Genomic DNA, 55,721 nt, shown 5'->3' with positions numbered 1-55,721 from the left:
ATCACCCACCAGATGGATTGTTTGCGATAGGAGGGAGCCAATTTGGAATTAAAGAAAGTCCATGCTTTTTTATTTGATTTTATACGAGCTTCAAAGTCTTTACTCAGTTTAACTTCCTTTTGCTCAAAGCTAGCCCGACCTGAATTTTCCGGATTTCTCTTCTTGTAGGCTTCCAGGCCAGCTGTTGTTACAAGATTTGCTTTTTTAAGTTCTCCAATTCGCTTGATATTCACATGACTCCAATGACTATCGTTTCTTCTAGGAGTAAATCTTATTTGATAGGCCTCTTCATCTATGGTTTTCCTAATTCCATCAATCCAGCCGTAGCAAAGCGCTTGGTCAACAGATTCGGGCCAGGTGATACTTTGTTTGCCTGTTGCCTTTTTATAGTATCCAACCCAAAGTTCTGATTCATTTTGATGATTTTCTTCCAACCACTTTCGAAAATCGTGAGGAGTCGGAAAGAAGGTAGCCATCTTTAAAATGGAAGAAGATCAGGTGCTACAAATTCCTTCTTGGCTCGTTTATCTGCAAAAACATTGAAACCGTAGTGTTGTCCCAAAATGTCTTTGAAATTGGTCACTAGACGCGGAAACTCTTGAATGAAATTTTTGAAATTATCAGATTCTGCTTTTTGCATGAAATGATCCATGGCCTTCACAGATGCAATTGTAACTGTCTTATTGAATTTATCATATACGCCTAAAGATTCAGCAAAACCCTTAATCTGTTTACACATATTTAATTCAGCTTGTTCTCTCCCATAATTCTGGATATGGATGTATGCCAATCTCAGGTGGGCCTCATGGCTAAATATTCCGGGTTTAAGCCTATAAGATTCAAAAATCTTCTCGAATTCTTCATCTGAATATTGCCAGTGATCTTTAATTCGCATAATTCAAATTTACTTTTTTGACATGACAATAATCCAAACAATGCTTAGCATTGTCCTTACTTTTCTTTGTTTGCCTTTTTCTGTAAACTTGTTCCAATGGCAACACCTAATGCTATCCCTACACTTAGCCATATGGCAATATTGCCAGTAATCGCCCCGACGGTTGTACCTAAACATATACCTAGTGCTATAGCTGTAGTTTGTTTGTCGTGATTCATATCTAATGATTGATGCATTAAAGTAGTGCCTTACTAGCTATAATTAATACGAATCGTGCTAAGCGGCTGATCAAGATACCGAGCTGTATTGGAGAGTTCTTTTTTGAAAATGAAAAGGCTATCCGATATATGTCGGATAGCCCTTCTGACACGGTTAAATGATTTATTAAAAATGAATTGCGCTCAATCCGGTAACATGTAGGTGATCCCAACTTCCAGCTATTCCTGTTACAGTAAAAGTACCATATGGTAAGATTTCCTGACTGAATGAGGCCTTATTGTATGTCGTAGCTACTGCCTGTCTGGTGTTTACACTGCTTGACAATACATGCGAGCCTTCCCAAACCCTGGAACCATCAGCATTAGGGAAAAAGACGTTACTGATTTTCACCAATTGTCCCGCAAATGTTCCTTTAACCAAATCTTCTAGAGAGATTTCAACGGGTTGAACTGATACATTTTTTGCGATCACTTTACCTAATCTATCTTCCACTCCAATCATTGTTTTGTGACCATTCACCTCTTCACCAGTTGCATTCTTAAGATTGATTTGAACTTTATCTCCAATAGTTAATAGATTATTTAGGATGAAGCCAAGCATAATACCGCCTGTTTCGTCTTGAATGTAAATAAACTTGCTGTTTGGTACATTATCAGTGCTTGTCACCACCCCTTCAATGAAGTAATCTGTAGAGAAATACCAATTTCCTTCGTGTGTCGTAAAATAAGCTTTGAGTTCTGCGATGGTATGAATTTCAGAATTGATTACATCATCTTCTTCCACGGTCAATAAAAGATCAAATTCACTTCCTTGCATCAGACCTTCACTCCAGTTGCTAATGGTAAAAATCAATTCCGCATTGGCTTCTACTACATTATTATTTGAAGGATAAAATTTTATCATTTTACTGGTCTCGCCAGCTTCAAATACAAGCGGAATAAGGAAGTCAACCATTTCCGGATCTGTATGAAAATCTACCCCGTATTCATAGTTATTAGGTAGGCCAACAGCTATTTCAACTACCTGTTGAATTACAGAAACCCTTTCAAACATCACCTCAATTTCTAAACCATCGGCATCAGATTCTGAGACTGTAGCATTTGGAATGCTGAAATTAACAGCAATAGGTTCAGGGTTACCGGGATTTTCACCTTCATCATTATCAGTGACTGAAATGTTTGCGATCTTATCAGCTAACACAAATCCATCTGTTGGATTTTGTAAGGTAAGGGTGATGGATTTGGAGCCTGTATTTACGTCATCATTGACAGGTAAAATCAAAAAATTCACTTCATCATCACCTTTCTCAAAGGCCAATTTTAATATTCCATTTTTAAGTTCAGGTAAAACAATGTAATGATCCGGACTCTTTGCGGATCCGCTAAACATTACTTCCAGATTACCTTCTTTTTTAGCTGGTTCGTCTAGAACCACAGTCACGATCAATGCGTCATCAGCCTCATTTAGATTAAATGTGCTGCTTTCAAACTTTACTGTAGTCTGTACTACAGTCTCAAGATTGTCGGAACATCCAAGAACCAACAACAAAGTCATTATTAAGAAAATATTTACTTTCATTGCTCATCAATGATAAACTGATATCGGGCATTACAAACGGAATGCCAGATTTAGAAACGTCTTAAATTCTTTTAATCAGCAGCTATCCATATGATGAGTTTGTCCAATTACGGACAAGTCATTTGTTAATTTGATCATTTTCGATCATGAAATTTCCTCTTGAACTCTTTAATACACGATTTTTTAAATAATACCTCAATTAATGAGGTATTTTATTGCAATACATCAATAATTGATATATTGTTGTATTATGTATTCGAAAGAACTGTTAAAAGGAACATTGGAGGTAATTGTGCTAAAGCTGCTTTCCGAGCATGGCAAAATGTATGGTTATGAGCTTTCTCAAAAGGTGAAAGAGGAGACGGAAGGGAAAATTCATTTGAAAGATGGCTCACTTTACCCAGCGCTCCATAAGCTCACTAAAGATGGTATTTTGACTTTCGAAGAAGTCAGCATTGGGAAGAGAGTAAGGAAATATTATAAGCTCACCGAAAAAGGTGAGAAGCAAAAAGACACATTGCTTGATGAGATGAGGGACTTTATCAAGACGATGGAAAAAGTGATTTTTAGTGACTTAAAAACATCCCCTGCGATATGATTGCTGAAGAATACGAGGACCGTATTATTCAAGAAATAGATCAAAGCTCGATTAAAAATCAAGCAATGAAAGATGATCTAATTGATCATTTCTGCTGTCTGGTTGAGATTGAAATGGATAGGGGGCAATCCTTTGAGAAGGCGTTTGAAAAAGCCTATTTGCAGACAGCTCCCAACGGACTAGATGAAATACAACAGGAAACAATTTTTTTATTCAATTACTCAAAAATCATGTTTATGAAACGACTAATGTATGTTGTCGGCTATCTGTTCACAGTGACATGGATAACCGGAATCGCTTTTAAACTATTGCACCTTGCTGGTGCTGGGGTTTTGATGGGACTAGGAGCCATAGGAGTATCCTGTGTTTTTATTCCTTTATTTCTAATCAATAGATATAAACTGATCGCAAGAGAGGTTTTATCTGAAAAATTGAAATGGATTATTGGTACTATTTCAATTGCACTCATTATAGCATCTGTAACACTTAAAATGCTCCATTTACCAGGTGCAGGTGTGATGCTTGGTATTAGCTTCCTGCTTTTTGGAATTGGTTTTTTACCCTTTCTATTCTTTAGGATGTACAAAAAATCAATAGATGAACTCTGAGGTCAAGGACTAAGACTCAAAATGAAAAGGCTATTCAGATTATTCTGAATAGCCTTTTTAATTCATTGAATGATTTCCTACTTGATTTTAATCGCTCCAATCCCGGCTTCCCAAAGCGCTTTGTTGAAAGCAGGAATATCTTGATTCAACCATTGGTTAGCTTGTGTCTCATATGTTTTCCAAATAGCATCAAGTTCCTTCTTTCGTTCAACAGATGAAGCATTCACTCGCGGAATCTGGGATTCTGTCGCATTGATCAAATAGAGATAATCCGCGGTGAACTTATTCTCAAAATTCTCCACATCATCATATGCTTTTGATTTGCGCTGAACCATGTCCTCATCCCATTTATTGAGTTTTTCGATGAGGTCGGAACATGTGGTTTTCAGTTCATCACTTGGTAGCTCAGGCTTCATCTCTTTCAACTGATCATTCACTCGTTTTACCTGATTGATGGTATTGTGCATGGAAGTTAGATTTGCTTCCATTTCTGTCATGATCTTGTCATACGCCTTAAAGTTCTCATCTGAAACATCCATAGTCGGGTTTTCAAGGATTTTAGCTTCAGTAGACATTTCCTCTCCGTTGACATTTAAAGTCAGCGTATAAGTACCTGGAGACACCCTATGTCCACGATAACTTCCTTCGATGTACACAGCATCCACACCAGGCATGATCGGATAGCGCATGTTCCATACAAACCGATTGAGGCCGGCTTCTTTGCTCACTGTGGGTGAGGGCGGAGGACCACCATCATATCGCTTATATGATTTATCTGATTCAGAGGAAATCTCCTTTACTGTATTTCCGGATGCGTCTTTAATGGTTAATAAAACTGCTGCAGAGTCTGCTAGCTCAGGGAGCTCATAATAGATTACTACACCATTAGCCGGATTCACTCCTTCAAATGGATCAGTTCCATCAAAGTTGGAGGTATTGCTGCTGTTAAGCGGACCATACCAAAAGCCATAATACGCATCTTCAGGTTTGTATAGCTTGATGGATGAGTCATCAGATTTTTGCTGCAAAACATTTAGGTCATCTAATACCCAAATGGATCGTCCCGATGTTGCTACTGATAAGTCTCCTTTATGAACCATTAGATCCAAGACAGGTGTCACCGGCAAGTTGAGTTGAAATGGCTCCCATGAGTTTCCACCATTCCACGATACGTAGATGCCTTTCTCAGTGCCTGCATAAAGCAAGTCTTTTCTTCCTGGGTCTTCTCTTACAACTCGTGTAAATGCCCCATATGGGATGCCATTATTGATGGGTTTCCAGCTCTTTCCATTGTCTGTCGATTTGTAAATGGCAGGAGTGTAATCGTTGAATTTGTATTTTGTAGTTGCGATATAAACCGTAGAAGGATCGTGCGGTGATATTTCAATCGCATTGACCAACGATTCACCCAAATTCTTTGGAGTTACATTTTCCCAGTTTTGTCCTCCATCGCTTGTTCGATATACTTGTCCATCATCACTTCCTGACCAGATCACCCCTTTTTCATGGGGAGACTCAAGTAAATAGCTGATGGTCCCGTAGTTTTCAGCTCCTACCGCTTCATTGGTTAGCGGACCACCTCCTTTGCCTTGCTTTTCATTAATGTTTCGAGTGAGGTCCGGAGATACTTCATCCCATGTTTGACCTAAATCTCGTGTTCTCAAAACCAGCTGTGCTCCATGATAAAAGGTCCCCGGTTCATGCTTGGACCAAATAATCGGGGAGTTCCAATTGTAGAGGTATTTCATATCTCTCGCCGCTTTGCCAAGAAATTGAATAGGTGCTGCTATGGCCGGCATTCCAGCTCCGGTCTCTTGATTAATTGCCTCCATACTGCCCAGGTAGCTTCCTCCCATTACATACTTAGGATTATCCGGATCAAAGGCAAGAAAAGCACTTTCACCTCCAGCAGATCGGCTCCAGTCCTTTCGGTTAATGCCACCGGAGTACTGTGAGAGTGTGGCAATTTTAATGGAAGAATTGTCCTGTTGACCCCCGTACAAATTATAAGGCCACAGGTTATCGGCATTAAGGCGATAAATCTGTGCCGTAGGCATATTCGCTTGAGTAGACCAGGTCTCACCTCGATTAAAGGTGATAGCAGCACCTCCATCATTGGAAATGACCATGTTTTTAGCATTCTTTGGATTGATCCATAAGTCGTGGTAGTCTCCATGCGTGCCACTCAATCGCTCCCAGGTCCTTCCTCCGTCTATTGATCGTAGAGCAGGTGCACTAAGTACATACACCGTATTTTCATCCTGAGGATCTGCAAATACTTCAGTGTAATACCATGCGCGTTGGGTAAGTCTATTGTCACCGCTTGCAAGGGACCAATTTTCACCACCATTGTTGGAAACAAACAACCCACCTTCATCTTTTTGTGAATCTCCTTCGATAATAGCATAAACTTTCTGCGAATTAGCTCGACTTACCGAGATGCCTATCTTACCCATCACATCCGGAAGTCCCTTTTCTATTTTCTTCCAGGTTTCTCCACCGTCCATACTTTTATAAACTCCGCTTCCATCACCTCCACTGATCACTTTCCATGGTTTACGCTGATGCTCCCACATGCCGGCATACAAAATACCCGGGTGGTTCATATCCATTGACAATTCACTGCAGCCGGTCAGGTTATTAACAAACAAAATCTTTTTCCAGGTTTTACCTCTATCTGTTGACTTGTAAACACCCCGTTCTTCTGTTGGTGCATGAAGTGCTCCTTGAGCGGCGACATACACAATGTCTGGGTTGGTTGGATGAATGACGATGCGAGCAATATGTTGCGTAGCTTCCAGACCCATTTTTTTCCAGGTTTCCCCCTCATCAGTGGATTTATATACTCCATCGCCGTAAGAGGTCATCACACCACGAGGTGCATGCTCACCCATTCCTGCATAGAGCGTATATGGATGTGATTCAGATACGGCAATAGCTCCCATTGATCCGGTCTTGAAGTACCCATCGGAAATATTGGTCCATCGCTGACCAGCGTCTGTTGTTTTCCAGAGACCACCTCCAGTGGTGCTCATGTAGTAAGTCAATGGATCACCAATCACTCCACTCGAAGAAACAGACCTCCCACCCCTGAAAGGGCCTATGAGACGATATTTAAGCGGTGCGAAATAATCGTTAGCAGACTGCCCAAATGTTACGAGAGAACACAGGACGGATAGTAAAAACAAGTTACGTTTCATTTTTGAAAGGTTAAGATTCTGATATTGTAAGCTAGCCATCTATCACCAATTAATGAATGGAATTTGGTATGAATGGTTGTTGAAAATGATGGCTTATTTAGCTTTATGAAATGATCACACAAATCGAACTATCATTACCTCCATATCCGAGAGGCTTTCATTTGATTACCCAGGAAATTATGAATCGAATTGATATTGGTTCAATAGAGGCAGGTATACTTCATGTATTTATCAAGCATACCTCAGCAAGTCTTACAATCAATGAAAACGCAGATTCGACCGTTCGCACAGACTTTGAAAGTCATTTCAATAAAACAATTCCTGAAAATGCACCTTATTACCAACATACTTATGAGGGACCAGATGATATGCCCGCACATCTGAAAGCCAGTACACTTGGAAGTTCAGTCACAATCCCCGTCACCAATGGGCGGCTCAATCTTGGAACCTGGCAGGGCATCTATCTGGGAGAGCATCGGGATTATGGAGGGAGTAGGAAGTTGATGGTGACAACCTACTCATAGAGTTGCAAAAATCGGATTGATTTAAATCATATGCAGAAATGACTATTCGGATTCATCGCTAGCTGGATCGTTGGCAAATTCGTGTTATAAACAATATTAAAATGAAGACACGATCCATTTCCGAAATAATGACTAAGCAAGTCCATTTCATTGATATCAATGACCAAGTAATTAGCGCACGAGACTTGATGGATAAATATGAAATCCATCACCTACCTGTATTAGAGAGTGGCAAACTTGTAGGGATGATTAGTTCTAATGATCTAAAGCAGGTGCAATATCTCTGTGATTTCATAGGAGAACGTCTGGAAGAAAGCACCATTTTTAAGTCTCTTTCCATCGAGGAATTGATGACAGAAAATGTGCATTCACTTACCTCTAATGCAACAATAAAAGAGGCTGCTCAAGTATTTAGCCATATGTCCTTTCAATCATTACCGATTTTAGAGAATGATGAATTGGTGGGTATAGTAACGACTAAGGATGTATTTGCAGCTTTTTTAGAAGCCTAGAAAATCAATTATGCTTTTGCAGCTTTTGCAATCTTTCGGAGATAATCATCAGGAAACCCCTCCTTTTTTGCCAACTCAAATAGGGATTGTGCATAGGCTTTATTGGTACCTGTAATTAATGTTTTAGGGAGATTATAACATATAGCTGTAACTGTTTTATTTGAGTCAATAGTGATAGTGACCTCTTCCGGTATGTAGTCTTCTACGCTTGGTTCAGCATAAAGCTTCTGGATGGCGTCTTTATCTACAGACATGACGATCCCGTAGGCCCTCTCATTCTTGCAAGGAATTAAAGAGGCACGATTTCCAATTGTTAAAGTATAATTATTTATAACACCTTTTCTAGGATTCGATGGGTGGATGTCATTTTTTTTCAAAATGGATTGATCCATGAACAGACCGTAAAAGAATACTTCCATTCACGAAATATTTATTTTGATCCTGAAAAATTCCCTGAACCATCATTCAGATAAATAAAGAAATCGGATGATGCACCACCAATATTCTCTAATCCCTGAATATTATTCATGAATAAATCTAGTGTCCCATTTCCATCGATATCCCCTACAGCAGCCCCATGAGTGAAGGCGCTAGCAGTTCCAACATTTGAAGAGCTGTTAATCAGTTCACTACCTGATCCCATGAGAAACGTATTAGGATATCCAGGAAATGGCCAAAAATCATATCCATGATCCGCAATAAAAAGATCATTATTTCCATTAGCATCGAAATCAGCAACCAGCCACTGTCTTGCATGATTGACTCCTGGAGTAGCTCCTGTTATTAAGCCAGTTGTTTCGGTAAATCTGCCTGTACCATCATTAAGAGCAGTTACTATTTCGACTGTTTCGTTAGGAAGGCCTGAAATAGATGCAGAACCAATAACATCCAGAAAACCATCTCCATTGATGTCAAGGAGCGCACCATTTTTAAATCGCGCTTCATCATAGGGATCTGAATTGTGATTGCCATTGAGAATGACTTCAAAAGAAACTTCTGTTCCTGTACTGATATTAATAAATGTTGCCCATTGCCCATCTGCATAGCCATTAGGAGCTACAAGGTCTACATCTCCATCATTATCAACATCACCTACGAAAATATCCAATGGAAATCTTCCCATTCTTGCCTCTCCGTTTTGTGCTTCATCCCATGTCAAAACCTCAAAAGTATATTCTCCAAGATCTCCATTGTCGTTCATCCGAATGATGGTGCGGCTAAAATTTGCATTGCCATCATTTAGGTAGATATATCCACCTAGGAAGACTCCATTTGAAGGATCCATGCCAAAACCACCGGATGCTGTGGTTAAGAAATCAATGTTTCCATCATTATTGAAGTCTCCTGTTCTGATCCATTCAACCCAACCAACCTCAATCAAGTTATCGTTTATTTGGTTGGTGCCATCACTAAACGTATTGTCCCCATTATTAAGGTAAAGATGAATCTGAGCAGACTCTGAGAAAGATCCTTCCGTTGCATCGATGGTGCTAGTTATTATATCAGGTCTTCCATCTCCATTGAAATCTTCAGAAGAGATGGTAACGGTATTTGCAACTGAACCTTTGTATCTGGCAGGAAAGGCATTTTCCTTGATCTGAAAATTTCCTGTTCCATCATTGATCAAAAGCACATCAGCACTAAGTCCGATGTGTGGCCCAAGAATGATGTCCTTATCACCATCTTGATCCGTATCGAGTATGTAAGAGGCTGTAAAGTTCCCATGGTCATAAATAGCCTTTGGTAAGCGAGTACTTTCTATTTCATCTATAGGTTCATCGACCGAATCGTCACTACTGCATGAAATGATAATCGATTGGATTGACAAGAAAAGTGTCCACATAAGGACATGATTTAATTTCCTCATTATTACTATTTTGAATTGATACATGGTCCAATGAAGTTGCATTGGATTACTTGCATTCGCTTAATGTTGGTAAAATAAGTAATAAGATTGAAATTGGATTTTTGATCTGAACCAAAAATTCAGCTCATTTTATTCCGTCTACATCGCTCACTGCAGTACTTCATTTCATCCCATACATTTTTCCACTTTTTCCTCCAGGTAAAGGGTTTGCTGCAAGTGATACAAGTTTTGGTAGGTAAGTGAGGTTTTTTATGTGCCAAAATCAGGAATTTTGTTTGGGCGGGCATAAGGAAAGGAGGCCACCGGGTGGAGTGAATAATAAGTATTTAAACCTGATATTCCTGCGGTGTTGTAGAGTGACAGGTCAATGTAGCCTTTATCATCGACTGCTTCATCCGGGATGATCAATTCTTCAATCTGGCCAATGATCATTATGGTGCCATTGATTTTGATTGGAAGCTCTTCTTTGAGGCTTAACCCAATTTTCAACGAACTCTCTTGGACGAAGGGCGCATGAAAATCATTAAGGTATTCTTCAGTCAACCCACACCGTTCAAACTCCGATACCTGGCGATCAACCTTTGCTGAAGTAAAGTGGGCTTTGTCCGCAATGGTGGTTGGCACATGATTGATGCTGTAAAATCCCGTCTCTTTTATGTTTTCATAGGTGTGACGCGGCACCTCACCTGTTGGTCGAGTAATAAAACCAAGCAAGGCTGGATCACTTCCCAAGTGAATAACGCTACTAAAAATCGCTACATTGGATTGACCTTCTTTGGACTTAGTCCCAATCAAATTGGCTGGTTTGATGCCCGAAACGGAGTTGATGATGTTGAGACGCTTTTTGCGCTCCAGGTTCTCTATGTCAGATTTTGTCAAGTGCATGTGAGTAAGACTAAAATGAGAGAGGAATGTTTGTAATTCTGGTGTCATTCCGAGTGCAACGAGAAATCTTTACTCCAATTTTGGAAGGATTTCTCCCATTCGGTCGAAATGACAAGCCAGGGAGCAAAACTCGGTTTTATTGAATTTCTAGGACTTTCAGCCAAACAACGTAGGTTGGTTCCATTCTTTCATTTCCTTTTTACATTTCTTCCAGAAAGCGAAAAATGAACGATAATATCCACTGACACTAAACATCCAATCTCGGGGTTCTTCCAATCCGCTATAGTTGTTGAGCGGATGCTCTTTGAAGGTTACATCATTGATGGAATACCCCTCTAACAGCTCATCGTATTCTCCCACAAAGACCTGGATGCCTTCAATATTCTCTGCAAGGCCCATCATAAAGTCAATGGAGTTTTGGGAAACCGGGTATTTCTCAAACACACTGGGTTCTAAAAGTAACACCCGATTGACATCTCTGTATTGATGCCACGCAGGATCGAGGTTGTAGAAATTGTAAATAAGCGTGGGCTTCTTGATATTGATGGAGAGGTCTTCTGATTTGGGAAGCGGGGTTTTTAACGCAGGAACATTGGTTTCTTTAAGCATTTCAGGGATTTCCATGCTTTCAAATTCGCTGTAATCAACATCCAGGAAGGTACCGGTTTGTTGCGAGTAAGAGTATTTGTTGATGTTGCCCTGATTTGCATAATATTCCTTTCCGGCATTAGCGCCCGACACCCATTGCCAGCTCAATGCATTGCTAGCCCAGTCACCATCAAGCAGGTGGTAATACATCCACTGAGCAGGCACCCACCAATGACTTTTCCCAACATTGCAAGCAATACTCGCAATGTACATACGAAGGTGATTATGTAAATATCCAGTCTCGTAGTACTCAGTGATGGCATCATCAATCGCTTTTATTCCGGTTTGCGCATCGATTAGTGCGTTGGGCATTTCATGGTTTTGCACGTTGGGTTGCTCCCTTCTCAAATCGGAATTGATTTCATCGCCTTTGGCTACCCACACCTGCTGCCAATAGTCTCTCCAGGCTAGTTCCTGGATGAATTTCTCGATCTTTTTTGAGTCAAACCCTCTGTCCATCACGGATTGGAGTACCTGTTTGGTTGATATGACACCTCGTGAAATATACGGTGAGAGTTTAGTGACCGCTCCATCTATGAAGTTTCTGGTCTTTCCATAATCGATCGGGTCGATGGTTTCAATCTGGTCCAAAATGTCTTTGTAATCGGTGGAAAACACTATCGCTTACTGATTTTATTTAAACTGATTTGCTTTTGGCGAGAGGATTTGAATCTGGTCATATCGTCCGGCTGCTTCTTTAGGTGTTTTTGACTAGGACCTGAGTTAACTCGCTTGCGCCACAGGTTGAAGCTACTTCGTTTGAGCTCGGATCGCATGAGTTTGATTACTTCTTTCTCCGGCATCCCGAATTGAAATTCGATTGCCTCGAATGGCGTCCGGTCTTCCCAAGCCATTTCAATGATTCTATTTCTATCTCGTTCGGTTAATTCCATAATACTTTTATGACTATTAGTGTCATTTCGACCTACGTGAGAAATCTTTTCCTTTATTTGATAGAAAGAAAAATCAGAAGCTAAAGAATAATCCCTGCCTGTATCAAGTCCTGAAACATTAAGATGTTGTTTTCAGAATTTGTTTTGGATTTAACTACTTCAAACCAAAACAACTCATGATCACCACCAACATTTTTTCTTCCTCTCTGTTCCAATGCTAAGAATCCGCATGCGCCATTCAAGACTTGATGTCCGTTCCAATTGGTTATTAAGCCTTTAGAGACAAGCTTTTCTTGTTTGCTTACTCGCGTTCCACTCGTTTTTCCAAGGAGTGGAACAAGTTTAGAATGATCCTGATGAAGTATTTGGAGGATAACATTGGATCCTTGCTCTAGATTTTTATACGTTTTTGTAGAATAATCAATGGCCACCATAAACAGCTTTGGCTTCATACTGATTGCTGTGACATATGTACATATGTTCATGTTAACCTGATCATCATCATAGGTTGCCATACTGTAAACAGGCATATCAACAATGTTCCAGGGTCTTTTCACTCCCATTTAAAGAGCTTCCATTTCCTTGAGTACTTTATCGGCCTCTGCAGCTTTTTCGTCACTTGCCTTTCGGTTCGATTTCGATAGGTTATACGATTCTTTCATAAGCTTCTCATATTTCTTCTGAAGCTTTTCTTTCGGAGTTGTTTTGCTAAATAGTCCCATACCGTATTAACAAGCAATGGAATAAGATGTTAGCTGTTAGGCACTTTTCTGCCAGTGATCCTCTCGAAATTCCCCGGGGGAGGAACCAACAAGTTTTTTGAAATGGGTATAAAAAGACACTTTATTTCTAAAACCAACTTCTTCTCCAATTGCTTCAACTTTGAGATGGCTGGTAGCTTCACTTTGAAGTCTTTCTTTCGCTTCCATTACTCTAAACTCATTGATTAGAGACGAAAATGATTTATCTGAAAATGCATTTAATGCTTGCGATATCCGGTATTTTGGGACGCCTATTTTTTTAGCAAATGTTGACAAATTGAAGTCAGGATCTCGATAATATTTGTTTTGATTTAGCACCTCATTGATTTTTTCAACAAGATGATCTCCATCTTCTTTCGTTAAACTGCTTGATGAATATTTGGGTCTGATTTTTTCCTTGAGAAAGGAAAATTCACTCAAATAGGTTATTCCGTAAGTAAGTATTACAAAGCCCCCGCAAATAATGTAATCTAAGCGAAGTGTATAAAAACCTGCCATAAGGGAGATTTTATAAGCAAGCAATCCAAGTACAAACGACACGTACGGAATTAAGAAAATTCCATTTATTTCCTCTGGCTTATGAGTTTTGAAAATTGGAACTCCATATCCTATAAACAATAAAATATTTGTGAAAATCATTATGTGACCACCCATCGTGTAAAACTCCTGGGAGACGCCTACGATTCTTGTACCAAAAAAATACAAGGAGAATAGGATGGGTACAATTAGGTGGTATCCAAGGTTGGAAATCTTTGCATTTTTATTGATGAAATAATAAAAACAGAGAGGCATTATCCAGGAGCCAACATTTCCTAACCAAATGAAGGCGAAATGAAGGTTAATTGCTTGGGACCAAAAATTCACATAATAGAGTATAGTAATTGAGAATGCGAACAAATAAGTCCCAAGGAATCTTTTTTGCTGACTTTGTTTTCCAATCATAAAAGCAATGGAAAGCATGATTCCATGAATGGCAGCAGCTAAAAAAAGAATGAGTTCCCAGGTCATGATTGAATACAAATTTTAATTATACGAAAGGACTGCTCGATTGACTATTTTTATTCATAAACGGTATAAAAATTAGCTAATGTTTACTTCGTGTGAATCAAATAATAGGTGTTTGGTCAATGGTTTAAGTTACTTGATGTAAAAAAGAACAAATATGAAAGCGACACTACTTATAATCGGATTGATTTTTTGTGCGGGGCTAATTGCTCAGCAACCACCTAAGCCATCTGAGGAAGACCTGTCAAAAATGGATTTTTGGGTTGGAAAATGGGATTTGAGCTGGGAAGGGGGCAAAGGCACCAACTTAATTGAGAAGAAACTCGATGGAAGAGTGATACAGGAAAATTTTGAAGCGACTGAAGGGAACTTCAAAGGATACTTAGGGACTAGTATTAGTACCTTCAATCCTGCAGATGGAAAATGGCATCAAGCATGGGCTGACAACCAGGGCGGGTACATTGACTTGGTAGGTATAATGGATGGAGATAAGCGAATCTTTCAATTAACAAGTCCACGAAAATTACCTGATGGGACTGAATCAATTTCCAGAATGAGGTTTTATGATATTAAGGAAAATTCATTGACTTGGGATTGGGAAGCATCGACTGATGGAGGTGAAACATGGAATCTGAGCTGGCGAATTAATTATCAAAGGACTGAATAAATCTTATCAAAATACACTGCAAATGATATAGTCCCATTCGATATATTGAATGGGACTAATTGTATTGGTGCATTAACTATAGATGGCTATTCAGCTGCAATCGCTAGCTTTTTACCATCTGGTGATACGGAAAGTCTAGTGATTGAGGTGATACCCAACTTACTTAGATTGGCAAATTTTTCCCATTCCGATCCTTTTTTCCAGACAAAAAGTTCGTTTCCTGATGCCATTAAGATTTCCTCTTTTGGTGTCCAGCAGTAATCTTCAGATCCTTCGAGTACCGCTGTTAATTTTTGTGATTCTCCTGTGAGTGGGTCCATTGATTTTATGGTCCATGGAGTAGTGCTTTTATCTACATAGCTAAATGAAGACGCACCAGGTATTTTATGAAGGGATCGTCCGATATTGCTTCCTACAATTCGAGCTTCATTGGTTTTCACATTGATGATCTGTAAAGTGGCTGGATCACCCAGGACAAAAGCCACAATTTCATTTGAATTGATCCAGGCATGATATCCAATTTTCAAGTCGGGCACTAATACTTCATTTCGGCCATCGAATGTATATCCATAGAGAAGTTGAAGTCCACTCGTGTCTAACCTAATACTTGAAATGCGACCATCAGGCATGGGTGTTGGTGAATATTCACTTCCTTGCTTGGTTTCGGAAATGATCAAAGTATTGCCCGAGTCAAAGTAGTATCTCGCGATATCAGTTTGTCCATTTACTGTTCTGGCATAAATAATGGATTCCCCATCGGTCCAAAATGAAGGTTGATTGTCATACCCCTCATTTTCAGAAATGTTGCTATGCTTTTCTACAAGCAACCCCTCGGTAGATCTGCGTAGATCCATGACATAAATATCAGTGTCAGGTTGAGCAAGTGAGCAAAAACCGATGAAGAAAGAAAGAATGGTTAAAAAATTTCTCATTTGTACTTAAAGTGTTTAGCTGGTTTGATTCTGATTATTCAAAGGTTAAATTTAGTTCTTCAACTTTGACTAAACCTTCCTTATTAAATTTAACATGAAATGAGCATGTTTTACAAACACTAACCAAAGGACGAATAAAACCCTAAAGGGATGTCCTCAAGTAGGAAATCTTTATCATGCGAATTCCATGTAACCGTTAAAAACAAATACTACACTCATGAAACGAAGAAATTTCATTCAACTCAGCGCAATTACTGGTGCAATTCCTTTTCTTGGGATTAAAGCCTGTGCTCCAACCGAGTCTTCAACCGAACCTTCCAAATCTGAAGAACAACCCTTTGAGTTAGAAGAATGGACAGTGTCTCAATTGCGCGAAGCAATGGAATCAGGCGAATATACATCCCGCCAAATCTGTGAGCTATACCTCAAACGAATTGAAGAAAAAGATCAAAACGAAAATGGCCTCAATAGTGTAATTGAGACCAACCCGGATGCATTGACAATTGCCGATCAATTAGATAATGAAAGAGCTGAAGGGAAGGTTAGAGGACCGCTCCATGGTATTCCGGTAATGATCAAAGACAACATTGATACGGGTGATAGAATGATGACTACCGCAGGTTCTATGGCATTGGCTGGGTCAAGTGCTCCTGATGACGCTTTTGTCGTTAAGAAATTGAGAGAATCAGGTGCAGTGCTTTTAGGTAAGACTAACCTCAGTGAGTGGGCTAATTTCAGATCGTTCAGATCTTCCAGTGGATGGAGTGGAAGAGGAAGGCAAACCAGAAACCCTTATGCATTGGATAGAAATCCGTGCGGATCTAGTTCAGGATCTGGCGCAGCTGTTTCGGGAAATATGTGTGCTTTAACGATTGGCACAGAAACCAACGGATCCATTGTTTGTCCATCCTCAACCAATGGAGTGGTGGGCATTAAACCAACAGTAGGGCTATGGAGCAGGGATGGGATTATTCCTATATCTGAGACTCAGGATACCGCCGGACCAATGGGTAGGTCAGTAGCCGATGCAGTAAGTCTTTTGGGTGCATGCGTGGGAGTGGATGAATCGGATCAACGCACTTCTGAAAGCGAAGGAAACAGTTATTCGGATTACACTCAGTTTCTGGATGAAAATGGACTTCAAGGTAAACGAATTGGTGTGTTAGATGGTACAATTGGCTATCATGAGCGAGTAGATGAGATAATGGAGCGTGCATTTGAGGCAATGGAAGCTCAAGGTGCTACTGTGGTAAAAGATATCAAGCTCTATGAGAATAATGCTTTTGGAAACTCTGGTTTGGAACTGTTGCTATTTGAATTCAAAGATGGATTGAATAAGTACTTGTCCTCACGTCCGGATGCAAAGGTTAAATCTCTTGCAGATGTTATTCAATTCAACAAAGACAATTCAGATGTGGAAATGCCATATTTTCCACAAGGAATTCTGGAAAGAGCTGAGATGAAGGGGCCGCTTACGGATGAAGAATATAGGGAGCACCTCAAGGTGGTGACTGAAGTTTCCAGAAATGGCATTGACAGAGCCATGAAAGAGCATAATCTGGATGCCATTATTGGTGTGACAGGTGGTCCGGCCTGGCCGATTGATGTGATAAATGGGGATCACTTTGGTACCGGAAGTTCTACGCCAGCGGCAAGGTCTGGATATCCAAATATTACAGTACCTGCTGGATATGTGCATGGCCTACCTGTCGGAATGTCTATTTTTGGCGGAAAATACCAGGAGCCAAAACTAATTGGTATCGCTTATGCGTTTGAGCAAGCGACTAAAGTGAGAAAGGCACCAAAACTATTACCAACATTGGATCTGGCATGATAAAAGCGATATTAAAATACCTGGGAGCAGGGCTTGTTGTGCTCATAATTATTGGGATTTTGGCCTATCTGTACATTGATGAGTCCGTACCCGATGGCACGCAGGGTCAGGAAGCAGAGTCACTTGCTGATGAGATGTTAAAAGCGTTAAACAAATCCAGGTTCGACACCCTGTCAATGATCCGATTTACATATCCCGGGGGTCATAGCTATGAATGGGAAAAGGAAAAGAACAAAGTAAGGGTGCGATGGGATAATAAAGATGTATACCTTGATTTGAACCAGTCACCTGATGAATTCAATGTTACGGAGTATCAAGGCTATGAGTACTTTTTGAATGATTCTTTCTGGCTGGTGGCTCCATTCAAGGTTAGGGATGAGGGCGTCATGCGATCAACCGTGAAGGTCGATGATGGCAGAGGACTTTTAGTGACCTACACAACCGGAGGTGTGACACCTGGAGATTCTTACTTATGGATTATAGGAGAAGATGGATTCCCCAAAGCCTGGAAACTGTGGACCTCCAATGTGCCTTTGGATGGACTTAAAATTGGCTGGGGCGGCTGGGTAGAAATAGAAGGGGTTTGGTTCTCCACATTTCATCCCAGTAAGGTTGTAGATCTAGAAATTACCGGTTTAGAGGTTAGCTATTAATTAACTGTAATTTTCAACTTACGCAACTCATCCCAGAAGGAAGGATAGGACTTGTTGACAACTGAGGGGTCATTAATGGTTACATCCATCTTCATACATAGTGGCGCAAATGCCATGGCCATGCGATGATCTTCATACGTTTCAATCGTTATTGAATCGGGTAACTGTTGTGAAGGTGTTAGCGTCCATTTGCTGGTTTTTTCATCCAGATTTGCTCCTATTTTAGCTAGTTCATTTTTCATAGCTGCAATGCGGTCTGTCTCCTTGATTTTCAGACTTTCCAGCCCAGTCATTTCTAATGCTACACCATTAACAGCAGCAGAGACCATTACTGTTTGAGCAAGGTCAGGACAATCCCTAAAATCAATTGTCAGCTTCTTTTGATTGAGTGGTTTCTTACTCAAGTACACGCCATCAGATTCAAACCGAGTTTCAACCCCTAAGTCATTCATAATGGAAGCTATTGCAATATCTCCCTGCATGGAGTTTTTCCTCAATGTGGGCAGAGTTATTTCAGATTCTTCTGGAGCCAAAGAAAGAAATGAGTACCAATAGCTCGCACCTGACCAGTCTCCTTCAATCGTATAATCAACCGGTTGATAGGTCTGGCTTGAGACTTTAATCGTATTTCCATTCCACTCATTATCTACTCCGAAAGCCTTCATCAATGAAAGTGTCATTTCGATATAAGGTCGACTATAAATAGCTGATGTTAATGTGATTTCAAGGCCTTGCTCAAGGCTCGGAGCAATCATTAACAGTGAACTAATGTATTGACTGCTGATATTCCCAGGGATAGAAATTTTATTGGTCAGTTGTTTTCCAATTCGATGAATCTTTAGTGGAGGATAGCCATCTTTTTCCATGTATTCAATTTTCGCTCCTAAGGTTCTGAGCGCATCTACTAATGGTCCGATTGGACGGTTTTTCATTCGTTCGGTCCCGGTGATGGTCTCACCCTGACCATGGATAGATAGATATGCGGTCAAAAACCGCATGGTGGTACCTGCATCTTTCACATCGTATTCTTCCGGTTTTCCCTCCAGTAAGGACCGCATGGTTTGAGTATCACGGGCATTTGATAGGTTGTGAATATCAGTCACATTTCCACCAGCCAAAGCGTTAATAATGAGTGCGCGATTACTTTCACTTTTAGAAGATTCCAGTGTAATGGTACCTTTTAATCCGGAATTATTTCTTTTTAGTCGATTTTTCAAATTTTGGCAGGCTTTTTGACGAACATTCTTACAACTTTTTTCGTTGCTAAGTTGTCAATAATTCATAATATGTCAAGGACTAAAACCATAGGAACAATTTTCGCTTCTATCGCCTTAGGGGCTCTTACCTTCTTTTTAAGCACGCCGAAAAAAACGGTAAAAAAGAAAGAACAGCAGACTTCTCAGGATGACAGAAACAGCGATAAGGAAGATCTGTTTATTTAAGAATTTTTTTAAGTAAAGCTTCTTCCACGAGTACATCGTGGGCGCATGCCCCTATTTTTTTCAATAAAGAAAACCTGATGCCTAGTGCATCATTTTTTTTGTCTTGTAAAAGGTGATCATTGAGTGATTCATAGTTCGGTAAGTTATGGGGTAGCTCATAATTAGACCGTATAAATGAATTGATTTCATCGCGCGCTCTTTTTTCAAGTATGTCTGCCTCAACTGCAATATCATTTTCCAAAATCATTCCCCATGCAATAGCCTCTCCATGTAACAGTGGAGTGTTAGAATCTAAAAAATGAGATTCTAAAGCATGCCCAACGGTGTGACCATAATTCAAAATCTTTCGGATACCTCCTTCTCTGGGATCAGCCTCTACTACTTCGTTTTTAATGGCTATTGACTTAGGAATAATTTCATTCCAATCCATTTCTTCAAATGAATGCCCGTTTAGGTACTCCCACTGCTCCTCACTTCGAATCAAAGCGTGTTTAATTATTTCCGCAAATCCCGACTTCAGTTCTCTTTCAGGAAGTGACGCCAGAAATTCCGAATTAACTATTACACGGACAGGATCCTGAAAAACACCAATATGATTTTTAAAACCTTCAAAATCGATACCAAGCTTACCTCCAACACTTGCATCTACCTGGGAAAGGAGCGTGGTTGGAATATTGATAAATGGCATTCCTCTTTTGTAGGTGCTGGCAGCAAATCCACCCATATCGCCAATCACACCACCGCCCAGATTGATCAACAAGCTTTTTCTAGTACATCCGATAGCTGTAAGTTGCTTCCAAATATGACTACAGGTATCCAATGTTTTGTGTTGTTCGCCGCTTTGAATTTCGATTTGGGCATCTACCGAAAGGTGTAAGTGTGGCAAGCAATACTTTTTGGTATTCTCATCTACCAGAATGGCGATTTTATCCGGATGCATTGTTTCAATTGCATCACTTAAATTGCTATTGATATCCTTTGAGATGTCGAGATATGAAGGAAGATTATTAGACATTTGATTAAACAGATAATGGTGTGAATCTGTTAGCTATCTTTGCACACCGATTTTCAAAAATATGCAATCAGAGTCAATCAATTTTGATGATACCGCAACTGCCTTTGCGCATCGATCAACGTCGGAGCTAAAGAACTCACACTTTGTATTCACTTCCATGAGTAAGCCGTGGATGGTGAAAACAGGTACTGTGATGACAAACCTGGCACTGAAAATGAAATTGCCTGTCAAAGGAATTATTAAGAAAACCATCTTCAATCAGTTTTGTGGAGGAGAGTCGATAAAAGATTGTAGTAATACAATTACTTTGCTTGGAGACTACAACGTGCAGACCATCCTTGACTATTCAGTGGAGGGACTGAAAAATGAAGATGGATATAATGATACCAAGGAAGAGGCTTTACGAGTGATCGATTTTGCTTCAACAAATGATCATATTCCATTCTGTGTATTAAAGATGTCTGGATTGGGCTCAACTGATCTTATGACCAAAGCACAGAATAAGGAGCAACTTTCAGAGATAGAAAAAACAAAGCTCTATAATTGTGAGCAACGTGTGAATGAGATCATTCACAAGGCTAGCAGCAAAGGTTTGATGGTCATGATTGACGCTGAGGAATCTTGGTTCCAAAGTTTTATTGATGGAGTCGTATATCGAATGATGGCGAAATACAACAAAGAACGTCCGATTGTTTACAATACTTATCAGATGTATCGGCACGATATGCTGGACAGACTTTCTAGAGCACAAATTGAAGCTGAGGTGAACGGATACTACCTAGGAGCCAAACTTGTCAGAGGAGCTTACATGGAAAAGGAAAGAGAACGAGCCGAGGAAATGGAATATGAATCTCCCATTCATGGAACCAAAGAAGCGGTAGATAAAGATTATGATGAAGCGCTGAAGTTTTGTATGAAACACATCGATCGTATGGGCCTTTGCGCCGGAACGCATAATGAAAAATCAAGTAGGCTGCTTGCTCAACTTATGGAGGAAGGCGCAATAGCCAAGATGGATAACCGAGTTTTTTTTGCTCAGCTACTTGGAATGAGTGATAATATTTCATTCAAATTGGCAGATTTAGGATACAATGTAGCCAAATATGTGCCTTATGGTCCGGTAGAAAAGGTACTTCCCTATTTGTTTAGAAGAGCAGAGGAAAACACATCCATAGCAGGGCAAAGTGGTCGTGAATACACCCTGGTAAAAAAAGAGCTGAGAAGAAGAAAGTCAGCTAGTTAAAAGATTATAAAGAAAGAACACAAGCGATAAAAATGCAGTTAAGCGAACAGGAAATCCAACGAAGAAAATCCAGAGAAGAATTGATGGCGATGGGAGTAGACCCATATCCTGCCGATTCATTTGATGTGAATATGACTGCCAAACACATCAAGAAAAATTATGAAAATAGGCCAGGTGATTACAGAAATGTATCTCTTGCCGGACGTATTATGAGCCGCAGGATTATGGGGTCAGCATCATTCGCTGAATTGCAAGATTCTAGCGGTCGGATTCAGATCTATTTACGTAGAGATGATATTTGTCCGGGTGAGGATAAATCACTCTACAATGAAGTCTTCAAAAAGAAGCTGGATATCGGTGATATTATTGGAATTAAAGGCTATGCCTTTAAAACAGAGGTTGGAGAAATATCAGTTCATGTAACTGAACTGAAGCTCTTGACAAAGTCACTTCGTCCACTTCCAATAGTGAAAGAAGCCACTGATGAAGAAGGAAACAAAAAGACATACGATGCTTTCAAAGATCCAGAGCAGAGATACCGTCAGCGATACCTGGATTTGATCGTTAATCCGGAGGTGAAAGATACCTTCATTCAACGCACCAAACTGGTAAATTCAATTCGAGAGTATATGTCTGGGAAAGGTTATTTGGAAGTTGAAACACCTATCCTTCAGCCATTATATGGAGGTGCTGCTGCAAGGCCTTTTAAGACACATCACAACTCACTGGATATGACGCTGTATTTGCGAATTGCGAATGAGCTGTATCTGAAAAGATTGATTGTAGGTGGATATGATGGGGTGTTTGAGTTTTCAAAAGATTTCCGTAATGAAGGAATGAGCAGATTCCATAATCCTGAGTTCACCCAGGTTGAATTGTATGTGGCCTACAAAGATTACAACTGGATGATGGATAGCATGGAAGAGATGATTGAGAAGGTGGCTATGGATCTACATGGTGATACCAAAGTGCAGGTGGGAGAAAATGTAATTGACTTCCAACGACCATGGAAACGGTTTACCATGTTTGAAGCGATTGAGCATTTTACAGGAATTGATATTTCTGAAATGGATGAGGCTCAGTTAAGAGAAACAGCTAAAAAACTGGAGGTGCCTTTGGATGAGACCATGGGGAAAGGAAAAATCATCGATGAGATATTCGGTGAGAAATGTGAGCCTTTGTTGATACAGCCTACATTTATTACGGATTATCCGGTAGAAATGTCTCCACTAACAAAGAAGCACAGATCTAAAGAAGGTCTGGTGGAGCGATTCGAAGCGATTTGTAACGGGAAGGAGATCATGAACTCATACTCAGAGTTAAATGATCCTGTCGATCAGCGGGAGCGATTTGAAGAACAACTGGAGCTAGGTAAACGTGGTGATGATGAGGCAATGACCTTAGATGAAGATTTCTTGAGAGCACTTGAGTTTGGAATGCCTCCAACAGCAGGAGTAGGACTTGGTATCGATAGATTATCCATGATTATGACGAATTCTAATTCCATTCAGGATGTACTTTTCTTCCCACAGATGCGTCCGGAGGTAAAATCCAAGGCAGCTGAGCTAGCCGGTGATGAGAAAGCAGTATTCGAGATGTTGGAGAAGGAAGGTAAGATGGATTTGAATGCCCTCAAGGAGCAATCAGGATTATCCAATAAGAAGTGGGATAAAGCAATAAAAAAACTTACTCAGGGTGGATTCGCTAAGGTGAACAAGACCGATGAGGGCTTGCTTGTGGAGGTTGTTTAGTTAAATCTACCCCTGTGTTCTCCATTACCATGGTTTGTGTCTCTATAAACCAACCTTGAAAAAAAATCTTTATTCCGGTTCGTGGGGACACGAACCGAGGCTGCTAAAGAGGCAGAAAATTCGTTTTAATGTCATTTCGAACCTGAGGTACGATGGTGAGAAATCTATACCTAGTGTTTCTTGGTTCCACATGTCACTATTATTCCATTTCAATAGGGAAATGAACCTGGGGTAGAAAGACTTCCCTATTCCCTTGTGAGGCCCATAGGCCGAATCATGGAATCTCATTTTTGTGGAAATATACCATGAGATTCCCAAGTCTCGTTCGTGCCTCACTCGCAAGGGAATACGGATAGAAAAAAGAGGTAATGGAAATGAAGGTTGCAGGGGGATGTTTAAACACGACCCGAGGCTATGGAGCCATTCCCTAAGATATAGACCATATTCCCTTGCGAACGACCTCAGAAGTGAGACTTGGGAATCCCATTACCGTGGTTTGTATCTCCATAAACCAACCTTTAGAAGAATTTCTGTTCGTGAGGACACGAACCGAGGCTGCTAAAGAGGCAGTAAATTCGTTTTAATGTCATTTCGAACCTGAGGTACGATGGTGAGAAATCTATACCTCATGTTTCTTGATTCCACATGTCACTTTTATTCCATTTCTTGGGGAAATGAACCTGGGGCAGAAAGACCTCCCTATTCCCTTGTGAGGCCCATAGGCCGAATCATGGAATCTCATTTTTGTGGAAATATACCATGAGATTCCCAAGTCTCGTTCGTGCCTCACTCGCAAGGGAATACGGATAGAAAAAAGAGGTAATGGAAATGAAGGTTGCAGGGGGATGTTTAAACACGACCCGAGGCTATGGAGCCATTCCCTAAGATATAGACCATATTCCCTTGCGAACGACCTCAGAAGTGAGACTTGGGAATCCCATTACCGTGGTTTGTATCTCCATAAACCAACCTTTAGAAGAATTTCTGTTCGTGAGGACACGAACCGAGGCAGCTAAAGAGGCTGTGAATTCGTTTTTATGTCATTTCGAACCTAAGGTACGATGGTGAGAAATGTATACCTCATGTTTCTTGATTCCACATGTCACTTTTATTCCATTTCTTAGGGAAATATACCATGAGATTCCCAAGTCTCGTTCATACCTCACTTGCAAGGGAATACCGGAAGATTGAATTTTATGGAGGTGGGTTAATTTACCCACCCCTACCCCTCCAAGGAGGGGACTCATTCTTGTTGAAAAATTTGGATATAGATTCGAAGTAATTCCCCCTTTTGAAGGGGGAGTGTGTATAGCCTGAGCTTGGGAGGGGGATGTAATTCTCTCACTCACCCAACCCCAACAGCCGCAAATGCTTCACCTTGTGATACCTCAATGCCGCTTTAATACACTGCTTCAATTCCTTTTCAGGGACCTCATCATCCAGCTTGAAAACGATGGCACGTGTGGTTTCATAATTGAATAAATCACCGTATGCAAGTTGAAAGGAAGGTACGAGTTTGCTGGTACATTTAAAGTACATGGCATATTGATCAGGCTTCTTTTCTTTCCAATCGATCCGGATGGTGCTGCCATGTTTTGTGAGGTAGCTGGGTTCTCCCCACTTCAGCGTTTCTTCTAGATCAGTTATGCCAATTTCGTTTGCTACTTCTAAGATGAGTTTTCGGAGGCAAGACACTTTTTTCCTAGCCTGAGGAGGGTAGGTGGAGAAGGTGGTTTGTACAGCTTTAGTTGTAGTCCTCATGCTTTCATAAGTTGTTTTCTCCATACAATCCAGAACTCAATAATCATCAAGGGATAGACCCAACAAATCCATTCATAGACGGTTCGTCTCATGGTATCGTCTTCAATGAAATTGAATATTCCGGTTGTATCATTGATTTCCGGAAGTAGTCTGATAAAGACGAACGCAAGACCACACACATAGCTTCGAAGCATAAATTCTTTATGTCTCTCGATTTTACCCTTTCTTATAAAAATATAAGCTGCTATTGTTGTGTATAGCCATATAATTGCAAGAAACCCGAGTGATGGAATTGCTCCTGGGAGTGTATACACAGTGGCAAGTAGAACAAATACCGTTAGAGCAGATAATATTGATTCAACGATATAAAATTTCCCTAATGATCGATGAACCCGAATGAATTTTTTCCGAATAATCGGTAGAAATTGGAGTGGTCCAATGAAGAGTGTAAGTGCTGCAAAGCTAAAATGAGTAATGGTGAACCATAAATACTTTTGCCTTACTTCACTCAATTCACTTAAGTCTCCCGAAAGATAAAAGCTTGTATCTCTTAAATAATAATTTGCTGATACAATAACAGTAATGATAAGAATCAAAATCAGCCATATATTCTTAAGCATTCTCATATAAAAGTATTTATCAAATATACTTCTAATAGCAAACACAAAAACCGTCATATCTGACGGTTTAAGCCTTATAATTCTTTCGCATTGAGATTAAACAAACTCTGGCATAGGTGTGTAAAAGAATTGCTCCTTTATAACTTTTCCATTGTTAACCTCATACACACATACTTCATCCATATTAATAGGATGATCCATGCCTTTCATTGTCACTTTTGATTTCATGGTAATTGCAAAGAAATTTTCAGCAACAATGGGATCTGATATCTCACCTGAGTGAAATTCAGCAACCATCTCATTCCATTCCATTCCTTTTTTAGCTATTGCCTCAAGCCCTTGTACTTTTCCCCATGCACCACCTTCCGGTTCAATGCTTACAATATCAGTTGAATAATATTTTGAAATACATTCATCCCATTTGCCTTCCCGGCAAAGCTTCACTAGCTCATTTGCCACTTCTTGTGTAGTCATGATTTGTTTGATTTATTATTTAAAAATGACTCAAAGAAATGAGTTAGAGTGACAGCCCTATGTCATCGTATTTGGTCGAAATAAAAAAAAACTTGATTCGAGGTGTAAGAAATTTTCCGATCTTGGCTGTTTCTATGCGGAGACTTCTCGTTGTATTAGCGGTAATTGCCTTCCACTTTGGTCAGTGTCAATACCTTGATTTGGCCAAACTGGAGTATACCTACTTGCCTGGTTCGAATAGTAATTTTGAATATCAGCGTCAAAGAGCATTATTCAATGTTCCTTTTAAGATTAAGAAGAATTCATACGTTTTTGCAGGGCTAGATTATAGTAATATCCAATTCAAGCATAAGGAAAATCAAGACTCGTATGACAAAACAAATGCTGAAAACTTCAAATCGCTCGATCTGGTCTTATCATACACCTTTCAGCTAAATGATGACTGGATATTTGGTGCTCAAATTTCACCGTCTTTCAATAGTAATCTTGAGGGAAGCCTTAAAAGGGAAGATATGCTAGTATCCGGATTAATCGTCTTCGTGAAGGATAAAAAGGATTCAACAAGTGTGAGAAAACCCTTCCGAATAATTACCGGGCTATTTTATAATACCAATACACGTTTGCCGTTCCCAATCCCATTTATCAGTTATTATCGAAAGTTTCGTCCTAAGTGGTCATACACGATAGGTGCACCTTATTCGAATCTTCAATATCATTTGACTGAAAAGCATCGATTAAAAATTTATGCTGAAGGAGATGGATTCAATACTAGCTTACAGAATGGTGTGATTATAAATGACAATCTTTTAGCAAATCGGCTAAGAATGTTTTTGATCCTGGCCGGTTTCAGATATGAATTTAAGATTACAGAGCATATAGAATCATATATTAACATCACTCGAACTATTTTTTCTGATGTTCAACTGCGAGAAGGAAAGGAAAATATCTTTATCCCGGCAATAGATGATGCAATGCTGTATCGAATAGGGGTGAGATGTAAGATTTGACTGCAATGGTCATTTCGATGAAAGGAAAAATCCTTAAAATCCAAATGACTAAATCGAAGAATGAAGATTTCTCACGGCACTCGAAATGACACAAATAAGGATATATCGCACGCTTATTTAAAAAACGTCCCAAAGAACGCCCTCCAAAACTGAGGTTTGTTGAGTGAAAACATCACTTTGATGTCCTCAAAGAAATTACTTTCTTCATCCAGAAATCTAAATACGGATTGAATGTCTGGTTTGGTATAGAGACGGGTAAATATTTCTTCACCCAAATCATTTCGAGATGAGAGTACGTTCAGGAATATAGAATCATACATTCTGAACCGGGACGTTGCTATCCCTTTTTCAGGTCGTTTCCCCGCTTTGATATTTTCAATCATCATTGATGAATAACGATCGGCATTTTTAAAGGAATATCCGGATGAAGGACGCACCCATCCGCCAGCAGTTCCAATTTTGGAAACGTACCTTGAGTGATGCTTTTGAAAGGGGTAGTCCGACATAGGAATCAACCCCTGTTCCACTTCGGTTACTTCGTATGAATCAATATCAAGGTATTTGTAGATGTATTGCCTGAGATACTCATCATATTCTTCTGTCATCAACAGTTGATCATTGAATAGAGTGAACTCGACCAATGCCTCAGTTTCTGAAATGGGAAGGACATAGGTGAAGCTTGTGCTGTCTTTCCACTTGAGCCGATAATCCATCATCGTAAATGTATTACGATCGAAAATTGGCTCTTTTGTTTTGATGAACCAACCTTTGAAATGCTGAATCAGTGTGTGATAGTTGCCTTGTCTGTCGTGAAACGCTTGTGGAATCCTGCTATCAAAAATATGAGTAGCAGAATAGGGATTATTGCTGCCCTGAATCTGATTATTCTCAATATTGATCACCTCATCTTTTACCCATTCGATTGTTGATGTACCTGTTATCTCAGATTTAGCATACCGGTAGAAATCAGCTGACCTCACCATCTTATATCGATAGGGTGAAAGATCGAAATCAATGACTTCATTGTCATTGATGAATTTGCCATAAGGCCATGTATGCTTAGCTAAATCGTCCCATTTGGTTTCCTCACGTTCCCAAAAGCACCAGGTTCGATCGTTGGTATTTTTTTCATCCTTATCAAGGATTAGAATGCTTTTTTCATTGAAAAAAGTATCATGGATCATTTTGAGAATGAGTTGGAGACCAGCAGCACCAGCACCAATTATCGCATAATCATATTGTTTTTGATCCATGGGCTTTAAAGATAAAGAGCCTTGCAAAGCAAGACTCCCTATTAACCAAACTATTATTACATGTCTACTAAATCAATTAATAAAGATTTTGTTTTTCAATGATTTAACTCTGAGCATTCAATTCCTATACTTTCCAGAATAGCAGTGATATTGTCACATGAGAGCACATCAGATTCTACTTTTAGTACATGTTCCCAATCGTCAAGATCTACGGCCCACCTTTTGATACATTTTAGCTGACTAAAAGTATTGTGGACTTTTGCAACATCAGCTGATGTACTGATATTACTTTTAAATATTAAGGTATTAAGAGCATGTTTTGATCTCGTAATTGTTTTCATATTGACTAGAATTGAATGCGATACAGTACATCCGGGAAAAAGCCAATTTGGTCTACGGTATTGATTTGATCAGTGACCTCATTATACCTCCTTACAAATTCGTTTTTGCGATTAGTTACGTTTTGGAAATCGACAAAAAATTGATGAGAGACTTTTCTTCTGTTTAGCCGAACACCAAATTTTAAATCCCACCTGAAATATTCACCATATCGCTGACTATATGCGATATCATCCATACGAACTTCTCTCCCTGCATTATTTCTGGTTGCATCTAAATCAATTGGTGTAAACGGTCTTCCTCCTGACATGGTGAGTTTAGTATCAAATGTCCAGGCATTTTGACTGTTTGAACCAAACTTCCATTCTTTACCGAAGAGCATATTGGCCACATAATTATTATTAAAGGCGGTACTACGCTGAACACCATCACTCCCTTCATATTGTGACTCAAATAATGATCCAGTTAGAAGTAAGTAATAGTTGTTACTGAAGAACTTTTCCAGCGTAATCTCTGTGCCGTAATTAAATCCTCTACCTTCATTTACAAGTGAGCCTTCTTGCTCGAAGATGAAATCCGAACCTTCATTAATGATGCTATAGCTACTGGTATTGGAAGTAACTGGCACATCGAATAAGGATTGGTAATAAAATTCTGTTTTCAGCCTCCAATTTGGTCCAAGATTACGATCCAGCCCTAATACATAATGATGTGCTTTCATGAAATCTAGTCCAATGTTTGTTGCAGCAGTCACTCCAGGTGATATTTCCTCACGATAGAATAAAATAGGAGCTGGTATCGCTTGGCCATGTAGTCCATAAGCAAAACTTATGCGTTGCACATCAGACTGTTGCCAGCTGATTGCAGCACGAGGTTCTGCCATGAATTTTTCTGTGAACTCATGATATTGTGTGTGCAATCCAAAGGTTGTCGAAAGTCTGTCTGATATTTTAAACTCCGCTTGCGCGTAATTCTGAAGGAGGTTATAGTTTTCGTCGAGACCTACTTCCAGCAAGAAGTAATCTGGTATGGAATCATTATCATTATCAGGAATTTCCGCACGATTGTCTCTGTTTTCCGTGAACAAGTTCATATCATAGGTCTCATTCAAAAACCCTACTCGTAGTGTCCACTGTGAATTGAATTTGTGATTTAAGGTAGAAGTAATCGTGTATCTATTTTCTCTATTGTCTACATTGGTTGCCCTATAAAGTTTGATCAACTCATCATTTTCATTTAAAATGCGATTGTCCTGAATGTAAGTATTTGCGTTTGTTGAAGCTGCAAGTGAAGTCTTTAGATAGGTATTTTTTCCAAACCTCAAGGTGTTACTTAATCCCACCAATCCGATTTCACTTTCAACATACGCATCAACGGCTGGATCCGCAAATAGATCGTCCTCAAGTATTTCTTCTCCTAAAAAGTCAATACTGCTTTTACCACCAAACCCAAATATTTCAAACCTTCCCAATTTGGTGTTGCCGAGATTTGCTTTAAAAGACAAATCCTCATAAAGCGGAACAGCTGAAGTGCCAGTTGCGGCCAGGCTTGCAATTCCATAGCGATAAGAAGTCACAAATGATGAGTTATTTTCCTTACTGATCGGACCTTCCGCCATAAACTCTACGCCAGTGTATGCCGACATCTGACCCGTAAATTCAAATTTGTCAGTATTACCGTTTCTAAACATGATATCGAATACTGCAGAATTTGCATTTCCGTATTCAGCAGGGAATGCTCCTGTAAGAAAATCTGAAGTACGAAGCATGTTTGTATTCAATGCATTTACAGGGCCTCCTGTTGTTCCAAGAGTATTGAAGTGGTTTGTCGTAGCGATTGGGATACCTTCGATTCTCCAAAGGAGCCCAACTGGTGAATTGCCACGAACAACAATATCATTACGTGAATCATTTGTAGCACTTACACCCGCAAATGAAGTTGCTAGTTTTGCAACATCATTTCTTCCACCTGAAAATCGGGTGACTTCCTCAATACTAAACGTTCGAGCACTCACCTTTGCCATATCATTGATTGGGAGGTCTTTGTCTGCATTGGCTGTAACAACTACTTCTTGTAGTCTTTCAACTGATTCTTCAAGCAGCAAGTTGAGGATTACTTCCTTACCGGATGTAACAAGCACATTGGGCACGGTTATACTTTTGTAGCCCACATATGTGACTGCAAATGTCTGCCGGCCAATAGGAACATTGTCTATCCGAAAAGAGCCATCTATTTCTGTTATCGCTCCCTGAATAGGATCTGAACCCACTAATGCAATTGTCGCTCCTATGAGTGGGTATTCTGCTTGTGCATCTAGAATAGTTCCTTTCACTGTTTGGTTTTGAGCCAGACTTGCTATTGAAATTAGAGTACCGAATAATGTGGCAATAGTCTTAGAGTTTTTCATCTTTTTGAGTGTTGATTCTGATGCTAACCTACGTGAGGAGAGAAGTGGTAGAAATGCTTTTTAGGCTGACACGGTGGATTATTTAATTCAAACAGGTAAATTCCTTGCTGAATCGTGCTGAGCTAGTGAAATAGATACAAAACTCAGTTCAGATGCTTTCATTACGACTTCAGGTGGATAAATCTCCGTTTCACTTGGTAAATGTTTTGCTATTTGACCTTCACTATCTTTATTCACGATTATGGAAAAGTTGAAAGAAATTCATGTCCGCTGGATTGGGATTTTGATCGTAGCAGTATTGGCTACTGTTAATGATGGTGATAATCATATGGCTGACAAGTCCTTATGGTTTCACTACTTCGTTTCCTTATGTTTCACTGCAGTCTACTGGAATGGAGCTTGTGCTATTATCTTCTTTTTCAGAAAAAAATTTCCCGAAATCAGTAAGACAAAGAGAAGACTCTCACTAACCGGTCTGGGTGTAATTATATGGATGTCATTAGGAGGTATCCCTTTGAAAGTATTATTTGATGTAGTGACCTGGAATGAGGTACTGACCATGGAAGAGCACCTTAGATACATTCCTTTCAATTTTGTAATTGCGGCTGTGGTATCCCTTTCCTATGAAGCCTTTTATTTCTTTGAAAAATGGAAAGAGCAATTTCGATTATATGAACAATTAAAGAATCAACAGATTCGAACACAATATGAAGTACTTCAAAATCAGATGAGCCCACATTTCTTGTTTAATAGTCTAAATACATTGACTACTATAATTCCTGAAGATCCGGATGTAGCTGTGAAATTTACGGAGAAGCTTTCTCAGGTATATCGCTACATTCTTCAAAACAAGGATCGAGAATTAGTAAGTCTTAAAGAAGAAATGGATTTTGTGGAATCGTATCTGTTTTTACTACTGATGCGGTATCCTAACAACCTAAGCTTCCAATTCAATATAGACAAGCAATATCTTATGCTAACCATACCACCATTGACATTGCAAATGCTTGTGGAAAATGCCATTAAGCATAATGTGGTTTCCAAAGCCAAGCCACTTCATATTGAAATATACATTGAAAACGGAAAATCAGTTGTTGTGAAGAACAACCTTCAACCCAAAGAGTCACTGGAAAAATCCACGAAAACTGGACTTGAGAATATCCGCAAACGATACAGCATTTTAGGTGATAGAGAGATTGATGTGATTACAAGCACAAGCAATTACATGGTAGCAGTGCCACTCATTGAATTACTTGAAGAAAAAGATTTGCATCCGGCATGAAGGTATTGATTATTGAAGATGAAGCTCCAGCATTTCGTAGATTAGAGAAAATCTTATTCGAAATCGATCCTTCCATAGAAATTATAGAAGTTTTGGACAGTGTAGAGGATACTGTAAAGTGGCTCAAAAATCACGAAAGGCCAGACTTGGCTTTAATGGATATACAAATCAGCGATGGAATTAGTTTTCAAATATTTGATGAAGTAGAGGTTAAATGTCCGGTCATCTTCACCACTGCTTTTGATGAGTACTTACTCAAAGCTTTTAAAGTGAATAGCATTGATTATTTACTGAAACCAATCAAGAAGGAGGACTTAGAACAGTCACTTATTAAGTATAGAAATTTACAAAACACCTTCAGTCAGAATGGGCTGGATATGGCAGCATTGTTAAGTCAAATCAACCTTACAGAACAAAAATATAAGTCTCGTTTTTTGGTTAAGCAGGGTGAGAAGATGATGGCCATCCGATCTGAAGATATTGTGTGTTTTCAAAGCAAACATGGAGTCGTTCATATTGTTACAAAAAATGAGAAGACTTATCTCTCCGATTTTACATTGGATGAGCTGACCCATCAGTTAGATCCCCAATCCTTTTGTCGCGCCAATAGGCAATTTATTGTTAATGCAAATTATATCACCACAGTGCATAAGCACTTCAAGGGAAAGCTACTCGTAGAGGTTGCCCATTTTAGCGATGAACAAATCCTAATCAGCAGTGAAAAAGCTACTTCTTTTAAGCAGTGGCTTGATCAGTAGTATAGTTCAGCACGTGGAATTATATTCACCACATGAAATATCCAATTGAGGTAGAAGAAAAGCGAATAATCAAAAGGATCACCATAAAGCAGGCTGTTGCTGATTTCCTTAATGCTTTTAATGTGGAGAGAGGATTGGTCTACACGATTAAGCTGCTTTTTTTAAATCCAGGCAAGTTGATTCGAAATTATCTGGAGGAGGGAAGATTCAAAATTGTAAACGCGTTTAGATTATTAATAATAACCACTGCGTTGAGCTTGATTGTACTTTACGTGAGCGGATTAGATATTATGATCAGCGAATTTACACGTGGTTTCAATGAGGGTATGACAGAGAAGGAATTCTCCAGTCAATCATTTCAGCAGCTATTTTCGGATTATTATAATCTATTCTTGTGGATTTCTATACCATGTTACGGGTTAGTAACTTTTCTTCTCTTTCGAAAATCATCCTATAATTACGCGGAGCATATAGTTGCTAATTCTTTCTATGTGTCAGGAATCAATATAATTTATTGTTTTATGCTTCCATTAACGTTCTTCTTAACATTGAATGTGGCATTTATCCTGGTCTGGCTTCTTAGTGCTATTTACTACTTTGTCTTATTTAGTCAATTCATACGATCCAGAAGTATTGCATTTTTTATTAGAGCTATTGCAGCTTTTATCCTGGGTAATATTTTATATGTTTTTGTCCTTAGCCTTATTATAACTTTATTTATTGATGTTGGAATGATCAAATAAAACAAAAGCTATGTCAATCGAACTGGCTTTATTATCCGATTCTTAAAAATCGGAAATCCTAATTTTCTAAATCAAAATACTCCATCATTTAGTTACATAAGCATGATTATATCAATGATCATTTCAATCATAATTAGTGTACAGATGAATCCATTATTAGAACATAAGTGGGAAAAGAGAATTTTGGTCTTTTCAGCGAGCTCACCAAAAAGTATTGGTTACAAGCGACAAGAGCAATTATTGACGAAGGGTAAAAAGGGAATGAAAGAACGTGACCTGATCATTTATAAATTGTATGATGACCATTGGCTAGATCCCAACGGAGATCCGTTAACACAAGATCAAGCAGCAGCTATCAGAAAAAGTTATGATATTCCTGAAAGAGAATTCACTGTAATTTTAATAGGGAAAGACGGAGGAGTAAAATTGCGAAAAACAGATATCGTAGAACCGCGAGAGATTTTTGCTTTAATAGATACAATGCCTATGCGAATGCAAGAAATGCGCATTGACAGTATTGACTAACTATCCAACCATTCCTTAAAAGACTTCACTTTTTCTCTACTCACAATCACATGTTGATCAAATGGAGGTTTAATTGCGAGCATAAGTCGATTATTGAAGTATGAGTCTATGGAATCAATGTTTTCGTCAGAAACAATCATGTGACGATTAATTCTAAAAAACTTTCCAGGGTCAATCATTCCCTGGATTTCATCTAATGAGTGGTCTACAATCATCGACTCATCGTTCATTGTACGGATATAGCTTGTGCTGGATTCGCTGTAGAAGTATGCAATATCATCTACTGGTATAGATTGATATTTGTGTCCGATTTTTATGAGAAACTTCTTCTTAAATCCAGACTTTAAATGCTCTCTCAGAGAATCTACCATTGTGCTAAAGTCATCATGACCATGAACTTTCTTTAGTTTTTCTACTGCTGTAAGCAATTCTTCTGGTTTAATCGGCTTTAATAAATAATCCACACTGTTGTATTTGAACGCATCAAGTACATATTGGTCAAATGCGGTTGTAAATATGACTTTTGGATAGGCTGAAAGTGCATTTAGAATATCAAAACCAGTACCGTCACCCAGTTGAATATCAAGAAAAAGTAGTTCAGGTGTTTCATTTTCTTTCAGCCATGCCAACGCAGACTTAACTGAATAAAATGTAGACAAAACTTGAATGGATGTATGCGTTTCAATCATTTTTCTCAGCCTTTCAGCTGATAACTGTTCGTCTTCTATGATGATCGCATTCATACCTAAGAGAGAGGTAATCTAACCTGAAATGTTTGCTCATTATCTAAAATTTCTAACGCTTTCCCTGCAGAAAGCATCAGTCTCTTAGAAAGATTTTTAAGACCTATCTGAGTGCTATGCGTCAGATGCTCTTTTTTTCGTTTTTCGTTTTCTACGATAATGGCATGATCACCATCATTTTTAATTACAATGTGCAAAGGTTCTTCTATCGAAAAAGAATTATGTTTCACCGCATTTTCAATCAGTACCTGAATGGACATAGGTGGGATCATAATTTTTTCTGCTGGTAAATCCAGGTTATTGTGCACGTGTATTGCAGACCTGTGACGCATGGAAAGTAGAAAAATATAGCTGTCTATGAATGTCAGTTCTTCTGAGAGTGTCACTACCGTTTTTTCGTCATTTTCAAGTATGTATCTGTACATATCTGAGAGCTTTGAAATGAATTTAACTGCAGCTTTTGGCTCCTCCTCTACCAGCGAAGTGAGAACACTGAAACTATTAAATAGAAAATGTGGGTTTACCTGATTCTTCAGACTTTCAAGTTTTGCGGCTGCCAATTCTTTCTGAATTTGTTCTTTTTCACGTGCATTTTTGATTGCATTTCTTACGTAAAGATTAATGATTTCGTAAGCGATGATCAAAAGAGCGATAACGAAACCTTGAGCAGTATTGATCAGGAAACTTCCATAGTAGTGTTCAGGGCAACAACTGATGTATTGGAGAATGTTGTCATAAATGTATGCGAATAAAAACACCAAAGGCAACATCAGGAGTGTTGCCTTGGTAGAAAGGATATATAATCCTTTATTAGAATTTATGCTCGTTTTATTACTGGTTGCATAAATGTAGCGAGCCACTATTTCCCATAGCGCTAGGATGACAATTACAGTATAGGCAAGTGAGATCCAAGTTCCAGTATCCCAGTGAAGTACCTCTCCCCTGAAATCATCTCTCGTCAACTTGAAAAACATGAAAACGAAAATTGCGATCGTGAACCTATACCAATATTTCATGTGTATTGGATTGTTTGTTAATTAACACGCATGTCTGCTTTTAAGGGCAGACATGGATTTGACATAAAAATCATATCAGGTTAAATAGAGCAAGCTGACGTGTTTTATGCACATTTCAATGTGCTAATTTACTCACCATCTTTTGAAGCGATAGGAGTGGTAGGTATCACATTTATAGATAATGTGGTTCCAGTCACCTTTTGAGTCCCTTTACTTCTTGCGGCTACTGTTGTAGTATACTGACCAACAGGAACACCCGACGCAAATGCAGTAACAACATAATGATCTTTATTTTCTGCGTCTTGCTCTACTTCGAATGTCAATTCAGAGCTACTAACCAAAGTGGGCATTTCAAATTTTGCTCGCTTGGCAAGTTTTGATCTAACAATCCACAAATCAAAGGTTGTTTGCCCATCCTCATCCAGATTGATGGTATACTCTTGAGCGTAAATCTTTGCCCCTTGCTTAGGAGCTTTAAAATCTTGTCCGAACGTGAAAGTCGTTAGACCAATAAAGGTGAGAACAGTTATAAACTTTTTCATAATCGTGAGCTTTGTTTGTTATACAAAAGACACGAAAAGAACCATGATCAGTGGTATGATTATCACTGAACTGATCTAAAATCTATTGAATTGTAAGATTAAGAAGTTGAATTGTAACTACTTATTTTCCAGATATTTAATAAGCTTTTGAAGGTCACTATTTACTTTTTGACCTGAATATTTGTTAAGTGCTTCTACTAAGTATCCTGGCACATCTTCATTATTCTCTATCCTTGAAGTAATATCATTTAAAAGTTGTGAAAACTCTTTTAGATCTGAGAAATCAGTCGTAATCTGATTTTCTGATGGAATAGTGGAGCATTTAGCATTATAGGTTTCCATTATAAAATCTATGTCACTTGCATTGATTTCTTTTTTCTTCAAACCCTCCGATAAGATTGCACAATCATCAAAATACTCAACGAGCCTTTTACGAAAACCTATGTTACTAACAATTAATGCCACATCGTTTTTATAAAGTACTTCAGTGGTATATCGAACTTCATTTTCTGGACGAACAAGGAAAAGGCTAATGGCTCCTTTTTGTTTAAGTTTTGCAATTATTTTTCTATTCTCAAATGATATTGGCTCATAAATCTCACCATCATTCTCAAGACTGACTATCTGATAGGCCTTAAAAATATTCTTATCATTTTCATTTTTAATCTGTACTTCGTCATAGTATGTACTTGGATAAATCTTTATATCCCCAGATATAGTATCTCCTTCAAGAGTTACTACATAACCATCTTGAGAAAAAGCGGATAGATAAGAAAGAGAAATTAACAAAAAGAATATGTGCTTCATAAAAGTCTTTTTGGCTAAGATATTTCATTCTCTTAAATGTTATATTTTATACAAAACATGAAAAAATAAAACTCCACCTGATATTTTCTCGTAATTATTTTTTATACATTTAATGAATAAATCAAAATATGAAATATGAAAGGTACTAATCTGGGAGAGTTTGAGGAGATTGTCCTGTTAACAATTGCTGCGCTTCTTTCCGATGCTTACAGTGTAAACATTGTTGATGAGATTTCAGAAGTTACCGGTCGAAAAACGAAGTTGGGGGTGGTGCATGCAGTACTCAAGCGATTGGAAGATAAAGGACTTATTACCTCCGAGTTAGGTGAGCCCACAAAAGAGAGAGGTGGAAGAAGGAAACGCTTTTTTACCATTTCAAAAGCAGGGAAAGTTGCTTTGATGAAAGCAAAAGAGCAACGTGACCGACTGTGGGGTAAAATTCCGGAAATGGTTTTTCAAGGAATCAGATGACGAAACAACCACAGGGACCACCCAAATGGATGGATAGAATCATCGAATTCTATTGCAGAAAAGATCTGCTTGAGGACTTGCAAGGAGATTTACATGAATATTATTTCAGAAACCTTAATAAAGGGAAAAGGAAAGCTAACCTCATTTTTCTTTTAGATGTAATCAAATTTTGTAGACTCTACACTATTCAAAAACCCAAAATAATAGGACAAATGACTTTTTTCAATTTGATTGGCAACTACTTCAAGACAAGTGTCAGAAGTATAGCTCGGAATAAACTTTTTTCAACCATTAATATCGTTGGTCTCGCAATTTCAATGTCGGTGGGACTTTTAATGATTACCTACTTAGGTGAACTTCTCACCTTTGATAATTTTCATGAAAAAAAGGACCGCATTTATCGTGTAACATCAACTTACTCAGACGTAACCAATGATGATCCGTTTGATCTGGCATCTACCTCAGTTTTCATAGGAGAAAAACTTCGAAGCGAATATACCGGTTTCGAAAAAGTGCTGATAATGCGTCGAAATTTCAATGCGGATTTAGAGAAAGGAGATAACATTATCAATGTAAATGGGGAATACGCATCTCCCGAGTTTTTTGATGTGTTTTCATTTAACCTTCGATCAGGGGATCCAAAAACTGCTCTTATTGAACCAAATTCAATAATCCTGACTGAAAAAGCAGCAGAAAAACTATTTAAAGGTGAAGATCCCGTTGGTCAGATTGTAATCTCTGGAGAAGAATCATATACAGTAACCGGGGTAATGAATGATGTTCCAGGCAATTCCCATATGCAGTTTGAAGCATTAGCTTCATTTTCAACGTTAGAAAAGAGATTCAGAGATGACGAGAATTCCACATTTTTTACATGGCGAAGCATTTGGATGAATTATGTATATCTGTTGTTGGAGGAAGGAACTTCACCTGAACAAGTCAATAATTATTTAGCTGAGATAGCGGCAGATGAAAATGCCAAAACGGATAGATTTACAATTGCTCTAGAGGTAGAAAATTTGAGTGATATTTCTCCTGGAAGAGATCTATCTAATCAAATAGGTCCCAATATTACATGGGAAAGCATCAACCAGCTGCTTGCATTAACGCTAATAATCATCTTGTCGGCATGTTTCAATTACACTAACTTATCTATAGCCCGCGCCCTGCGAAGAGCAAAAGAAGTAGGAATAAGAAAAGTGGTAGGTGCTACCAGATCTCAGGTGCTTACCCAATTCGTCTTTGAAGCAATTCTGATTGCAATTTTTTCTCTATTCCTAGCAGGAGGACTCTACATACTGATAAAGCCTGAGTTTGTGACTTCTATCATTGATAGAGACAACATTGAGATGGAATTTAGAATGATTAACATCCTTTATTTTATTCTTTTTGCTATTTCTATTGGTTTTATTTCCGGCATTCTTCCTTCGATTGTTTTATCAAAATTGAAGGCAATATCTATTTTGACAGATGCGACCAAAATGAGACTTTTTAAAGGAGCTAATCTTCGGAAGGTTTTGATCGTTTTTCAATTTGCTATATCGATGACGCTTATCATTGGAGCTACCATTACCTACAGACAGTACAATTTTTCGATCAATTATGATCTTGGATTTGCTTCAGAAAATGTATTGAACTTATCCCTTTATGGTAATGATGCCGATATCTTAATGAATGAGCTAGCTAAACTTCCTGAAGTTGGAAAAGTATCAAGATGTGGAATGATTCCAAGCACTGGAGAAATATGGGGTGAAGATCTGAAATATAAAGATCCAATGGATTCCGTATCCATATATTTTAACCCAGTAGATAAGAATTATCCGCTTGTTCATGAGATGAAATTTCTTGCAGGGGGCACATTCCCGTATGATTTAGAAGGTGAAGACGAGGATCCTAAATTCATTATAATCGATAGAACATTAAGTGAGCGATTTGGATTTGAGCAGCCAGAAAATGCCCTTGGAGAGGTACTATATCTTCAGCGAAGAGTAGAGGATGATTTACCTGTTCAGGTAGTAGGTGTTATTGAAAACTACCAATATCAAAACCTTGCCAGTGACCCTGAACCGTCCGCATTGATTCATGGAAGTCAAGAGAACTTCCAATACATTAACATGGTAGTCAGTACTCCTGATGTCATAGGATTGATGTCTAAGATGGAGGAAATCTGGACAGATATTGAAAAGCTTCATCCTTTTAGAGCTGAATTTCTTAAAGATCAGATTCAAGAATCCTATGCAGATTATAAGGTGATATTCCGAATTTTTACCTTCCTCGCAATTTTAGCTATTGCGATTTCCACCATGGGATTATTAGGTATGGCAGTTTTCACCACGGAAACCAGGATCAAGGAGGTAAGTATTAGAAAGGTACTTGGAGCCACTGAACAAAATCTGATCTTGATTTTATCTCGAAGTTTTATGATTATGCTGTCAATTTCAGCATTTATTGCCATTCCTTTCACATACATTATGTTCACTGAATTTTTACTGTCTGAATTCAAAGAACGTATTGATATTGGACCAATGGAGCTTTTACCAGGAGTTGCTCTTATAATCTTAATTGGATTTTTAACGATAAGTTGGCAGACTGTTAAGGCAGCCAAAACCAATCCAGCCGAGATGCTTCGGGATGAATGATTTCACTGATGAGATTGATGAAATAAAAACACATTCATTCACTTTGTTTAAGATTATACCACAAAAGATTAAACAAAAAAACATACAAGCTGTTTCTTAGCTGTTAAATCAAAAAAGCTAAGAATTTATGAAAGCAACATTAATGGCAACCCTTCAGTCCGGTGATTATGTAGGTTTTACCTTCTTCATCGGTAGTATGGCTATGTTAGCAGCAACTGTGTTCTTCTTTTTAGAAATGAAGAGCGTGGATGGAAAGTGGAGAACTTCACTTTTAGTATCAGGTCTCATTACGTTTATTGCAGCAGTACATTATTACTACATGCGCGATTACTGGGTACAAAATGGTACCTCTCCGACAGAATTCCGATACATCGATTGGATATTAACAGTACCATTGATGTGTGTTGAGTTTTACTTAATCTTAAAGGCTTTCGGGGCTAGAATGGGATTATTGTGGAAAATGATCGGTTACTCTGTTTGGATGTTAGTGACAGGTTACTTGGGAGAAACTGTATTCAGAGACAGTAGCGCCATTTGGGGTGCGATATCAACCCTGGGTTACTTAGGTATTTTCTATGAAGTGTGGTTTGGATCTGCAAAACAACTTTCCAAGAATTCCAACGATCCAATTTTACAAAAAGCGTTTAACACACTCGCTTGGTTTATTTTGGTTGGTTGGGCTATCTATCCTATCGGATATATGGCTATTGAAACTGATGGTTTATTAAGTGGAGTTCTTTCACCAAACGCCTTAGATATTATCTATAACATTGGTGACGCTATTAATAAAATTGGATTCGGTTTAGTTATATATAGCCTTGCTATAAGTCAGTCCTCAAAAAAGGCAACAGCTTAAATGCAAACATGAGCGGAGTGTATAAATGCACTCCGCTCTTTTTATTATGATCAGAATGATTCAATATGGAGTAGCTATTATGTTAGGGTTTGTATACCTGACTATGGATGTTCCTTCTCATCTGGTTAATTCTATTTGTTTAATCCTCATCCTACTTTTCGGCATTCCACACGGCGCAGTTGATCACCGAATTCACCTTTCTACCTCAGAAGACACGAGCACACTTAAATACATATTAAAGTACGTACTAATTGCCGCCGGATACATTCTTTGGTGGCTCCTCGATCCCACTAAGGCATTATTTATATTTATTCTTTTATCAGCTTATCATTTTGGTCAAGAATTACTTGAGGATAATCGAGTCAAAAATTCAGATGTATTAATGCGAATGATTTGGGGATCTATGATCCTTGTTGCTCCAATGATTTACCACATAGAGGGAATTTCTCCTTATTTAAATGTCGTAATTCAAGGTGAATTGCCAGACTTTGGCTTCTGGCGATATATAGTTCCTATAGCAATCACATTATCTGCTATATGCAGTATCCTACTATTTAAGCGAAAGGGAATTGAAAAGAAAAGTATTTATTGGCTTTCAACTTTTCTGTGTTTCATTATTCTGATCCATTTATTGCTGCCATTCGTGCTAGCATTTACTTTATATTTTGTGCTCTTCCATTCTCTTAATGCATTTAAGCATCAATACAAATGGCTGAAGACTAGAAAATCAAATTACGATATGAGTCGGTTCATAGGAGATTTGGTTGGATTTAGTTTGCTGGCCATTCTGGGAATACTTAGTCTACTGTGGTTTCTGAAGCCTGAAAGTCAAACGGCACTCATCACTTACTTTTTCATTCTTATTTCACTGATCACGCTTCCACATGCAATTACACTGGATCAGTTTTATCGATTTAGAAGTAAGCCTCGATTATCAGAGGAATTAAAATAATGTCATTTCCATTTTTTATTTTTCTGTTATGAACAGAAATGAAGCTAGAGAGATTCTGACTTCCATGACAGAAAGCGAAAGCCTACTCAGACATGCTCGAACGGTCGAATTGGTTATGGAAGCCTACGCCAACAAACTTGGCGAAGATTCGGAAGAATGGGCAATTACAGGAATGCTGCATGATGCAGATTATGAGAAATATCCTGATGAACATCCTAACAGAATTGTTGCTCAATTAAGGAAAATGGGCGAAGAGAAAATTGCTCATGCTATATCTGCACACTACACTAAATGGAATGTTCCGTATGAGACCATGTTGGATAAGGCACTCCTTGCCTGCGATGAATTAACAGGTTTCATTGTGGCTTGCAGTCAGGTACGACCAGAAGGGATTGAGACCCTTACGGCTAAGTCAGTGAAGAAAAAGCTTAAGCAGGCCAGCTTCGCTGCGAAGGTAGAGCGGGACGAGATTGCTGCTGGTGTTGAGTTGTTAGGTGTTGATATGACAGAACATATTATCTTTATCATAGATGTCCTCAAGGAAAACAAAGAGGAATTAAAGATTTAATCATCCTAATTATGAAAAAGAAACTACTTATTGGGTTTGGAATTCTGGTTGTGTTATTAGTAGTCGCAGTGGCATATCTGAATAATCGGAACAGAACTTTAAGCCCTCCCGGAACCGCAGAAGTAGCTGTCGGAAATGAGACAGTTACAGTGAATTATTCAAGGCCTTCTGTGAGGAATCGGATGATTTTTGGTGAGAAAGAAGAAGGCGCTTTACAGCCTTATGGATACTATTGGAGACTTGGCGCTAATGAACCGACAACCATTAAGGTGGATTATGATTTTCAGTTCGGAGATGAATCTTTTCAAGCTGGAGAGTATGTGATTTATGCGTTTCCAAGAAAAGGAGAAATGGAAATAAGGCTAAACTCTGATTTACGATTTTGGGGTTATACAGAGCCCGATTATACAAAAGACTTAGCCACAGTCATTGTTCCTCTATCTCAAAATGATCATACCGAACAGTTCACAATTGAAGCGCAAGAAACCAAGAGAGGAGCAATCTTGATCTTTAAATGGGGTAATTTTCAGTGGGAACTTCCATTAGAAAGAAAATAATTTATAAGGCCATCATTGATGGCCTTTTTGTTAAAAATCATATTGGAAGGTGAGTTGTAATCCTGGGTGACGTTCCACTATTCCACCTGCACTTGCATGCTGGTGAAGGTAAGCCAGCTGAATATTCCCGTTCCCTACATTTTTACCGATACCAAGATATATCCAGTTTTGATTGTATGAGGCTTGTCTAAAGTTACTATCAGCTGACACCCAAAGCTCATCGAATATATGGATGAAGTAGTCGTCGTTTATAGGCTTTCTCAGAGTCAATCGATATCTGAAGCGATTGCTGAAATTATATCCGTCTTTTGTAACATCGCCTGTTGAAAGGTTTCGTGCTAAATTTTGCTGGAACCGATGTTCCATTCTGTAACGATGTGAAAGTGTGGTTTTTCCGAGAGATTGGTTTACGGTTACTTGTTCCCAAAAATTATGTTCGTTGAGTGTAGCTAATAATGGATATTCACCGTAAGGTTCAGTGCTTATATAAGAGTAGCCTGCAGAATAAATCACACTTTCACCAGGCTTATAATTTACGAATGGACGTAGTATAAATTGCTTTTGATCGCTAAACCAATCCGTTCTTCGAAGGTGAAGCTCATTTCCCACTGTCCATTGTTCATTGATTTTATAATGATTTAACATAAGATACCAGAATTCCGGATCACCATGGATGTCATCTTGTGCTTTAGTTGAAAAACAACCAGCGAAAACAATTATAAATAGTAAAGCAATTCGTTTCATAAATTCAATTTTGCGCAAATCTAAAAATTAAAGACTAGCAATCATCCTACTCCAAATATCATTCAACCAATCTTCATGTTCTGGTTTCATTAGAGAAGACCTCAAGCAAACCAGATAGTCAGTGTCGATTTCAAATGATGGATTTGAAAGCTTTGAAGTCGGATATTTATACAATGAAAGGTATAAGTGATTTTCTTCTGCTCTCATAAAAAACTCATTTGCTTTTTGAGACATTTCACTTGTTGTTCTTCCCTTGATTCCCCAGGCAACAATATCAGTTTCAGGTTTCAGAAGAGGAAAGAAATCATCGCTCGTTTGTAGCTTTTCGAATAGCCTAAGAGCTGCACTTCTTGATTTAGATAGATTATTTGCGAATTCACCATTCCTTACCAACGGCATCAATTGATGTGTGGCCCATAAACCTACAGCTGAAGCTCCAGCTCTTGAGCATTCCAAGCTTATTTCTCCCAGATGCAATTCATCTGATGTGAAGTACGTATATGGTGATTCATGAATATAGAATTTCGCAACCTCCGGATTCTGAAATAGCACACATCCACACCCATAAGGTTGCAAGCCTTGTTTGTGCGGATCAATGACTAGACTATCTACTTTATCGAGCTGTTGATATTTTTTGATTGTTTGACTTGCTAGATTATCTAATAAAGTAAAATATCCGCCGTATGCGGCATCTGCATGAACCCTAAAATCATATTTATTACGAAGTTCTAAAATGTCATCGAGAGGATCTACAGATCCGAGACCGGTAGTGCCCATTGTGCATACTACTGTTCCTATATCTCCTTGTTTGAGCATTTCTTCCAATGCCTGTATATCAATCCTTCCCTGATGATCAGTACCAACCTTATCAAACTCAAGTTTTAATACTTCGGATATCCGCTCATGAGTATAATGCGCCTGGTCTGATGCAATTATTTTCTTATCTGGATGGATCTTACCTGCCACCCAAAGAGCTTCCAGGTTTGCCATAGTTCCTCCTCCCGTCAAATGACCAAGGTGTTTTTCCCAGCCAAACATTTTAGCCAAGTCAGCAACTGCCTCTTTTTCCATAGGTGAACTCGCCTTACTTCCGTCCATGGCATGGTTATTAGGATTGATCCACATGGCCATCATATAGGCTGCTTTTGCAATGGGGTGTGGAGGCTTGAGCATTTGTCCGGCAAAAAGAGGATGGAAATAAGGGTAGTTATCCTGCATTTTTTCCGCCGTTTTTGTAATGACTGCCTCCATCTTATCTAAATCATAAGATTGATCTAAATTCGGTAATTCAAACCCTGATTCAAGTTTTTCAAGCGCTTTCTCAAGCAGTTTTAAAGATTCTCTTTCTAGTTTCATTCCGTCAAAGTTTGCATCATCACGAGCATGTGAAGTGATCTTATAGACAAGATTGCCTCATTCGTTTCTCATTTGCAATGACGTGTTAAATTATCATTCAATCCATTCGATCTTTTCTTCAATTGGTTTCTTTAGAATGATCCTGTCGGATGGCTCACAATACCCGAGGTAGAATAATCCGATACATTTTTCATTTTCCTGGAGGTTTACATGTTCGCCTAGAAATTTGCACAGTAAAGGGCTGCTCCAATATCCACCAAGACCATATTGTTCCAATGCGATCCAAATATTTTCAACTGCACATGATACTGAGGCAATCTCTTCCCACTCAGGCACTCTTTCAGCAGGATCACGATGCATAATAATGGCAATAACAGCGCCTGCTTTTATAGGATTAGTTCGAATTTTTTCGGACTTAGAATGAGAAAATTCAGGAGTTATTTCTATGTATTTATCGGCCAAAAAATTACCAAGTTTTGATTTTCCTTCTCCAGTAAAAATCTTAAATCGCCACGGTTCCGTAAGTCTATGTGTTGGGGCATGATTGGCATTGAGTAGGAGTTCTAATAGAATTTCCTTTGGGATAGGCTTATTGATATATTGCAAAGGATAGACAGATCGTCGCTTGCGAATGGTTTCGTTTATCTTACTCACTATTGATTAATTGATTAAATGACAAAATCTAAAAACATCTTAATAACCGGTGCATCAACCGGAATTGGGTATGAGCTGGTAAAGATATTTGTTAACAATGGTTATAACGTATATGGGAGTGTAAGAAAACAGTCAGATGCAGATAAGTTGCTTACTGAATTAGGGGAAAGGTTTCATCCACTTTTATTTGATGTAACAGACCATGAGGCTGTTGAAAAAACCGGGAAATGGTTGGAGAATGAAATAGGTAATGAAGGATTGAGCGGCCTGATAAATAATGCTGGGATAGCGGTAGGGGGACCGTTTATGGATTTGGCGGTGGAGGATTATCGGCATCAGTTTGAGGTCAATGTATTTGGTTTAATTAAAGTCACTCAGGTGTTTCTACCTCTACTTGGTGCTAGAGAAAATCATCCCTCTGCACCTGGAAAGATTATTCAGATTTCTTCAGTTTCGGGCCGAATGGGTATGCCTTTTGTTTCTCCTTATGTCGGGTCAAAACATGCAGTGGAAGGAATTACAGAAAGCCTAAGAAAGGAGCTTTTGATGTATGGAATTGATGTGGTTCTTATAGAACCAGGTCCAATCAAAACGCCAATATGGGAAAAGTCAATGGAACCTTTATTCGATAAATTTAAAGATTCCGTATACCTGCCGATCATGAAAAAATCGCATGAAAAGTTCATGGGGCCCTCAATAGAAAAGGCCTTGCCAGCTGGCGCAGCAGCGAAAATTATTTTTAAAGAGTTTGAAAAGAAAAAATCGAAGGCTCGTAGAATTATCATAGCACAGAAGTTTAAGAACTGGACATTACCGAGCCTGTTGTCAACAAGAACACTGGACAAAATTCTCGGAAAAGCACTAGGTCTTATTAAATAGCTTTTAGTAAAACAGTTTAGCTTTAGATTATGAAATTTGGCAGTGTAGATAATCCAGAAGAAATTGATTTTTCCTTACCTGACGATCACCACGATACAGAAAAAGTCCTTTCGAGAGGCAAAGGACTAAAAAGTGTGTTTGTTGGCTGTGCAAAATGGAACCGACAAGACTTAAAAAAATTCTATCCACGAGGGACCAAAGATGAGCTGGAGTATTATTCGACTCAGTTTAATTCGATAGAATTAAACGCTACATTTTATAATCACTTTCGAATAGAGCAAATCGAAAAATGGGTGGATAAAACTCCAGACAGTTTTAAGTTCTTTCCCAAGGTTCATCAAATGGTAAGTCATATCAAGCGACTGAATGAAGTTGAGGAACCGATTGAGCGATATACGACTAATATTCGAGCTTTTGGGGATAAACTAGGCATGTGTTTTTTGCAGCTTCATGATAATTTCAAGCCAAAGAATATGGATCGTCTAATAACAGCTGTAGAGTACTGGCCAAAAGATATTCCATTGGCAATAGAATTACGAAACACAGAATGGTTCAATGATGCTGAGGTAGCGAATGAAGTGTATGCATTATTCGAAAAACATAACGTTTCAAATATTGTAACTGATACAGCCGGCAGAAGAGACCTGCTACATATGAGGCTTACTACTCCAGATGTTTTTGTAAGATACGTTGGTGCCAATCACGAGAGTGACTATGATCGTCTGGATGTTTGGATAGAAAGAATCAAAAAATGGGCTGACCAAGGAATGGAGAATCTTTATTTTTTTGTTCACCAAAATTTAGAGAAAGAATCTCCCGTTCTTTCCGCTTATTTAATAGAAAAATTAAATGCAACATTTGACTTTGGCTTAAATGTGCCGGTAGGTAAGGCTTAAAATAAAAGAAGCCCATAGTAATGTGGACTTCTTTTCATGGAACTATCACTGGAATATCATCAATCTCTTTTATGTTCCCGACGCTTTTCCCTTCTCATCTTTCTTTTTTCCCTTATCTCTCCCTTAATTTCTTCTAGCTCTTGAAGTTGTTGTTCATCGAGTATCTGGGCGATTTCTTTTTCATTTTGCTCTATGATGTCCGCATGAGCTCTCATTTTATCACTTCTGCTTTTAGATTCATCTTCCCGAATCTCGTCAAGTTTAGGCTTTGTGGCCTCTCTTAATTGTTTTAAATCTGCAATCTGCTCATCGCTGAGTTCCAGACGTTCTTTAAACTCTTCAATTTTAGCTTCTCGTTTCCTTCTTATTTGATCTTCTTTATCCTGTGCCAGAAGTATATTTCCGGCCACTAGTAGTCCTATTATTAATATTAGTTTTCTCATTTTCGATTCCTTTTTGTTTAGGTATTAGATCATCTGAATTACAAAAGGTTTAAAGCAGGTAAAAAGAAATACCCTTAACTAGGTATTTTTTTTCCACTGAATAAAGCCTAGATTTATTTAGAGTCACCATCTAATAAAATCGATCGAAGACCACAAAGGTTATTTGAGCGCCTACAAAGAAATAAGGCTGCTTCACGAAAATAATTTTGTATAGAGTTTACTTAGGTGGAAATTGTAATTAAAGCATTTGCCTATGAAACCTATACACTACTTGCTCTTTGGATTAATTCTATCGTGTTCCTCAGCAAAAAACAGTAATTCAACAAGTGAGTTTCAACTTGATGATATTGAAATTGGTCAAGATCAGACTGCATTAATCGGAAAGATTTCTGGGATTTCCAATGAGGACTCTCAGCTAATTATCACACTAGAAGTAATTAAATCAAGACAGGGTGGTACATCGGCCCCTTCCGTAGCAGCCAATTCTACTATTGAAGCTGAGTGTTCAAAGATATTTCTCAGATCCTATAAGGACAAAGCAGGAAGCGAATTGAGCGACAATATCTCAGAAGGCGATGAGGCATTAGTGATCGTAAAGAAATCACTTAAAGATCAAAGATTATCTGTTCACAACATCAAATCCACCAAACTATGAAATTATTCCAAATCATTTTCAAATCATCTCTTATTGTATCATTGCTAGCAGTTCTGATTTTGGGTTCTTTCAAGAAAAGTACTGATCTGGAAGAGCGTAAACTGACTAGGGTCGAGCGCAATAAATTAAGATCAGAATACTTTTTCAATAAGCTTAAAGATCCAAAGACAAACACCTTACCAGCTAATATTCGGCACCAGGAGCTGCTCTTTTCAAATAATTTGAAAGCCACATATGACGCCAAAAACGAACTGGGAGTTAATGCAGGCCCATCCTACGACTGGAATGAAGTTGGCCCTGCCGATGTAGGAGGAAGAACAAGAGCGATAGCTCAGGACTTTCGAAATGGTGATATTGTTCTCGCTGGAGGTATTTCTGGAGGTATTTGGAAATCAACAGATGGTGGAAGCACATGGGAATCGAAGCTACCAGAAGGAAGCAACCTGAGTATTTCATCAATTGCACAAGATACTATAAGTGGAGATGTTTGGTATGCAACAAGTGGCGAGTTGGGTGATGGGGGGAGCACTCGAGGAAAATTCTTCTCCAATTTTTATTTGGGATTGGGAATTTATAAATCAGTTGATAATGGGGAAACTTGGGAATTAATGACTTATAGCAGCAATGGAACAAATTCTTTGATAAAGGATAGTACTCCAGACATTAACATCCCAAATGGATTGAGTCATCCCTTCATTATTACAGGAAAAGTTTTGGTAGCTAATTTTTCTGGCCCAGTTATAATCATAACAACCCAATACAGCGGTATATGGTTTAGTGATGATGGAGGTGATAGTTTTAGTTTATTTGGTTCCCAACTGGCAAGTGGTGAGATCCCTACTTATTCAGATATTATTGTCGATAATAATGGAGTAATAACAGTTTGGCTAGGACCAACAGATTCAGGAAACAACGGATTTTATCGTTCTTACGATGGTGGATCTAGTTTCTTCACTGTGAATCCCAATACGTATCCCACTTTGTCTGACGGAGCAAGAACTGTCCTTGCATTTAGTCTAAATAGTCCTGATAATATTTATGCTTTCACCTATGATGGAGGTGGAACAGATTATTTATTTGCGTTTGATTTCGCCAACTTAACTGCAAATGGAGGCACATTTGAAGGAATCGATAGATCTCAAAATCTACCTGATTTTGACAGAAGTATATTTGGAGGATCAGAAGAATTCTCCACTCAGGGTGGGTATGATATGACTCTAGCTGTTCATCCCAATGATCCTGATTTTGTCGTTTTAGGGTATGTCAATTTGATAAAATCAGAAGATGGTTTTGCAACAGCTTTAACTTCTAATCCAGCTAAATCATGGATTGGAGGTAATGAAAATCCATATCGATTAGACGAAGATTTGCCATTCAATAATACGCACCATGCAGATCAGCATATTGTCTTTTTTGATAATGATAATCCCAACATTGTATGGTCTGGTCATGATGGTGGGATATCAAAAACAATGGACATTACTGCAGATCGAGTAATTTGGGAATCATTAAACAATGATTATAACGTCACTCAATTTTATACGGTCGCTACTAGCACTTACAACGGTGATAGCTATGTTTTAGGTGGGACTCAGGATAATGGTACCCCAATTATGGACCATTCATCATTTTCAAGTAGTCTATTACCATCGCAACAGGATATTTCTTCAGGAGACGGGGCTTATTGCTATGCTACAGGACCTATTATATATTCATCTGTACAAAACGGAGTATTGGTACTCTATGATATTGATAATGACTTCAATAGTCGATCGGTAGGGTTTATTAAACGAGATGATTTGAGTAGATTTTTTATTCATCCATTTACTGTGGATCCAAATGATGAAGGAACAATTTTTTATGCAACAAATGGAGATGGTGTTATTGCGCGTAATGATCAGTTTGATGAGGCCTATAGTGCTGGAAGTCTGAATCTTGACTTGATTAACAATGGTTGGGATGATTTTGCTCTGGATGGTGCGTATCAGATTACCGCTCTAAAAGTCACTAATGAAAACCCATCACATACATTATATTTTGGAGGTTTGTTTGGTGACACTCCAGTGCTTGCATCTTGGTCCAATGCGAATACAGATGATGGAACGGGAATAACCGGGCGTGATCTAAATGAAGTTCCAGCCGGTGCATGGTTGAATGATATAGCAGTAAACCCATTAGATGGAGAGGAAATCATTCTTGTCTATTCCAACTTCAATATTGATGGCTTATTCTATTCAAGCGATGGAGGTGCTACACTCACTTCAATTGAAGGAAACCTTGGTGATAATGATTCCGGTAATGGAATAACAGGGCCTTCTTTACGAGCAGCAGAAATTATACAAGCTGCTGATGGTAGTAAGAAATATGTTGTAGGGACAAGTATTGGACTTTTTTCAACTGATCAACTAAATGGCGCTAATACAAACTGGACATTGGAAACACCACTTTTGGATAACATTGTGATTGAAGATTTAGACTTAAGGGCTGAAGACGGTGTATTGGCAGTAGGTACTCATGGCAGAGGCTTATTTATGGGCACTCCTGATAGTAATAATTCATCTCCGCTTATCTCAGATCAAGCATTTGATGTTGATGAGAATAGTGCTGTAGGAACTCCAGTAGGCACCATTGAAGCCTCCGATCCTGATAATGATAATTTGAGTTTTGCAATCGCATCAGGTAATGATTCCCAGCAATTTGCATTGGATGGTGCTACAGGAATATTAACAGTAGCAGATCCAGAAGCATTTGATTTTGAGGCTTCATCAAGTTATGAACTGGCAATCAAAGTTAGTGATGGTAACGGAGGAAGCGCTCAAGCTTCAATCAGTGTAATGATCAATGACGTCAACGAAGCTCCAGAGTTTTTGGTGATAGATTTTGATATAGATGAAAATGTTGCCAATGGCACTACTGTAGGTAGCATTGAAGCTACTGATCCTGAAAATGATAATGTATCCTTTGAGTTGTCTGAAGCAAACGATGTTTTTGATGTGTCGTCAGATGGAACCATCACCGTGGCTGACAATACCGCACTGGATTATGAAGTCAATACATTCTTTGAATTTGAAGTGATTGCGTCTGATGGCTCATTGACATCAAGTGAGACAATTGTTATAGAAGTAAACGACTTGAATGATGGCGTACTTTCTGCACAGGAATTCACTTTTTATACGTATCCTAATCCTACCCAGGACTATATCCACCTTGAAGGGTTTGACGGGGAATTGGAATATAAGTTGACCGATTTGAGCGGGCAAACATTGGATACCGGCTTGATTAATAGCTCGGGCAGCACCATTGATTTATCTGCTCATCGTCCGGGAATGTATCTTCTGATAATAAATACTGAAGATCGAAAAGAAACGCTAAGAATCACTAGAAGATAACTAAGGAAGCTTATTCCAGGAATAGGCTAAGTCAGCCCCGACTTTTGTTGGGGTTTTTTTTTATTCGAACCTCAAATGTTTTACAGACTCTCCGGAGCTGCTTAGTTCCATTAATGCATCGATTCCTATATCCAGATGATTTTCCACAAATTGTGCCGTCACTTTCTGATCGCTTTTTGAAGTTTTTACTCCCTCTGGAGTCATCGGATTATCCGATACCAAAAGCAGGGCACCTCTTGGGATTTTGTTTGCGAATCCAACAGTGAATAGTGTAGCCGTCTCCATGTCAATGGCTGACGCTCGAATTTCTTTTAGGTAGTTTTTGAAATCCTCATCGTGTTCCCAAACCCGACGGTTGGTCGTGAAAACGGTTCCTGTCCAGTAATCAAACCCTTTCGCTTTGATAGCGTGAGAAACGGATCGCTGCAGTCGGAAAGAAGGCAGTGCAGGAATTTCTTGGGGCATGTAATCATCGCTGGCTCCTTCACCTCTAATGGCTGCAATGGGCAGAATAAGATCGCCAAGTTGATTTTGTTTTTTCAGCCCGCCACATTTTCCAAGAAACAAAACGGCTTTCGGCATGATGGCTGACAGCAGGTCCATCGCTGTGGCTGCCATCGCACTACCCATGCCGAAGTTAATGATGGTAATGTCATCATGAGTGGCTGTTTGCATCGCTCTTTTTTTGCCTTTTACCTTCACATTGAACTTCTCAGCGAACAGATCCACATAGTTCTGAAAGTTGGTGAGCAGGATATATCTTCCAAACTCATCCAATTCGGTACCGGTATATCTCGGCAACCAATCGTCTACAATTTCTTCTTTTGATTTCATAAGTTGCAAAGGTAGCATCTTGCATTTCTCAAGTGAATAGATTGATTGTAAAGTTGCCAAGAGGTTAGATCAAATGATAGAGGTAAGTTACCTGAGGCCAGGTAGGTATGATTAAAAGAGAATTGCTTTTAATGCATGTTCTTAATACCACCGCTCGAATACAAGCCATCTGCCATGAGTTGAATTAAGATCTTTTGGTTCTAAAGAACTAAAAGAAGTACTTGGGAAAGAATAATTTTGTGTATAAACCAAAAGGGAAATTTAGCTTACGAGGCACTGTAAAGAAGCGATTCTTTATGGTGTTACTTTATAGAGGGCGCTCGTTGAAGAATTCACTAAATTAGCCTGATCTAACTTACTTAGAATGAGAATTATCATAACATGTATTGTAGGACTAATTGTATGGAATGCAAATGGTCAGGATGACAAGCTTGTCGCTGCTGGAGTACTTCCGTTCACAGTCATTAACGATACCGTTTATTTGTTGTTGGGCTATGATGCAGATAAACCAGGCTGGACGGATTTTGGTGGAGGTAGAGAAATGGTCGGAAGTTTGGATGATGAGAAGCGATTGGAGACTCCCCGAGAAATCGCGGTAAGAGAGTTTTTTGAAGAATGTAGAATGGTTTATGGAAAGGAAGAGATTGAGCTCTATTTTAGACCGGATGCGTACATTACGGCGGTTAATGGAGTTTATCGTAGCTATGTGGTCTATTTTCCATACAAATCTCGTCAGGAGATAAGGCAGGCATTGATTCCAGTTGATGAAAAGTTTGAGATTTTTAATGAAAAAAAAGATTTTTACTGGATCTCCTTGAATGAGCTTAAGTCTGTGATTCGTTCGGGTAGCAACAGACTACCTAATTCACCTAATAGAGAAATTCTTTACAAACATTTTTACAATACCTTGAATAAGGTATTACAGGATGATCAGGTAGACTATTTGTTCAAGAAGTACTGACTCGCCTTCATTTCTATTTCGTATGAAGCTTCGGCGAGCGATGGTGGAGTCGGAGAGGACCGAACGTTAAGAATCGATCCTGTGAATCGATTTAGTGAGGAGACAGGTTGTAGGAGGAGCCACTCACACGTATCAAATTATACATTGATAATCAGTTGTTATGAATAAATTCATGAATAAGTAACCAACTTAGTAACCTTACATTGTACACTTTTTTGGTCGTAATTGACTCCTGAACCCTCGTCCAAATCAGTCGTGAATTGCTTAATAATTGGAACTGCTTCAGAACTCAGTAAGGTTATTTTGTCAGGCTATATCTTTACATTATATTTCTTTTTGTCAGGCTACACCCTTACATTTGTATTATATATGTCAGGCTATACCCTTACATTATGAAAAAGAATAAACTTCAAATCGAGCAGTTAGAGTCCAAAATCAAGCTTTTGGAACCCATAACTAGTATAGCAATTCCTCCAACGGGATGGATTAAAGCAATTCGTTCAGCATTAGGGATTTCATTACAGCAGTTTGCTAACAAGCTTTCCATTTCAAGACAGAGCGCTTCTGAGATTGAACTACGTGAGAAGGATGGTTCAATAACCATTAAATCACTGAAGGAAGCAGCTCGTGCTCTTGACATGCAGCTTGTTTATGGTTTGGTCCCAAGTGACGGATCACTTGATGCTTTAATAGAACGTAAAGCTATGGAGTTGGCCAAAAAGATTGTAACTAGGACTTCAACAACAATGAAGCTTGAAGACCAGGCCAATTCCCCGGAAAGGATCAATAAAGCAATCAGGGAAAGAGCTCAAAGTTTAAAACTCGAAATGCCTAAGATTCTATGGGATTAGATCTTGACT

61 protein-coding genes (2 of these 61 only partly in view) are annotated in these 55,721 nt (G+C 38.8%); 28 read left to right on the top strand and 33 right to left on the bottom strand.

Annotated elements, in window-relative coordinates:
- The 4 genes from ACOMC3_RS13040 to ACOMC3_RS13025 form a co-directional block, all read right to left on the bottom strand.
- Nucleotides 1-476: the 5' portion of a YdeI/OmpD-associated family protein gene (locus ACOMC3_RS13040; RefSeq protein ID WP_420316331.1), read on the bottom strand. 100 nt of this gene lie to the left of the window's left edge; the window shows 476 of its 576 coding nt (coding positions 1-476); its start codon is at nt 474-476; the stop codon falls past the left edge of the window.
- Nucleotides 477-478: 2 nt separating this feature from the next.
- A complete protein-coding gene (locus ACOMC3_RS13035; protein WP_420316330.1) occupies nt 479-895 on the bottom strand; it encodes a hypothetical protein in 417 nt (138 codons plus the stop codon).
- 56 nt (nt 896-951) lie between these two features.
- A complete protein-coding gene (locus ACOMC3_RS13030) occupies nt 952-1,113 on the bottom strand; it encodes a hypothetical protein (RefSeq protein ID WP_420316329.1) in 162 nt (53 codons plus the stop codon).
- Between the two features lie 166 nt (nt 1,114-1,279).
- Nucleotides 1,280-2,692 carry a DUF5689 domain-containing protein gene (locus ACOMC3_RS13025; RefSeq protein WP_420316328.1) on the bottom strand — a complete coding sequence of 471 codons (1,413 nt, stop codon included), beginning with the start codon at nt 2,690-2,692 and terminating at the stop codon, nt 1,280-1,282.
- 250 nt (nt 2,693-2,942) lie between these two features.
- Here ACOMC3_RS13025 and ACOMC3_RS13020 point away from each other — a divergent pair, with 250 nt between their 5' ends.
- A complete protein-coding gene (locus tag ACOMC3_RS13020; RefSeq protein ID WP_420316327.1) occupies nt 2,943-3,290 on the top strand; it encodes a PadR family transcriptional regulator in 348 nt (115 codons plus the stop codon).
- Complete coding sequence (locus tag ACOMC3_RS13015) at nt 3,287-3,898, top strand: hypothetical protein (protein WP_420316326.1); 612 nt, start codon at nt 3,287-3,289, stop codon at nt 3,896-3,898. Before ACOMC3_RS13020 ends, ACOMC3_RS13015 begins: the two co-directional genes overlap by 4 nt.
- A gap of 77 nt (nt 3,899-3,975) precedes the next feature.
- Here ACOMC3_RS13015 and ACOMC3_RS13010 read toward each other — a convergent pair whose 3' ends face one another.
- Entirely contained in the window at nt 3,976-7,098 is a 3,123-nt protein-coding gene (locus ACOMC3_RS13010) for a VPS10 domain-containing protein (RefSeq protein ID WP_420316325.1), read from the bottom strand.
- Nucleotides 7,099-7,208: 110 nt separating this feature from the next.
- On the opposite strand from ACOMC3_RS13010, the gene ACOMC3_RS13005 reads away from it, so the two are divergent.
- On the top strand, nt 7,209-7,622 hold the full coding sequence (locus ACOMC3_RS13005; protein ID WP_420316324.1) for a secondary thiamine-phosphate synthase enzyme YjbQ: 414 nt from the start codon (nt 7,209-7,211) through the stop codon (nt 7,620-7,622).
- A gap of 101 nt (nt 7,623-7,723) precedes the next feature.
- A complete protein-coding gene (locus ACOMC3_RS13000; RefSeq protein WP_420316323.1) occupies nt 7,724-8,134 on the top strand; it encodes a CBS domain-containing protein in 411 nt (136 codons plus the stop codon).
- An 8-nt stretch (nt 8,135-8,142) separates the two neighbouring features.
- On the opposite strand, the gene ACOMC3_RS12995 is transcribed toward ACOMC3_RS13000, so the two are convergent.
- The 9 genes from ACOMC3_RS12995 to ACOMC3_RS12955 form a co-directional block, all read right to left on the bottom strand.
- Nucleotides 8,143-8,553, bottom strand: coding sequence for a gamma-glutamylcyclotransferase family protein (locus ACOMC3_RS12995; RefSeq protein ID WP_420316322.1), 411 nt, complete (start codon nt 8,551-8,553; stop codon nt 8,143-8,145).
- 11 nt (nt 8,554-8,564) lie between these two features.
- Nucleotides 8,565-10,001 (bottom strand): FG-GAP repeat domain-containing protein, encoded by a 1,437-nt coding sequence (locus ACOMC3_RS12990; protein ID WP_420316321.1) that lies wholly within the window; start codon nt 9,999-10,001, stop codon nt 8,565-8,567.
- Between the two features lie 119 nt (nt 10,002-10,120).
- On the bottom strand, nt 10,121-10,288 hold the full coding sequence (locus tag ACOMC3_RS12985; protein ID WP_420316320.1) for a DUF2256 domain-containing protein: 168 nt from the start codon (nt 10,286-10,288) through the stop codon (nt 10,121-10,123).
- Nucleotides 10,251-10,886, bottom strand: coding sequence for a flavin reductase family protein (locus tag ACOMC3_RS12980; RefSeq protein ID WP_420316319.1), 636 nt, complete (start codon nt 10,884-10,886; stop codon nt 10,251-10,253). Before ACOMC3_RS12980 ends, ACOMC3_RS12985 begins: the two co-directional genes overlap by 38 nt.
- Nucleotides 10,887-11,042: 156 nt before the next feature.
- On the bottom strand, nt 11,043-12,125 hold the full coding sequence (locus tag ACOMC3_RS12975; protein ID WP_420316318.1) for an FAD-binding domain-containing protein: 1,083 nt from the start codon (nt 12,123-12,125) through the stop codon (nt 11,043-11,045).
- Between the two features lie 26 nt (nt 12,126-12,151).
- Nucleotides 12,152-12,427, bottom strand: a complete 276-nt coding sequence (locus tag ACOMC3_RS12970) for a TIGR03643 family protein (RefSeq protein ID WP_420316317.1) — start codon at nt 12,425-12,427, stop codon at nt 12,152-12,154.
- 80 nt (nt 12,428-12,507) lie between these two features.
- On the bottom strand, nt 12,508-12,990 hold the full coding sequence (locus ACOMC3_RS12965; protein ID WP_420316316.1) for a flavin reductase: 483 nt from the start codon (nt 12,988-12,990) through the stop codon (nt 12,508-12,510).
- Nucleotides 12,991-13,149 carry a Lacal_2735 family protein gene (locus tag ACOMC3_RS12960; protein WP_420316315.1) on the bottom strand — a complete coding sequence of 53 codons (159 nt, stop codon included), beginning with the start codon at nt 13,147-13,149 and terminating at the stop codon, nt 12,991-12,993.
- 36 nt (nt 13,150-13,185) lie between these two features.
- Complete coding sequence (locus ACOMC3_RS12955) at nt 13,186-14,196, bottom strand: helix-turn-helix domain-containing protein (protein WP_420316314.1); 1,011 nt, start codon at nt 14,194-14,196, stop codon at nt 13,186-13,188.
- Between the two features lie 154 nt (nt 14,197-14,350).
- On the opposite strand from ACOMC3_RS12955, the gene ACOMC3_RS12950 reads away from it, so the two are divergent.
- Nucleotides 14,351-14,860: a hypothetical protein gene (locus tag ACOMC3_RS12950; protein WP_420316313.1), complete on the top strand. Its 510-nt coding sequence runs from the start codon at nt 14,351-14,353 to the stop codon at nt 14,858-14,860.
- 86 nt (nt 14,861-14,946) lie between these two features.
- On the opposite strand, the gene ACOMC3_RS12945 is transcribed toward ACOMC3_RS12950, so the two are convergent.
- Complete coding sequence (locus ACOMC3_RS12945) at nt 14,947-15,792, bottom strand: TolB family protein (protein WP_420316312.1); 846 nt, start codon at nt 15,790-15,792, stop codon at nt 14,947-14,949.
- Between the two features lie 217 nt (nt 15,793-16,009).
- Here ACOMC3_RS12945 and ACOMC3_RS12940 point away from each other — a divergent pair, with 217 nt between their 5' ends.
- Complete coding sequence (locus ACOMC3_RS12940; RefSeq protein WP_420316311.1) at nt 16,010-17,626, top strand: amidase; 1,617 nt, start codon at nt 16,010-16,012, stop codon at nt 17,624-17,626.
- Nucleotides 17,623-18,279: a hypothetical protein gene (locus tag ACOMC3_RS12935; RefSeq protein ID WP_420316310.1), complete on the top strand. Its 657-nt coding sequence runs from the start codon at nt 17,623-17,625 to the stop codon at nt 18,277-18,279. The genes ACOMC3_RS12940 and ACOMC3_RS12935 overlap by 4 nt, the downstream gene beginning before the upstream one ends.
- On the opposite strand, the gene aroA is transcribed toward ACOMC3_RS12935, so the two are convergent.
- Complete coding sequence (aroA, locus tag ACOMC3_RS12930; protein WP_420316309.1) at nt 18,276-19,496, bottom strand: 3-phosphoshikimate 1-carboxyvinyltransferase; 1,221 nt, start codon at nt 19,494-19,496, stop codon at nt 18,276-18,278. The genes ACOMC3_RS12935 and aroA overlap by 4 nt on opposite strands.
- Nucleotides 19,497-19,565: 69 nt before the next feature.
- On the opposite strand from aroA, the gene ACOMC3_RS12925 reads away from it, so the two are divergent.
- Nucleotides 19,566-19,721 carry a hypothetical protein gene (locus tag ACOMC3_RS12925; protein ID WP_420316308.1) on the top strand — a complete coding sequence of 52 codons (156 nt, stop codon included), beginning with the start codon at nt 19,566-19,568 and terminating at the stop codon, nt 19,719-19,721.
- Here the strand turns inward: ACOMC3_RS12925 and aroB are convergent.
- Nucleotides 19,714-20,736: a 3-dehydroquinate synthase gene (aroB, locus tag ACOMC3_RS12920; RefSeq protein ID WP_420316307.1), complete on the bottom strand. Its 1,023-nt coding sequence runs from the start codon at nt 20,734-20,736 to the stop codon at nt 19,714-19,716. The two genes, ACOMC3_RS12925 and aroB, sit on opposite strands and share 8 nt — an antisense overlap.
- 61 nt (nt 20,737-20,797) lie before the next feature.
- Here aroB and ACOMC3_RS12915 point away from each other — a divergent pair, with 61 nt between their 5' ends.
- On the top strand, nt 20,798-21,979 hold the full coding sequence (locus tag ACOMC3_RS12915) for a proline dehydrogenase family protein (protein WP_420316306.1): 1,182 nt from the start codon (nt 20,798-20,800) through the stop codon (nt 21,977-21,979).
- A 32-nt stretch (nt 21,980-22,011) separates the two neighbouring features.
- Entirely contained in the window at nt 22,012-23,730 is a 1,719-nt protein-coding gene (lysS, locus tag ACOMC3_RS12910) for a lysine--tRNA ligase (RefSeq protein WP_420316305.1), read from the top strand.
- Nucleotides 23,731-25,071: 1,341 nt separating this feature from the next.
- On the opposite strand, the gene ACOMC3_RS12905 is transcribed toward lysS, so the two are convergent.
- The 3 genes from ACOMC3_RS12905 to ACOMC3_RS12895 all read right to left on the bottom strand — a co-directional run bounded on the left by ACOMC3_RS12905 (nt 25,072) and on the right by ACOMC3_RS12895 (nt 26,585).
- Nucleotides 25,072-25,491, bottom strand: coding sequence for a DUF1801 domain-containing protein (locus ACOMC3_RS12905; RefSeq protein ID WP_420316304.1), 420 nt, complete (start codon nt 25,489-25,491; stop codon nt 25,072-25,074).
- A complete protein-coding gene (locus tag ACOMC3_RS12900) occupies nt 25,488-26,117 on the bottom strand; it encodes a DUF2306 domain-containing protein (RefSeq protein WP_420316303.1) in 630 nt (209 codons plus the stop codon). The genes ACOMC3_RS12905 and ACOMC3_RS12900 overlap by 4 nt, the downstream gene beginning before the upstream one ends.
- Before the next feature lie 90 nt (nt 26,118-26,207).
- Nucleotides 26,208-26,585: a SnoaL-like domain-containing protein gene (locus ACOMC3_RS12895; RefSeq protein WP_420316302.1), complete on the bottom strand. Its 378-nt coding sequence runs from the start codon at nt 26,583-26,585 to the stop codon at nt 26,208-26,210.
- A 134-nt stretch (nt 26,586-26,719) separates the two neighbouring features.
- Here ACOMC3_RS12895 and ACOMC3_RS12890 point away from each other — a divergent pair, with 134 nt between their 5' ends.
- Nucleotides 26,720-27,592 carry a DUF6268 family outer membrane beta-barrel protein gene (locus ACOMC3_RS12890; protein WP_420316301.1) on the top strand — a complete coding sequence of 291 codons (873 nt, stop codon included), beginning with the start codon at nt 26,720-26,722 and terminating at the stop codon, nt 27,590-27,592.
- A gap of 113 nt (nt 27,593-27,705) precedes the next feature.
- Here the strand turns inward: ACOMC3_RS12890 and ACOMC3_RS12885 are convergent, their stop codons facing one another.
- The 4 genes from ACOMC3_RS12885 to ACOMC3_RS12870 all read right to left on the bottom strand — a co-directional run bounded on the left by ACOMC3_RS12885 (nt 27,706) and on the right by ACOMC3_RS12870 (nt 31,828).
- Nucleotides 27,706-28,845: a lycopene cyclase family protein gene (locus tag ACOMC3_RS12885; protein WP_420316300.1), complete on the bottom strand. Its 1,140-nt coding sequence runs from the start codon at nt 28,843-28,845 to the stop codon at nt 27,706-27,708.
- A gap of 95 nt (nt 28,846-28,940) precedes the next feature.
- On the bottom strand, nt 28,941-29,186 hold the full coding sequence (locus tag ACOMC3_RS12880; RefSeq protein WP_420316299.1) for a hypothetical protein: 246 nt from the start codon (nt 29,184-29,186) through the stop codon (nt 28,941-28,943).
- A 5-nt stretch (nt 29,187-29,191) separates the two neighbouring features.
- The gene (locus tag ACOMC3_RS12875) at nt 29,192-31,591 is read right to left on the bottom strand and encodes a TonB-dependent receptor (RefSeq protein ID WP_420316298.1); all 2,400 of its coding nucleotides are present in this window, start codon (nt 31,589-31,591) and stop codon (nt 29,192-29,194) included.
- Nucleotides 31,592-31,678: 87 nt separating this feature from the next.
- Complete coding sequence (locus ACOMC3_RS12870; protein WP_420316297.1) at nt 31,679-31,828, bottom strand: hypothetical protein; 150 nt, start codon at nt 31,826-31,828, stop codon at nt 31,679-31,681.
- Between the two features lie 4 nt (nt 31,829-31,832).
- Here ACOMC3_RS12870 and ACOMC3_RS12865 point away from each other — a divergent pair, with 4 nt between their 5' ends.
- The 4 genes from ACOMC3_RS12865 to ACOMC3_RS12850 all read left to right on the top strand — a co-directional run bounded on the left by ACOMC3_RS12865 (nt 31,833) and on the right by ACOMC3_RS12850 (nt 34,899).
- On the top strand, nt 31,833-32,873 hold the full coding sequence (locus ACOMC3_RS12865; RefSeq protein WP_420316296.1) for a sensor histidine kinase: 1,041 nt from the start codon (nt 31,833-31,835) through the stop codon (nt 32,871-32,873).
- A complete protein-coding gene (locus ACOMC3_RS12860; RefSeq protein ID WP_420316295.1) occupies nt 32,870-33,631 on the top strand; it encodes a LytR/AlgR family response regulator transcription factor in 762 nt (253 codons plus the stop codon). The genes ACOMC3_RS12865 and ACOMC3_RS12860 overlap by 4 nt, the downstream gene beginning before the upstream one ends.
- A 32-nt stretch (nt 33,632-33,663) precedes the next feature.
- Nucleotides 33,664-34,374: a DUF3667 domain-containing protein gene (locus tag ACOMC3_RS12855; protein ID WP_420316294.1), complete on the top strand. Its 711-nt coding sequence runs from the start codon at nt 33,664-33,666 to the stop codon at nt 34,372-34,374.
- Nucleotides 34,375-34,518: 144 nt separating this feature from the next.
- Nucleotides 34,519-34,899, top strand: coding sequence for a DUF4174 domain-containing protein (locus ACOMC3_RS12850; RefSeq protein WP_420316293.1), 381 nt, complete (start codon nt 34,519-34,521; stop codon nt 34,897-34,899).
- Here ACOMC3_RS12850 and ACOMC3_RS12845 read toward each other — a convergent pair.
- From ACOMC3_RS12845 to ACOMC3_RS12830, 4 genes are all read right to left on the bottom strand, one after another.
- Nucleotides 34,896-35,642, bottom strand: a complete 747-nt coding sequence (locus tag ACOMC3_RS12845) for a LytR/AlgR family response regulator transcription factor (RefSeq protein WP_420316292.1) — start codon at nt 35,640-35,642, stop codon at nt 34,896-34,898. The genes ACOMC3_RS12850 and ACOMC3_RS12845 overlap by 4 nt on opposite strands.
- Nucleotides 35,643-35,644: 2 nt before the next feature.
- Nucleotides 35,645-36,658, bottom strand: a complete 1,014-nt coding sequence (locus ACOMC3_RS12840; RefSeq protein WP_420316291.1) for a sensor histidine kinase — start codon at nt 36,656-36,658, stop codon at nt 35,645-35,647.
- A 128-nt stretch (nt 36,659-36,786) separates the two neighbouring features.
- Nucleotides 36,787-37,200, bottom strand: a complete 414-nt coding sequence (locus ACOMC3_RS12835) for a hypothetical protein (protein ID WP_420316290.1) — start codon at nt 37,198-37,200, stop codon at nt 36,787-36,789.
- 117 nt (nt 37,201-37,317) lie between these two features.
- On the bottom strand, nt 37,318-38,007 hold the full coding sequence (locus tag ACOMC3_RS12830; RefSeq protein WP_420316289.1) for a hypothetical protein: 690 nt from the start codon (nt 38,005-38,007) through the stop codon (nt 37,318-37,320).
- A 135-nt stretch (nt 38,008-38,142) separates the two neighbouring features.
- Between ACOMC3_RS12830 and ACOMC3_RS12825 the strand changes: the two genes are divergently transcribed.
- The 6 genes from ACOMC3_RS12825 (at nt 38,143) to ACOMC3_RS12800 (ending at nt 44,050) form a co-directional block, all read left to right on the top strand.
- A complete protein-coding gene (locus ACOMC3_RS12825; RefSeq protein WP_420316288.1) occupies nt 38,143-38,478 on the top strand; it encodes a PadR family transcriptional regulator in 336 nt (111 codons plus the stop codon).
- A gap of 29 nt (nt 38,479-38,507) precedes the next feature.
- Complete coding sequence (locus ACOMC3_RS12820) at nt 38,508-41,117, top strand: ABC transporter permease (protein ID WP_420316287.1); 2,610 nt, start codon at nt 38,508-38,510, stop codon at nt 41,115-41,117.
- 127 nt (nt 41,118-41,244) lie between these two features.
- On the top strand, nt 41,245-41,973 hold the full coding sequence (locus tag ACOMC3_RS12815; RefSeq protein WP_420316286.1) for a bacteriorhodopsin-like: 729 nt from the start codon (nt 41,245-41,247) through the stop codon (nt 41,971-41,973).
- Between the two features lie 55 nt (nt 41,974-42,028).
- Nucleotides 42,029-42,925, top strand: coding sequence for a Brp/Blh family beta-carotene 15,15'-dioxygenase (locus ACOMC3_RS12810; protein ID WP_420316285.1), 897 nt, complete (start codon nt 42,029-42,031; stop codon nt 42,923-42,925).
- 28 nt (nt 42,926-42,953) lie between these two features.
- A complete protein-coding gene (locus ACOMC3_RS12805) occupies nt 42,954-43,493 on the top strand; it encodes an HD domain-containing protein (RefSeq protein ID WP_420316284.1) in 540 nt (179 codons plus the stop codon).
- Nucleotides 43,494-43,504: 11 nt separating this feature from the next.
- The gene (locus tag ACOMC3_RS12800) at nt 43,505-44,050 is read left to right on the top strand and encodes a DUF2911 domain-containing protein (protein WP_420316283.1); all 546 of its coding nucleotides are present in this window, start codon (nt 43,505-43,507) and stop codon (nt 44,048-44,050) included.
- Between the two features lie 30 nt (nt 44,051-44,080).
- Here the strand turns inward: ACOMC3_RS12800 and ACOMC3_RS12795 are convergent, their stop codons facing one another.
- The 3 genes from ACOMC3_RS12795 to ACOMC3_RS12785 all read right to left on the bottom strand — a co-directional run bounded on the left by ACOMC3_RS12795 (nt 44,081) and on the right by ACOMC3_RS12785 (nt 46,804).
- Nucleotides 44,081-44,794 (bottom strand): DUF2490 domain-containing protein, encoded by a 714-nt coding sequence (locus tag ACOMC3_RS12795; RefSeq protein ID WP_420316282.1) that lies wholly within the window; start codon nt 44,792-44,794, stop codon nt 44,081-44,083.
- A gap of 27 nt (nt 44,795-44,821) precedes the next feature.
- Nucleotides 44,822-46,150 (bottom strand): pyridoxal phosphate-dependent decarboxylase family protein, encoded by a 1,329-nt coding sequence (locus ACOMC3_RS12790; RefSeq protein WP_420316281.1) that lies wholly within the window; start codon nt 46,148-46,150, stop codon nt 44,822-44,824.
- A gap of 93 nt (nt 46,151-46,243) precedes the next feature.
- Entirely contained in the window at nt 46,244-46,804 is a 561-nt protein-coding gene (locus tag ACOMC3_RS12785; RefSeq protein ID WP_420316280.1) for a nitroreductase family protein, read from the bottom strand.
- Nucleotides 46,805-46,822: 18 nt separating this feature from the next.
- On the opposite strand from ACOMC3_RS12785, the gene ACOMC3_RS12780 reads away from it, so the two are divergent.
- Both ACOMC3_RS12780 and ACOMC3_RS12775 read left to right on the top strand, forming a co-directional pair.
- Entirely contained in the window at nt 46,823-47,683 is an 861-nt protein-coding gene (locus ACOMC3_RS12780; RefSeq protein WP_420316279.1) for an SDR family NAD(P)-dependent oxidoreductase, read from the top strand.
- A gap of 29 nt (nt 47,684-47,712) precedes the next feature.
- On the top strand, nt 47,713-48,579 hold the full coding sequence (locus ACOMC3_RS12775; protein WP_420316278.1) for a DUF72 domain-containing protein: 867 nt from the start codon (nt 47,713-47,715) through the stop codon (nt 48,577-48,579).
- 59 nt (nt 48,580-48,638) lie between these two features.
- On the opposite strand, the gene ACOMC3_RS12770 is transcribed toward ACOMC3_RS12775, so the two are convergent.
- The gene (locus tag ACOMC3_RS12770) at nt 48,639-49,022 is read right to left on the bottom strand and encodes a hypothetical protein (RefSeq protein WP_420316277.1); all 384 of its coding nucleotides are present in this window, start codon (nt 49,020-49,022) and stop codon (nt 48,639-48,641) included.
- A gap of 253 nt (nt 49,023-49,275) precedes the next feature.
- On the opposite strand from ACOMC3_RS12770, the gene ACOMC3_RS12765 reads away from it, so the two are divergent.
- Complete coding sequence (locus tag ACOMC3_RS12765; RefSeq protein WP_420316276.1) at nt 49,276-49,677, top strand: hypothetical protein; 402 nt, start codon at nt 49,276-49,278, stop codon at nt 49,675-49,677.
- Nucleotides 49,674-53,066, top strand: coding sequence for a cadherin domain-containing protein (locus tag ACOMC3_RS12760; RefSeq protein WP_420316275.1), 3,393 nt, complete (start codon nt 49,674-49,676; stop codon nt 53,064-53,066). Before ACOMC3_RS12765 ends, ACOMC3_RS12760 begins: the two co-directional genes overlap by 4 nt.
- 60 nt (nt 53,067-53,126) lie before the next feature.
- Here the strand turns inward: ACOMC3_RS12760 and ACOMC3_RS12755 are convergent, their stop codons facing one another.
- A complete protein-coding gene (locus ACOMC3_RS12755; RefSeq protein WP_420316274.1) occupies nt 53,127-53,900 on the bottom strand; it encodes an AMP nucleosidase in 774 nt (257 codons plus the stop codon).
- 364 nt (nt 53,901-54,264) lie between these two features.
- On the opposite strand from ACOMC3_RS12755, the gene ACOMC3_RS12750 reads away from it, so the two are divergent.
- The 3 genes from ACOMC3_RS12750 to ACOMC3_RS12740 form a co-directional block, all read left to right on the top strand.
- Nucleotides 54,265-54,861 (top strand): hypothetical protein, encoded by a 597-nt coding sequence (locus ACOMC3_RS12750; RefSeq protein ID WP_420316273.1) that lies wholly within the window; start codon nt 54,265-54,267, stop codon nt 54,859-54,861.
- A gap of 392 nt (nt 54,862-55,253) precedes the next feature.
- Complete coding sequence (locus tag ACOMC3_RS12745) at nt 55,254-55,712, top strand: mobile mystery protein A (RefSeq protein WP_420316272.1); 459 nt, start codon at nt 55,254-55,256, stop codon at nt 55,710-55,712.
- On the top strand, nt 55,703-55,721 hold the 5' end (the start) of the coding sequence (locus tag ACOMC3_RS12740; RefSeq protein WP_420316271.1) for a mobile mystery protein B. It continues 578 nt past the right edge of the window; only the first 19 of its 597 coding nucleotides appear in the window; its start codon is at nt 55,703-55,705; its stop codon lies beyond the right edge, outside the window. Before ACOMC3_RS12745 ends, ACOMC3_RS12740 begins: the two co-directional genes overlap by 10 nt.

It is taken from the genome of Ekhidna sp., assembly GCF_965212185.1.
Taxonomy (GTDB): Bacteria; Bacteroidota; Bacteroidia; order Cytophagales; family Cyclobacteriaceae; genus Ekhidna.
This window is presented reverse-complemented; position numbering and strand designations above follow the sequence as displayed.

What these genes read in the sequence shown, in the direction of transcription:
- ACOMC3_RS13035 (WP_420316330.1), bottom strand. Translation starts at nt 895, where the DNA reads ATGCGAATTAAAGATCACTGGCAATATTCAGATGAAGAATTCGAGAAG.
- ACOMC3_RS13030 (WP_420316329.1), bottom strand. Translation starts at nt 1,113, where the DNA reads ATGAATCACGACAAACAAACTACAGCTATAGCACTAGGTATATGTTTA.
- ACOMC3_RS13025 (WP_420316328.1), bottom strand. Translation starts at nt 2,692, where the DNA reads ATGAAAGTAAATATTTTCTTAATAATGACTTTGTTGTTGGTTCTTGGA.
- ACOMC3_RS13020 (WP_420316327.1), top strand. Translation starts at nt 2,943, where the DNA reads ATGTATTCGAAAGAACTGTTAAAAGGAACATTGGAGGTAATTGTGCTA.
- ACOMC3_RS13015 (WP_420316326.1), top strand. Translation starts at nt 3,287, where the DNA reads ATGATTGCTGAAGAATACGAGGACCGTATTATTCAAGAAATAGATCAA.
- ACOMC3_RS13010 (WP_420316325.1), bottom strand. Translation starts at nt 7,098, where the DNA reads ATGAAACGTAACTTGTTTTTACTATCCGTCCTGTGTTCTCTCGTAACA.
- ACOMC3_RS13005 (WP_420316324.1), top strand. Translation starts at nt 7,209, where the DNA reads ATGATCACACAAATCGAACTATCATTACCTCCATATCCGAGAGGCTTT.
- ACOMC3_RS13000 (WP_420316323.1), top strand. Translation starts at nt 7,724, where the DNA reads ATGAAGACACGATCCATTTCCGAAATAATGACTAAGCAAGTCCATTTC.
- ACOMC3_RS12995 (WP_420316322.1), bottom strand. Translation starts at nt 8,553, where the DNA reads ATGGAAGTATTCTTTTACGGTCTGTTCATGGATCAATCCATTTTGAAA.
- ACOMC3_RS12990 (WP_420316321.1), bottom strand. Translation starts at nt 10,001, where the DNA reads ATGAGGAAATTAAATCATGTCCTTATGTGGACACTTTTCTTGTCAATC.
- ACOMC3_RS12985 (WP_420316320.1), bottom strand. Translation starts at nt 10,288, where the DNA reads ATGCCCGCCCAAACAAAATTCCTGATTTTGGCACATAAAAAACCTCAC.
- ACOMC3_RS12980 (WP_420316319.1), bottom strand. Translation starts at nt 10,886, where the DNA reads ATGCACTTGACAAAATCTGACATAGAGAACCTGGAGCGCAAAAAGCGT.
- ACOMC3_RS12970 (WP_420316317.1), bottom strand. Translation starts at nt 12,427, where the DNA reads ATGGAATTAACCGAACGAGATAGAAATAGAATCATTGAAATGGCTTGG.
- ACOMC3_RS12965 (WP_420316316.1), bottom strand. Translation starts at nt 12,990, where the DNA reads ATGGGAGTGAAAAGACCCTGGAACATTGTTGATATGCCTGTTTACAGT.
- ACOMC3_RS12960 (WP_420316315.1), bottom strand. Translation starts at nt 13,149, where the DNA reads ATGGGACTATTTAGCAAAACAACTCCGAAAGAAAAGCTTCAGAAGAAA.
- ACOMC3_RS12955 (WP_420316314.1), bottom strand. Translation starts at nt 14,196, where the DNA reads ATGACCTGGGAACTCATTCTTTTTTTAGCTGCTGCCATTCATGGAATC.
- ACOMC3_RS12950 (WP_420316313.1), top strand. Translation starts at nt 14,351, where the DNA reads ATGAAAGCGACACTACTTATAATCGGATTGATTTTTTGTGCGGGGCTA.
- ACOMC3_RS12945 (WP_420316312.1), bottom strand. Translation starts at nt 15,792, where the DNA reads ATGAGAAATTTTTTAACCATTCTTTCTTTCTTCATCGGTTTTTGCTCA.
- ACOMC3_RS12940 (WP_420316311.1), top strand. Translation starts at nt 16,010, where the DNA reads ATGAAACGAAGAAATTTCATTCAACTCAGCGCAATTACTGGTGCAATT.
- ACOMC3_RS12935 (WP_420316310.1), top strand. Translation starts at nt 17,623, where the DNA reads ATGATAAAAGCGATATTAAAATACCTGGGAGCAGGGCTTGTTGTGCTC.
- ACOMC3_RS12925 (WP_420316308.1), top strand. Translation starts at nt 19,566, where the DNA reads ATGTCAAGGACTAAAACCATAGGAACAATTTTCGCTTCTATCGCCTTA.
- aroB (WP_420316307.1), bottom strand. Translation starts at nt 20,736, where the DNA reads ATGTCTAATAATCTTCCTTCATATCTCGACATCTCAAAGGATATCAAT.
- ACOMC3_RS12915 (WP_420316306.1), top strand. Translation starts at nt 20,798, where the DNA reads ATGCAATCAGAGTCAATCAATTTTGATGATACCGCAACTGCCTTTGCG.
- lysS (WP_420316305.1), top strand. Translation starts at nt 22,012, where the DNA reads ATGCAGTTAAGCGAACAGGAAATCCAACGAAGAAAATCCAGAGAAGAA.
- ACOMC3_RS12905 (WP_420316304.1), bottom strand. Translation starts at nt 25,491, where the DNA reads ATGAGGACTACAACTAAAGCTGTACAAACCACCTTCTCCACCTACCCT.
- ACOMC3_RS12900 (WP_420316303.1), bottom strand. Translation starts at nt 26,117, where the DNA reads ATGAGAATGCTTAAGAATATATGGCTGATTTTGATTCTTATCATTACT.
- ACOMC3_RS12895 (WP_420316302.1), bottom strand. Translation starts at nt 26,585, where the DNA reads ATGACTACACAAGAAGTGGCAAATGAGCTAGTGAAGCTTTGCCGGGAA.
- ACOMC3_RS12890 (WP_420316301.1), top strand. Translation starts at nt 26,720, where the DNA reads ATGCGGAGACTTCTCGTTGTATTAGCGGTAATTGCCTTCCACTTTGGT.
- ACOMC3_RS12885 (WP_420316300.1), bottom strand. Translation starts at nt 28,845, where the DNA reads ATGGATCAAAAACAATATGATTATGCGATAATTGGTGCTGGTGCTGCT.
- ACOMC3_RS12880 (WP_420316299.1), bottom strand. Translation starts at nt 29,186, where the DNA reads ATGAAAACAATTACGAGATCAAAACATGCTCTTAATACCTTAATATTT.
- ACOMC3_RS12875 (WP_420316298.1), bottom strand. Translation starts at nt 31,591, where the DNA reads ATGAAAAACTCTAAGACTATTGCCACATTATTCGGTACTCTAATTTCA.
- ACOMC3_RS12865 (WP_420316296.1), top strand. Translation starts at nt 31,833, where the DNA reads ATGGAAAAGTTGAAAGAAATTCATGTCCGCTGGATTGGGATTTTGATC.
- ACOMC3_RS12860 (WP_420316295.1), top strand. Translation starts at nt 32,870, where the DNA reads ATGAAGGTATTGATTATTGAAGATGAAGCTCCAGCATTTCGTAGATTA.
- ACOMC3_RS12855 (WP_420316294.1), top strand. Translation starts at nt 33,664, where the DNA reads ATGAAATATCCAATTGAGGTAGAAGAAAAGCGAATAATCAAAAGGATC.
- ACOMC3_RS12850 (WP_420316293.1), top strand. Translation starts at nt 34,519, where the DNA reads ATGAATCCATTATTAGAACATAAGTGGGAAAAGAGAATTTTGGTCTTT.
- ACOMC3_RS12845 (WP_420316292.1), bottom strand. Translation starts at nt 35,642, where the DNA reads ATGAATGCGATCATCATAGAAGACGAACAGTTATCAGCTGAAAGGCTG.
- ACOMC3_RS12840 (WP_420316291.1), bottom strand. Translation starts at nt 36,658, where the DNA reads ATGAAATATTGGTATAGGTTCACGATCGCAATTTTCGTTTTCATGTTT.
- ACOMC3_RS12835 (WP_420316290.1), bottom strand. Translation starts at nt 37,200, where the DNA reads ATGAAAAAGTTTATAACTGTTCTCACCTTTATTGGTCTAACGACTTTC.
- ACOMC3_RS12830 (WP_420316289.1), bottom strand. Translation starts at nt 38,007, where the DNA reads ATGAAGCACATATTCTTTTTGTTAATTTCTCTTTCTTATCTATCCGCT.
- ACOMC3_RS12825 (WP_420316288.1), top strand. Translation starts at nt 38,143, where the DNA reads ATGAAAGGTACTAATCTGGGAGAGTTTGAGGAGATTGTCCTGTTAACA.
- ACOMC3_RS12820 (WP_420316287.1), top strand. Translation starts at nt 38,508, where the DNA reads ATGGATAGAATCATCGAATTCTATTGCAGAAAAGATCTGCTTGAGGAC.
- ACOMC3_RS12815 (WP_420316286.1), top strand. Translation starts at nt 41,245, where the DNA reads ATGAAAGCAACATTAATGGCAACCCTTCAGTCCGGTGATTATGTAGGT.
- ACOMC3_RS12810 (WP_420316285.1), top strand. Translation starts at nt 42,029, where the DNA reads ATGATTCAATATGGAGTAGCTATTATGTTAGGGTTTGTATACCTGACT.
- ACOMC3_RS12805 (WP_420316284.1), top strand. Translation starts at nt 42,954, where the DNA reads ATGAACAGAAATGAAGCTAGAGAGATTCTGACTTCCATGACAGAAAGC.
- ACOMC3_RS12800 (WP_420316283.1), top strand. Translation starts at nt 43,505, where the DNA reads ATGAAAAAGAAACTACTTATTGGGTTTGGAATTCTGGTTGTGTTATTA.
- ACOMC3_RS12795 (WP_420316282.1), bottom strand. Translation starts at nt 44,794, where the DNA reads ATGAAACGAATTGCTTTACTATTTATAATTGTTTTCGCTGGTTGTTTT.
- ACOMC3_RS12790 (WP_420316281.1), bottom strand. Translation starts at nt 46,150, where the DNA reads ATGAAACTAGAAAGAGAATCTTTAAAACTGCTTGAGAAAGCGCTTGAA.
- ACOMC3_RS12780 (WP_420316279.1), top strand. Translation starts at nt 46,823, where the DNA reads ATGACAAAATCTAAAAACATCTTAATAACCGGTGCATCAACCGGAATT.
- ACOMC3_RS12775 (WP_420316278.1), top strand. Translation starts at nt 47,713, where the DNA reads ATGAAATTTGGCAGTGTAGATAATCCAGAAGAAATTGATTTTTCCTTA.
- ACOMC3_RS12770 (WP_420316277.1), bottom strand. Translation starts at nt 49,022, where the DNA reads ATGAGAAAACTAATATTAATAATAGGACTACTAGTGGCCGGAAATATA.
- ACOMC3_RS12765 (WP_420316276.1), top strand. Translation starts at nt 49,276, where the DNA reads ATGAAACCTATACACTACTTGCTCTTTGGATTAATTCTATCGTGTTCC.
- ACOMC3_RS12760 (WP_420316275.1), top strand. Translation starts at nt 49,674, where the DNA reads ATGAAATTATTCCAAATCATTTTCAAATCATCTCTTATTGTATCATTG.
- ACOMC3_RS12755 (WP_420316274.1), bottom strand. Translation starts at nt 53,900, where the DNA reads ATGAAATCAAAAGAAGAAATTGTAGACGATTGGTTGCCGAGATATACC.
- ACOMC3_RS12750 (WP_420316273.1), top strand. Translation starts at nt 54,265, where the DNA reads ATGAGAATTATCATAACATGTATTGTAGGACTAATTGTATGGAATGCA.
- ACOMC3_RS12745 (WP_420316272.1), top strand. Translation starts at nt 55,254, where the DNA reads ATGAAAAAGAATAAACTTCAAATCGAGCAGTTAGAGTCCAAAATCAAG.